Origin of the sequence: uncultured Dokdonia sp., from assembly GCF_937910895.1 — a bacterium.
Lineage (GTDB): Bacteria > Bacteroidota > Bacteroidia > Flavobacteriales > Flavobacteriaceae > Dokdonia.
Genome location: NZ_CALEMI010000067.1, coordinates 1 through 57,671, shown reverse-complemented (window position 1 = coordinate 57,671; position 57,671 = coordinate 1). Strand labels below are relative to the sequence as shown.

53 protein-coding genes and 1 pseudogene (1 of these 54 running past the window's edge) are annotated in these 57,671 nt (G+C 36.4%); 27 read left to right on the top strand and 27 right to left on the bottom strand.

Translation table 11 applies throughout. The features are described from left to right. Nucleotides 1-476, bottom strand: the start of a protein-coding gene (locus Q0505_RS08560; protein WP_299211445.1) for a multidrug transporter. It extends 712 nt beyond the left edge of the window; only the first 476 of its 1,188 coding nucleotides appear in the window; its start codon is at nucleotides 474-476; its stop codon lies beyond the left edge, outside the window. Between the two features lie 45 nt (nucleotides 477-521). Continuing rightward, complete coding sequence (locus Q0505_RS08555) at nucleotides 522-3,347, bottom strand: TonB-dependent receptor (RefSeq protein ID WP_299211442.1); 2,826 nt, start codon at nucleotides 3,345-3,347, stop codon at nucleotides 522-524. 224 nt (nucleotides 3,348-3,571) lie between these two features. On the opposite strand from Q0505_RS08555, the gene Q0505_RS08550 reads away from it, so the two are divergent. Both Q0505_RS08550 and Q0505_RS08545 read left to right on the top strand, forming a co-directional pair. Beyond that, a complete protein-coding gene (locus tag Q0505_RS08550) occupies nucleotides 3,572-4,900 on the top strand; it encodes a deoxyguanosinetriphosphate triphosphohydrolase (protein WP_299211496.1) in 1,329 nt (442 codons plus the stop codon). A gap of 414 nt (nucleotides 4,901-5,314) precedes the next feature. Then, on the top strand, nucleotides 5,315-7,966 hold the full coding sequence (locus tag Q0505_RS08545) for a T9SS-dependent M36 family metallopeptidase (RefSeq protein ID WP_299211439.1): 2,652 nt from the start codon (nucleotides 5,315-5,317) through the stop codon (nucleotides 7,964-7,966). Nucleotides 7,967-8,008: 42 nt separating this feature from the next. Here Q0505_RS08545 and Q0505_RS08540 read toward each other — a convergent pair whose 3' ends face one another. Further along, on the bottom strand, nucleotides 8,009-9,766 hold the full coding sequence (locus Q0505_RS08540; protein WP_299211436.1) for a 1-deoxy-D-xylulose-5-phosphate synthase: 1,758 nt from the start codon (nucleotides 9,764-9,766) through the stop codon (nucleotides 8,009-8,011). Between the two features lie 54 nt (nucleotides 9,767-9,820). On the opposite strand from Q0505_RS08540, the gene Q0505_RS08535 reads away from it, so the two are divergent. After that, nucleotides 9,821-10,270: a nucleoside deaminase gene (locus tag Q0505_RS08535; protein ID WP_299211433.1), complete on the top strand. Its 450-nt coding sequence runs from the start codon at nucleotides 9,821-9,823 to the stop codon at nucleotides 10,268-10,270. Nucleotides 10,271-10,332: 62 nt separating this feature from the next. Here the strand turns inward: Q0505_RS08535 and Q0505_RS08530 are convergent, their stop codons facing one another. The 12 genes from Q0505_RS08530 to Q0505_RS21420 all read right to left on the bottom strand — a co-directional run bounded on the left by Q0505_RS08530 (nucleotide 10,333) and on the right by Q0505_RS21420 (nucleotide 20,662). Then, on the bottom strand, nucleotides 10,333-10,524 hold the full coding sequence (locus tag Q0505_RS08530) for a cold-shock protein (protein ID WP_121917541.1): 192 nt from the start codon (nucleotides 10,522-10,524) through the stop codon (nucleotides 10,333-10,335). A 96-nt stretch (nucleotides 10,525-10,620) separates the two neighbouring features. Continuing rightward, the gene (locus Q0505_RS08525; protein WP_299211425.1) at nucleotides 10,621-10,884 is read right to left on the bottom strand and encodes a hypothetical protein; all 264 of its coding nucleotides are present in this window, start codon (nucleotides 10,882-10,884) and stop codon (nucleotides 10,621-10,623) included. After that, nucleotides 10,881-11,690: a hypothetical protein gene (locus Q0505_RS08520; RefSeq protein WP_299211422.1), complete on the bottom strand. Its 810-nt coding sequence runs from the start codon at nucleotides 11,688-11,690 to the stop codon at nucleotides 10,881-10,883. The genes Q0505_RS08525 and Q0505_RS08520 overlap by 4 nt, the downstream gene beginning before the upstream one ends. After that, nucleotides 11,662-12,204, bottom strand: a complete 543-nt coding sequence (locus tag Q0505_RS08515; RefSeq protein ID WP_299211419.1) for a hypothetical protein — start codon at nucleotides 12,202-12,204, stop codon at nucleotides 11,662-11,664. Before Q0505_RS08515 ends, Q0505_RS08520 begins: the two co-directional genes overlap by 29 nt. Nucleotides 12,205-12,208: 4 nt before the next feature. Next, the gene (gene aspS, locus Q0505_RS08510) at nucleotides 12,209-13,957 is read right to left on the bottom strand and encodes an aspartate--tRNA ligase (RefSeq protein WP_299211416.1); all 1,749 of its coding nucleotides are present in this window, start codon (nucleotides 13,955-13,957) and stop codon (nucleotides 12,209-12,211) included. Between the two features lie 132 nt (nucleotides 13,958-14,089). After that, nucleotides 14,090-14,842 (bottom strand): T9SS type A sorting domain-containing protein, encoded by a 753-nt coding sequence (locus tag Q0505_RS08505; protein WP_299211413.1) that lies wholly within the window; start codon nucleotides 14,840-14,842, stop codon nucleotides 14,090-14,092. Between the two features lie 194 nt (nucleotides 14,843-15,036). Next, nucleotides 15,037-17,271: a hypothetical protein gene (locus Q0505_RS08500; protein ID WP_299211406.1), complete on the bottom strand. Its 2,235-nt coding sequence runs from the start codon at nucleotides 17,269-17,271 to the stop codon at nucleotides 15,037-15,039. Nucleotides 17,272-17,313: 42 nt separating this feature from the next. Further along, nucleotides 17,314-17,856, bottom strand: a complete 543-nt coding sequence (locus Q0505_RS08495; protein WP_299211403.1) for a hypothetical protein — start codon at nucleotides 17,854-17,856, stop codon at nucleotides 17,314-17,316. A gap of 24 nt (nucleotides 17,857-17,880) precedes the next feature. Further along, nucleotides 17,881-18,423 (bottom strand): hypothetical protein, encoded by a 543-nt coding sequence (locus tag Q0505_RS08490; RefSeq protein ID WP_299211400.1) that lies wholly within the window; start codon nucleotides 18,421-18,423, stop codon nucleotides 17,881-17,883. Nucleotides 18,424-18,433: 10 nt separating this feature from the next. Beyond that, the gene (locus tag Q0505_RS08485) at nucleotides 18,434-18,985 is read right to left on the bottom strand and encodes a hypothetical protein (RefSeq protein ID WP_299211397.1); all 552 of its coding nucleotides are present in this window, start codon (nucleotides 18,983-18,985) and stop codon (nucleotides 18,434-18,436) included. Between the two features lie 250 nt (nucleotides 18,986-19,235). Then, entirely contained in the window at nucleotides 19,236-19,982 is a 747-nt protein-coding gene (locus Q0505_RS08480) for a uroporphyrinogen-III synthase (RefSeq protein WP_299211392.1), read from the bottom strand. Between the two features lie 29 nt (nucleotides 19,983-20,011). Further along, on the bottom strand, nucleotides 20,012-20,662 hold the full coding sequence (locus tag Q0505_RS21420; RefSeq protein WP_366519384.1) for a DUF4271 domain-containing protein: 651 nt from the start codon (nucleotides 20,660-20,662) through the stop codon (nucleotides 20,012-20,014). A 113-nt stretch (nucleotides 20,663-20,775) separates the two neighbouring features. Here Q0505_RS21420 and Q0505_RS08475 point away from each other — a divergent pair, with 113 nt between their 5' ends. Genes Q0505_RS08475 through Q0505_RS08465 form a run of 3 tightly spaced genes read left to right on the top strand, consistent with a single transcriptional unit; the run spans nucleotide 20,776 to nucleotide 23,358 of the window. Next, a complete protein-coding gene (locus Q0505_RS08475) occupies nucleotides 20,776-21,504 on the top strand; it encodes a polyprenol monophosphomannose synthase (RefSeq protein ID WP_299211389.1) in 729 nt (242 codons plus the stop codon). 1 nt (nucleotide 21,505) lies between these two features. Continuing rightward, nucleotides 21,506-22,846, top strand: coding sequence for a dihydroorotase (locus tag Q0505_RS08470; RefSeq protein WP_299211386.1), 1,341 nt, complete (start codon nucleotides 21,506-21,508; stop codon nucleotides 22,844-22,846). Further along, nucleotides 22,846-23,358 carry a DUF4296 domain-containing protein gene (locus Q0505_RS08465; RefSeq protein ID WP_299211383.1) on the top strand — a complete coding sequence of 171 codons (513 nt, stop codon included), beginning with the start codon at nucleotides 22,846-22,848 and terminating at the stop codon, nucleotides 23,356-23,358. Before Q0505_RS08470 ends, Q0505_RS08465 begins: the two co-directional genes overlap by 1 nt. On the opposite strand, the gene Q0505_RS08460 is transcribed toward Q0505_RS08465, so the two are convergent. Beyond that, complete coding sequence (locus Q0505_RS08460; RefSeq protein WP_299211380.1) at nucleotides 23,342-24,343, bottom strand: NAD-dependent epimerase/dehydratase family protein; 1,002 nt, start codon at nucleotides 24,341-24,343, stop codon at nucleotides 23,342-23,344. The two genes, Q0505_RS08465 and Q0505_RS08460, sit on opposite strands and share 17 nt — an antisense overlap. Before the next feature lie 239 nt (nucleotides 24,344-24,582). Here Q0505_RS08460 and tyrS point away from each other — a divergent pair, with 239 nt between their 5' ends. Continuing rightward, nucleotides 24,583-25,878, top strand: a complete 1,296-nt coding sequence (gene tyrS, locus Q0505_RS08455; RefSeq protein ID WP_299211377.1) for a tyrosine--tRNA ligase — start codon at nucleotides 24,583-24,585, stop codon at nucleotides 25,876-25,878. A 98-nt stretch (nucleotides 25,879-25,976) separates the two neighbouring features. On the opposite strand, the gene Q0505_RS08450 is transcribed toward tyrS, so the two are convergent. The 4 genes from Q0505_RS08450 to Q0505_RS08435 all read right to left on the bottom strand — a co-directional run bounded on the left by Q0505_RS08450 (nucleotide 25,977) and on the right by Q0505_RS08435 (nucleotide 30,829). After that, a complete protein-coding gene (locus Q0505_RS08450; protein ID WP_299211374.1) occupies nucleotides 25,977-26,429 on the bottom strand; it encodes a YHS domain-containing (seleno)protein in 453 nt (150 codons plus the stop codon). Nucleotides 26,430-26,651: 222 nt separating this feature from the next. Next, a complete protein-coding gene (locus Q0505_RS08445) occupies nucleotides 26,652-27,101 on the bottom strand; it encodes a YHS domain-containing (seleno)protein (protein ID WP_299211371.1) in 450 nt (149 codons plus the stop codon). Between the two features lie 80 nt (nucleotides 27,102-27,181). Further along, a complete protein-coding gene (locus Q0505_RS08440; protein WP_299211366.1) occupies nucleotides 27,182-28,159 on the bottom strand; it encodes an acyl transferase in 978 nt (325 codons plus the stop codon). Between the two features lie 111 nt (nucleotides 28,160-28,270). Then, nucleotides 28,271-30,829: a DUF5689 domain-containing protein gene (locus tag Q0505_RS08435; protein ID WP_299211363.1), complete on the bottom strand. Its 2,559-nt coding sequence runs from the start codon at nucleotides 30,827-30,829 to the stop codon at nucleotides 28,271-28,273. A 198-nt stretch (nucleotides 30,830-31,027) separates the two neighbouring features. Between Q0505_RS08435 and Q0505_RS08430 the strand changes: the two genes are divergently transcribed. Then, nucleotides 31,028-31,711 (top strand): response regulator transcription factor, encoded by a 684-nt coding sequence (locus Q0505_RS08430; RefSeq protein ID WP_299211361.1) that lies wholly within the window; start codon nucleotides 31,028-31,030, stop codon nucleotides 31,709-31,711. Then, nucleotides 31,711-32,763 carry an ATP-binding protein gene (locus Q0505_RS08425; protein WP_299211358.1) on the top strand — a complete coding sequence of 351 codons (1,053 nt, stop codon included), beginning with the start codon at nucleotides 31,711-31,713 and terminating at the stop codon, nucleotides 32,761-32,763. The genes Q0505_RS08430 and Q0505_RS08425 overlap by 1 nt, the downstream gene beginning before the upstream one ends. Nucleotides 32,764-32,820: 57 nt before the next feature. Here Q0505_RS08425 and Q0505_RS21415 read toward each other — a convergent pair. After that, nucleotides 32,821-33,153: pseudogene (locus tag Q0505_RS21415) on the bottom strand (glycosyltransferase); the annotation flags it as partial. A 705-nt stretch (nucleotides 33,154-33,858) separates the two neighbouring features. Between Q0505_RS21415 and trmB the strand changes: the two are divergent. The 13 genes from trmB to Q0505_RS08355 all read left to right on the top strand — a co-directional run bounded on the left by trmB (nucleotide 33,859) and on the right by Q0505_RS08355 (nucleotide 43,861). After that, nucleotides 33,859-34,533 carry a tRNA (guanosine(46)-N7)-methyltransferase TrmB gene (gene trmB / locus Q0505_RS08415; RefSeq protein ID WP_299211355.1) on the top strand — a complete coding sequence of 225 codons (675 nt, stop codon included), beginning with the start codon at nucleotides 33,859-33,861 and terminating at the stop codon, nucleotides 34,531-34,533. A 10-nt stretch (nucleotides 34,534-34,543) separates the two neighbouring features. Then, nucleotides 34,544-35,173 (top strand): LysE family transporter, encoded by a 630-nt coding sequence (locus Q0505_RS08410; protein WP_299211352.1) that lies wholly within the window; start codon nucleotides 34,544-34,546, stop codon nucleotides 35,171-35,173. Further along, complete coding sequence (locus Q0505_RS08405; RefSeq protein ID WP_299211349.1) at nucleotides 35,170-35,517, top strand: MGMT family protein; 348 nt, start codon at nucleotides 35,170-35,172, stop codon at nucleotides 35,515-35,517. Before Q0505_RS08410 ends, Q0505_RS08405 begins: the two co-directional genes overlap by 4 nt. A 216-nt stretch (nucleotides 35,518-35,733) precedes the next feature. Next, nucleotides 35,734-36,870, top strand: a complete 1,137-nt coding sequence (locus Q0505_RS08400) for an Mrp/NBP35 family ATP-binding protein (RefSeq protein WP_299211346.1) — start codon at nucleotides 35,734-35,736, stop codon at nucleotides 36,868-36,870. A 3-nt stretch (nucleotides 36,871-36,873) separates the two neighbouring features. Then, complete coding sequence (locus tag Q0505_RS08395; protein WP_299211343.1) at nucleotides 36,874-37,116, top strand: NifU family protein; 243 nt, start codon at nucleotides 36,874-36,876, stop codon at nucleotides 37,114-37,116. A 70-nt stretch (nucleotides 37,117-37,186) separates the two neighbouring features. Next, nucleotides 37,187-38,239 (top strand): NAD(P)/FAD-dependent oxidoreductase, encoded by a 1,053-nt coding sequence (locus Q0505_RS08390; RefSeq protein WP_299211340.1) that lies wholly within the window; start codon nucleotides 37,187-37,189, stop codon nucleotides 38,237-38,239. 4 nt (nucleotides 38,240-38,243) lie between these two features. After that, nucleotides 38,244-38,462, top strand: a complete 219-nt coding sequence (locus Q0505_RS08385; RefSeq protein WP_299211337.1) for a hypothetical protein — start codon at nucleotides 38,244-38,246, stop codon at nucleotides 38,460-38,462. A gap of 1 nt (nucleotide 38,463) precedes the next feature. Beyond that, on the top strand, nucleotides 38,464-38,793 hold the full coding sequence (locus Q0505_RS08380; RefSeq protein ID WP_299211334.1) for a 2Fe-2S iron-sulfur cluster-binding protein: 330 nt from the start codon (nucleotides 38,464-38,466) through the stop codon (nucleotides 38,791-38,793). 159 nt (nucleotides 38,794-38,952) lie between these two features. After that, on the top strand, nucleotides 38,953-39,192 hold the full coding sequence (locus tag Q0505_RS08375) for a helix-turn-helix transcriptional regulator (RefSeq protein WP_299211331.1): 240 nt from the start codon (nucleotides 38,953-38,955) through the stop codon (nucleotides 39,190-39,192). After that, nucleotides 39,176-40,090: a hypothetical protein gene (locus Q0505_RS08370; RefSeq protein WP_299211328.1), complete on the top strand. Its 915-nt coding sequence runs from the start codon at nucleotides 39,176-39,178 to the stop codon at nucleotides 40,088-40,090. Before Q0505_RS08375 ends, Q0505_RS08370 begins: the two co-directional genes overlap by 17 nt. Before the next feature lie 57 nt (nucleotides 40,091-40,147). Further along, nucleotides 40,148-41,584, top strand: a complete 1,437-nt coding sequence (dcm, locus tag Q0505_RS08365) for a DNA (cytosine-5-)-methyltransferase (RefSeq protein WP_299211325.1) — start codon at nucleotides 40,148-40,150, stop codon at nucleotides 41,582-41,584. 70 nt (nucleotides 41,585-41,654) lie between these two features. After that, a complete protein-coding gene (locus Q0505_RS08360; RefSeq protein WP_299211322.1) occupies nucleotides 41,655-42,845 on the top strand; it encodes a helix-turn-helix domain-containing protein in 1,191 nt (396 codons plus the stop codon). A gap of 134 nt (nucleotides 42,846-42,979) precedes the next feature. Further along, nucleotides 42,980-43,861 (top strand): DUF2807 domain-containing protein, encoded by an 882-nt coding sequence (locus Q0505_RS08355; protein ID WP_299211319.1) that lies wholly within the window; start codon nucleotides 42,980-42,982, stop codon nucleotides 43,859-43,861. 36 nt (nucleotides 43,862-43,897) lie between these two features. Here Q0505_RS08355 and Q0505_RS08350 read toward each other — a convergent pair whose 3' ends face one another. The 5 genes from Q0505_RS08350 to Q0505_RS08330 all read right to left on the bottom strand — a co-directional run bounded on the left by Q0505_RS08350 (nucleotide 43,898) and on the right by Q0505_RS08330 (nucleotide 48,037). Next, the gene (locus tag Q0505_RS08350) at nucleotides 43,898-44,803 is read right to left on the bottom strand and encodes a metallophosphoesterase (protein ID WP_299211316.1); all 906 of its coding nucleotides are present in this window, start codon (nucleotides 44,801-44,803) and stop codon (nucleotides 43,898-43,900) included. Nucleotides 44,804-44,935: 132 nt separating this feature from the next. Beyond that, on the bottom strand, nucleotides 44,936-46,114 hold the full coding sequence (locus Q0505_RS08345; RefSeq protein ID WP_299211313.1) for an acyl-CoA dehydrogenase family protein: 1,179 nt from the start codon (nucleotides 46,112-46,114) through the stop codon (nucleotides 44,936-44,938). Between the two features lie 58 nt (nucleotides 46,115-46,172). Beyond that, nucleotides 46,173-46,961, bottom strand: coding sequence for a methyltransferase (locus Q0505_RS08340; RefSeq protein WP_299211310.1), 789 nt, complete (start codon nucleotides 46,959-46,961; stop codon nucleotides 46,173-46,175). An 11-nt stretch (nucleotides 46,962-46,972) separates the two neighbouring features. Then, nucleotides 46,973-47,497, bottom strand: a complete 525-nt coding sequence (rimM, locus tag Q0505_RS08335; protein ID WP_299211307.1) for a ribosome maturation factor RimM — start codon at nucleotides 47,495-47,497, stop codon at nucleotides 46,973-46,975. 18 nt (nucleotides 47,498-47,515) lie between these two features. Continuing rightward, on the bottom strand, nucleotides 47,516-48,037 hold the full coding sequence (locus Q0505_RS08330; RefSeq protein WP_299211304.1) for a 30S ribosomal protein S16: 522 nt from the start codon (nucleotides 48,035-48,037) through the stop codon (nucleotides 47,516-47,518). Between the two features lie 131 nt (nucleotides 48,038-48,168). On the opposite strand from Q0505_RS08330, the gene Q0505_RS08325 reads away from it, so the two are divergent. Both Q0505_RS08325 and dnaE read left to right on the top strand, forming a co-directional pair. After that, nucleotides 48,169-48,984, top strand: a complete 816-nt coding sequence (locus tag Q0505_RS08325; RefSeq protein ID WP_299211301.1) for a DUF6252 family protein — start codon at nucleotides 48,169-48,171, stop codon at nucleotides 48,982-48,984. 142 nt (nucleotides 48,985-49,126) lie between these two features. Beyond that, nucleotides 49,127-53,512, top strand: a complete 4,386-nt coding sequence (dnaE, locus tag Q0505_RS08320) for a DNA polymerase III subunit alpha (protein WP_299211298.1) — start codon at nucleotides 49,127-49,129, stop codon at nucleotides 53,510-53,512. A gap of 26 nt (nucleotides 53,513-53,538) precedes the next feature. On the opposite strand, the gene Q0505_RS08315 is transcribed toward dnaE, so the two are convergent. Beyond that, nucleotides 53,539-54,210: a hypothetical protein gene (locus Q0505_RS08315; RefSeq protein WP_299211295.1), complete on the bottom strand. Its 672-nt coding sequence runs from the start codon at nucleotides 54,208-54,210 to the stop codon at nucleotides 53,539-53,541. A 370-nt stretch (nucleotides 54,211-54,580) separates the two neighbouring features. Here Q0505_RS08315 and Q0505_RS08310 point away from each other — a divergent pair, with 370 nt between their 5' ends. The 3 genes from Q0505_RS08310 to Q0505_RS08300 are packed head-to-tail and all read left to right on the top strand — an operon-like array spanning nucleotide 54,581 to nucleotide 57,328. Further along, a complete protein-coding gene (locus Q0505_RS08310; protein ID WP_299211292.1) occupies nucleotides 54,581-54,742 on the top strand; it encodes a hypothetical protein in 162 nt (53 codons plus the stop codon). A 44-nt stretch (nucleotides 54,743-54,786) separates the two neighbouring features. Then, complete coding sequence (locus tag Q0505_RS08305; RefSeq protein ID WP_299211289.1) at nucleotides 54,787-56,643, top strand: tetratricopeptide repeat-containing sensor histidine kinase; 1,857 nt, start codon at nucleotides 54,787-54,789, stop codon at nucleotides 56,641-56,643. Between the two features lie 13 nt (nucleotides 56,644-56,656). Next, nucleotides 56,657-57,328, top strand: coding sequence for a response regulator (locus tag Q0505_RS08300; RefSeq protein ID WP_299211286.1), 672 nt, complete (start codon nucleotides 56,657-56,659; stop codon nucleotides 57,326-57,328). The last annotated feature ends 343 nt before the right edge of the window (nucleotides 57,329-57,671 follow it).

Sequence of the window (57,671 nt, the reverse complement as noted above, 5' to 3'; positions counted from 1 at the left end):
GGAAGACCACCTATTTCAGAAGTAGATGTAGCGTTTCCGCCAGCAACAGAGTTAATTGGAGCTCTACCTAAAACAATAAGTCCTCCCCAATCACCAGCATTAGGTGTTGCATCATTTGATGTAAATACAATAGGATTTGAAGAGGTTCCTTCTGCATTAATAGTTCCTCCTTGAGCAATGGCAACAAATACGTCAGATCCTGTATTTGCTCTTACAACAACACCAGGATTGATGGTTAATGTAAATCCTTCAGGAACGATAAGCGCTTCTGTTAAGATATACTCTTCATTTGCTTCTAAAACTAGATCGGCAGTTAGGGTTCCTCCGATTTCATTTCCTTCTGCCATTGGATCTGGATTAGGATTTGTATCTGGATTGATGATCACTTCTACATCTCCATTATCATCACTAGAGCAAGAGTTAAAGCCTGTAGCTAAGGCTAATAAGGCACTGAATAAAAGAATTGATTTTTTCATTTTTTCTGTTATTTTTTGATTTAAATAATTAGATTGATTTTATTTTTAAAATTTATATTTGAATTGTAAGCTTAGATTTACTCCTCGCTTGTATTGTGCGATACTACTACTCCCATTTGCAGCACTTACAGGAATATCTCCTAAACTTGTTCCTTCTCTGAAGAACTCGATCGTAGGGTTTAATATGTTTTTTGCGCTGGCATTAAGTTCAATATGTTTACCAAAGCTATTTTTCCATACAAGGTCTAGTGTTGGGATTCCAGTTTCTATAATATTCCCTAGTTGTCCAGAGCCTAATGCGTCTATACGATCTGAGAAATAAGAAAATACAAGGTTAGCTGTTGGTTTGTAGTTTTCATATTTGGTAAATACTGGACTATAGCTTACATCTGCATTAATTAAGAAAGGAGAGGCTCCTTGTAACTCATCAGTATCTCTATCAAAAGTGGTATTGATAAACCCTTCTGAATTTCTCAAATCTTGCTGTGTGTAGATATAGGTGGCGTTTAATCCAAAAGAAAGAATGGCATCTTCCTCCTCGTTTTTAAGAAGAGATTTACGTAATTCTACTTCTAATCCTAGTACTTCTGCTTGGTCTCCAGAGCGCACAAAACGTTGTGTTCCTGTAGCATCGTTTGCCACTACAAGATTGACAGGATCATTAATTTGTTTCGCGAAAGCGGCAACAGAAAAAATCTCTCCTTTTGCAAAAAACCATTCGTATTTTAAATCAACATTGTAAATATTTGAGAATGGATTGTTTCCTAATATATCAGGGTTACCTCCTGTTTGATTAGTAACATCTTCATATACAAATGGAGCTACTTCTTTAAATTCTGGATTTGATACGGTACGACTAGCAGAAAAACGTAAATTTTGATTTTCTTTTAAAGCATACTTAATGTTTAAACTTGGAAGTATAAATGTTTCACTAGCACTTGCAAAACCAGGATCTGTAGAGAGTAAGTTTATTACATCATAGGTAATATCTTGGTTGTATGATTCAATACGGATTCCTGGAGAAAATGTCCATTTGTCTCCTAGCTTGAGTGTTGCATCTACATTTCCAGCGTGAATATCAAGATTTCCGGTATAGGTGTTTTCAGGATCACCAGGTACGTTTCTATTGCCGATTCCAAATTCATTATCATTTAAAGAATTGAAAACAAAGGTGTCATAGACAACACCAAGATTTTCAGGAGTAAATACAGCATCAAGGTTATTTACATCAAGGACAGGAGTGTTAGGTTCAATAAAATCGTATCCATAACGGATGTTTTCAAAATTACGTTCTTTCACTCTTCCGTTATACCCGATATTGAATACTACATTTTCATTTAAAGTGTACTCTAAATTAAATCTGGCATTAACTTCTTTGTCTTCTATATCTTGGAAATACCGTTGGTTATCGAAAGGAATGTTATTAAAGAAGATAGGATTTGTAGTTGGGTCATCGTCAAACGTTCTATCAAACCCTTCTACACTAATTCTTCTACGATCTGGTTGACGTGCTAATACCGTATTTGCTCCTATCGCCCAGTCAAGTTTTAGATTTTCATCTAAAGTATGTGTTCCTAATACCTGATTTACAAAAATCATATCTTGATCAAACTGTATGTTTGATACATAAAAACCTTCGTCGGTATCTAAGATAGCATCTCTGTTACGACCTTGTCCTTCTGTTCCAAAATAGCCTACTTCGTCTGTAGCATCATTAATGAACACAGAATTAAATTTTAATTTGTGATCGCTGTTTATTTTATACGTAAAATTTAATAGCGCCGTAGTGTTCGTATTATATACGTACTCTTCTGCATTTGGGAAGACTACATCTTCTACAATAGTAAAATTGGCAGCTTGTCCTTGGCGATATTCAAAACCATTACTAAAAGCAGCAGTTGCAAATACACTAAAACGAGACTCTTCTCCTATATCCCAAGAATTACCACCTGTGATTTTTCCAGAAATATTAATAGGAGTGCCACCATCTACAGGATCAAATCCATTTTGAATAATGGTTGCAAATGGGTTGTTATTATACCTGTTATAATATCCAAAAAAGCTAGTGCCTTCACTTCTTACAAAATTTTCGCCTTGAGCATTGGTATTAATACCTGTACCTAAGCTACTTTCTATAAAGAACTTACCTGTGTATTCCTTTGAAACGATATCTACGTTACCAGCTGCAAAGTCTCCATAAAAGTTGGATGCGTATGTTTTACTTACGCCAATGTTCTGAATAAGATCTGAAGAAAATAGACCTAAATCTATATTCTTTTTGTCAATATCATTAGAAGGTAATGGCAATCCATTATAGGTTGTGTTTTGATACCGATCTCCAAGACCACGCACATACACATTACCTCCGCCTTCTTGTTTTGAGATTCCAGAAATTTTTGTGACAGCTCCAGCGGCATCATCAATTCCTTTTCTAGCCAGCTCTTCTGCACCAATACTTTGTTTTTGAACAACAGCTTTTTGTTGGTCAAGAAGTAAAGCAACTTCACTTTCTCTACGAACGGTAGTGGTTATAATCACCTCATCTAGAGCCGCTGCACTTGCGCCAAGCCCTGTATTTACTTTTGTTATTTTATTAGATTCAACCACTACATTGGGAACTTCTAACGTTTCATATCCTACAAAAGAAATGGTAAGTGTATACGTGCCTGGCACTACGTTGTCTATAATAAAATTACCATCAAAATCTGAAGTAGATCCTTGCGTGGTTCCTTTTATGATGACACTAGCAAAAGGTAAAGGCTGTCCATCAGCACTTTCTTTATCTGTTAACGTTCCTGCAATGGAGCCATTTCCTTGTGCCTGCATTGCAAGTGAAAAAAGTAGTATTGTAAAAAGAAAAAATTGTTTCATTAATTAGGGTTTATTTTCTGGTGCAAAGAAATGGCAGTAAAGAGGCAAAGTGGTTAACTGAGTGTTATTGTTATTTTAGGAAGTTGTGATGTTTATGTAAGGTTAATGTTAACTGAGACGGCTTTATGTTTACTTTGTGTTTCATAAAAAAGGAATGCACATAAGTACGCTTTCGCGAAAGCGTAACAACACGTATCTTGCAACTATAAAATTAGAATACTATGATGCAATGGGAACGCCTATTATCTCTCAAAAAACAAGGAGATACTAATAAGCGATTACGTAAAGAGCAGGATGAAACTCGACTGGGATTTGAGGTAGATTACGATCGTATTATTTTTTCGTCGGCCTTTAGAAGTCTTCAGGATAAAACACAAGTCATCCCTTTATCTAAGACAGATTTTGTACATACACGGCTTACACATAGCTTAGAGGTAGCTGTGGTGGGAAGGTCATTAGGAAGACAAGTAGGGAAGCAAATTCTCGAAAAATACCCACACCTTTCTGAAGTACACGGCTATCAGTTTAATGATTTTGGAGCTATTGTCGCTGCAGCAGCACTTGCTCATGATATAGGTAATCCTCCTTTTGGACACTCTGGAGAAAAAGCCATAGGGGACTACTTTAAAAATGGGAATGGCAAACGATTTGCTTCACAACTTACTGATAAAGAGTATCAAGATCTTTGTGCTTTTGAAGGAAATGCCAATGGATTTAAAATACTCACAGCATCTAAGCCTGGTGCTACTGGAGGCTTACGTCTTTCTTATGCTACATTAGGGGCTTTTATGAAATACCCAAAAGAATCGTTGCCTGTAAAGCCAACAAAGCATATCGCCGATAAGAAATTTGGCTTTTTTCAAAGTGAAAAACAAGCTTTTCAAGAAGTGGCAGAGGAGTTAGGGCTGCTTCAGACGAATACTGGGAAAGATGTGCGTTATGCACGTCACCCATTGACTTTCTTGGTAGAAGCGGCAGATGATATTTGTTACACGATTATAGATTTTGAAGATGGGATTAATCTCGGACTTATCTCAGAAGACTATGCGCTAGAATATATGGTCAAGCTGGTGCCTAATATCAATACCCAAAAGTATCATGAACTTACCACAAAAGCGGCTCGGGTGGGATATCTCCGAGCGCTCGCCATAGGGACGTTAATACAGGAGGCGGTTGCGATATTTATGGAAAATGAAGAAGCTATTTTAAAGGGCGCTTTCGCGAAAGCGTTATTAGACAAATCCAAATACGAAGCTCAAATTGAGGATATTTTGAGGATTAGTGTTTCAAATATTTACCAAAGTAAGGAAGTTGTCGAAAAAGAGATAGCTGGGTACGAAATTCTTTCTACCTTACTTGATAAGCGTTGTAAAGTGATTACGAATTCCCCAACGCATTATGATAATCTTGTCCTTAAATTATTTGAAGATGATAGTCAGGAGGAATTAACATTATATCAAGAGTTAATGAAAGTATGTAATTATATATCTGTGATGACAGATAGTAAATCTCTGCGTATATTTCAGAAACTGAAAGGGCTTGATGTCAATTGATTACTTTTTTAAAATGTGCTTGCGTTTGTCTGTTTTCAAATTTCTTACTTTCCTCATTGAAAAACACTAAATAGTATAGTGATAAGCGTATGACCACGTATATTATAAAGTAATCTTGATGATACACTAAAATTAGGAAGACTTTTTAATTAAAAATATATAATTATTACTTATTTTCTTTTAAAGATAATTTAAAAAATTAATGATATACATAAGATTTATTAATAGGATGTGTTAATTTTTAAGTTAAAATTTTAAAATCCACAAATTTGCAATACTTTTGAATTATTCCAAAATAAATAAATTTTTGAGGATAAAGTAGGAATTATAGATGTGATATTGTTATATACGTAGTGTAACAATATGATCATATTGATTACTACTTGTTTTAATTTACAACATAATTTAAAAAAAATGCTAAAACTCTACAAATCAATGCTGTTTGTATGCGTGTTTGCTGTTGCAACACTCACAAACGCACAAGACTACAGTACAATCATTAGGGATCACTTAGATGCCAACAGATCTACACTAGGAATTACAAGTCAGGATATTTCTGGTCTAATCATTAAAGACGAAGCTTTTTCAAAAAGAAGCGCAGTAACGCATGTATATGCGACACAATCTATAAATAATATTGAAGTCTTTAATGGAAATGTAAATGTTGCTTTTAAAAATGGAGCAATTATTCATGTGGCAAGTAATTTGCAAAAAGACATTGCAAACAGAGTAAATGGTATTTCTCCTGTGTTAACCCCTACGCAAGCAGCATCTCAAGCAGCAACTTCTTTAGGTTTAGGAAGTTCAAACTTTTCATTAACACAAACCATTTCTTCTAATGAGTTTGTATTAAACCAAGGAGGTGTTTCTCTAGAAGAAGTGCCTGTAAAATTAGTATATCTTCCTACAGAAGACAATGCACTTACACTAGCGTGGGATTTAAGCATCCATACCGTAGATGCAAAGCATTGGTATAGTGTTCGTGTAGATGCTCTTACTGGAGCGCTTTTACAACAAAATGACTGGGTAGTAAGCTGTACTTTTGAAAGTCATAACCATGAAGCTGTAAAATCAGCAGATCAAAGTGCTTCAGGTTTCTCTATGAATCAACAGTCAGTGATTAGTAATGAACTTTTAGCAGGAGAGCAATACAATGTTTTTCCTATGCCAATAGAGAGCCCTAATCATGGCGATCGATCTATTGTAACTGACCCACAAGATACAGGTGCTTCTCCTTTTGGATGGCATGATAATAACGGTGCTGAAGGAGCAGAGTTTACGATTACAAGAGGTAATAACGTTTGGGCATTTGAAGACATAGATGGGCAAAGTGATATAGGAGAGTCTCCAGATGGAGGAAGTGAATTAATTTTTGACTTTCCACTAGATGATAGCCAAGATGCTAGTACGTTTACAGAAGCAGCAACTGTTAACCTTTTTTACTGGAACAATATCTTACACGATGTGTTTTATAACTATGGATTTGATGAAGAAAGTGGAAATTTCCAAGAGAATAACTATGGAAACGGAGGTAGTGCTGACGACTTCGTATTTGCTCTTGCACAAGATGGAAGCAGTACTAACAATGCAACATTTGGAACTCCTCCAGACGGGAATAATCCAGCGATGCGAATGTTCTTATGGACAACAAGTGGAGAGATACCAAATGTAAATATACCTTCAAGTTCACAGGCAGGAGATTATCCTATCACGTCTAGTACGTTTAGTTCTATCTGGCCAATTGAGGGTCTTTTAGGAGATCTAGCATTAGCTATGGATGACGATGCCTCAGCAGAAAGTGATGATCCTCTTGATATTTGTGATGCGATTACAAACCCAGGAGATCTTGACGGAAAAATTGCAGTTTTACGTAGAGGGCAGTGTTCATTTGTTGAAAAAGTAGAGGCGGCTGAAGGAGCTGGAGCGATCGGGGTTATTATCGTAAATAATGTTGGAGATGCCCCTATTAACTTAGGGATTGGAGCAGGAGTGACAACAACAGCAACAATACCCGCAGGAATGGTAACGCAATCAGTTGGAGAAGCTATTATCGCAGCGTTACAAAATGAAGAGGCTATCAACGATGTCCTTATTACTGGAGCGCGTCGTATAGATGGCGATTTAGATAATGGAATCATTGCCCATGAATATGGTCACGGAATTTCTAATCGTTTAACTGGAGGTCGTTTTAACTCTGATTGTTTGTCTAACCAAGAGCAAATGGGAGAAGGATGGTCTGATTATTTTGGAATGATGCTAACGATGAGAGCTGGAGATACAGCAGAACAAGGAAGAGGTGTTGGAACATACGCAGTGAATCAGCCTACTACAGGACAAGGAATTAGACCAAGACGTTATAGTACTGATTTTGGTGTAAATGATTTAACATACGCAGATGTAGCAGATGCAGCCAATATCTCACGTCCACATGGTATTGGAACAGTTTGGGCTACTATATTATGGGATATGAGTTGGGCATTTATAGATCAATATGGTTTTGATGCAGATATGTATAATGGTACTGGCGGAAATAACATCGCATTACAATTAGTTGTAGATGGTTTGAAATTACAACCGTGTAGTCCAGGATTTATAGATGGTAGAGATGCTATTCTTGCCGCGGTAGAGATCAATACACTTATCCCTGAAGATGAAAAAGATTTTGCAACTTGTACTATTTGGAATGTTTTTGCTGCTCGTGGAGCAGGATTTAGTGCAGAGCAAGGAGATTCAGATAATAGATTTGATCAAGTAGAAGCTTTTGATATCCCTAGTGATGTTATTGCAAATTGTGAAGAATTATTGAGTGTCAACGAGAATGATTTAGATACTGTGTTCAGTATCTATCCTAATCCTTCCAATGGAGAAATTACAGTAAATATTGCTGGAACATTCGGAGAGGGTCAAATACGTATCTATGACATCAACGGTAGAGAGGTATATAATAAGCCTGCCACACTTGAAGGTAACGTATCTGTTAATGCAACAGGATTATCTAGAGGAGTATATATTATGAATATTACGAGTACTAGTAGTAGTTATACATCTAAACTTATTATTGAGTAAAGAGATAAATTAACATAGATTAAAAAGGCTAGTTTTAATTAACTAGCCTTTTTTATATACATCAATTACGTTTGAGATTTCTTTAGGTGAGATTCCGATTTCTTCTTGAAGTTCTTCTATAGTGCCATGCGCTATAAAACGGTCAGGGATTCCTAGTATTTTTAATGTGCCTTTATACGCTTTCGCGAAAGCGTAATCAGCAACAACACTCCCTAATCCACCTTTGATAGTGCCGTCTTCTAATGTGATGATGACATCATGCGTTTCAAAAATAATATCAAGAAGGGCCGTGTCTAAAGGTTTTAGAAACCCCATATCGTATACGCTGATGGCGTCTGAGTGGTCTTTTGTTGCTTCTATGGCGTTGTGTATGATAGTTCCTATAGAGACAATAGCAATACGATTCCCTTTTTGGACGCAACGTCCTTTACCAATAGTAATTTCTTGAAACGGTTGTTTCCAGTCTACTGTGACGCCTCTACCTCTTGGATATCGAATGGCAATAGGGTGTGGTAATCCTAGTTGTGCTGTATACATGATATTGCGCAGCGCTATCTCGTCTTTTGGCGCATAAATGATTAGGTTGGGTATACAGTTAAGGTAGGCTAGATCAAAAGATCCGTGATGTGTAGGGCCGTCTTGACCTACAAGTCCTGCTCGATCTAGACAAAATATAACAGGTAAATTCTGTAAGGCAACATCGTGTATTATTTGATCATAAGCTCTCTGTAAAAAGGTAGAGTAAATGTTACAAAAAACAACCATTCCTTGTGTTGCCATTCCTGCAGATAGTGTGACCGCGTGTTGCTCTGCAATACCCACATCAAAAGCACGATCGGGGAATGCTTCTATCATATATTTAAGAGAGCTCCCTGTTGGCATGGCTGGAGTTATGCCTATTATTTTTTTATTGATAGTAGCAAGTTCTACTAGTGTATGACCAAATACATCTTGATATTTAGGAGGTAGTTGTGTCGTATCTTTAGCATGGCGTTCACCAGTTACGGCATCAAATTTCCCTGGGGCATGATAGGTTATTTGATGTTTTTCGGCAAGGGCTAGTCCTTTTCCTTTGGTTGTAATTACGTGAAGGAATTTCGGGCCTTTCGTTTTCTGTAATTTCTTCAATACGCTAATGAGCTCAGGAAGATCATGTCCATCTACAGGACCGTGGCATTCAAAATTAAGCGCTTCAAAGATGTTTTCTTCTCTAGCAGTTCCCTTTTTGACATTGGTGAGGTATTTTTTTAAAGCACCTATGCTAGGGTCTATGCCTATTGCATTATCATTAAGAATGACTAGCAAGTTGGCATCTGTAACACCAGCGTGGTTAAGACCTTCAAATGCCATACCGCTAGCAATAGAGGCATCTCCTATAATGGCAATATGTTGTTGTTCTTTTTTACCTTGTAGATTGGCGGCAATAGCCATACCCAATGCTGCCGAAATAGAAGTGCTACTATGTCCTACCCCAAAAGTATCATAATGGCTCTCAGAAATTTTAGGAAAACCACTGATGCCTCCTTTTTGTCTATTAGTATGAAAGATATCTTTTCTACCCGTTAAGATTTTATGACCGTAGGCTTGATGTCCTACGTCCCAAATAAGTTTATCTTCTGGAGTATTAAACACATAATGTAGTGCTATGGTTAACTCAATAACTCCTAGGCTTGCGCCTAGATGTCCTTCTTTTGTGGCTAGGATAGTGATAATAAACTGGCGTAACTCCTTACTCAGTTGCGGTAATTGGTCAGCAGTGAGCTGTCTCAATTCGTATGGACTATCAATGTGATCTAGCATATAACAAAGGTACGTCTTGATATTGTATTTTTGAATATTGAAAATAGCAATCCTATGTTAGAACCTTTTGATGACATTTATTTTATGAAGAGAGCATTGGTTGAAGCTCAAAGTGCCTATGACCTTGGAGAAATACCTGTAGGCGCTATTGTTGTTGCAAATAATGCCATTATAGCAAGAGCACATAATCTTACAGAACGTCTTACAGATGTTACAGCACATGCCGAAATGCAAGCAATCACATCGGCTGCAAATTATCTAGGAGGTAAATATTTACATAAATGTACATTGTATGTGACACTAGAGCCTTGTCAGATGTGTGCAGGTGCTTTGTATTGGAGCCAAATAGATAGAATTGTTTATGGTGCTATCGATACTCAAAGAGGTTGTGGTGTGATGGGAACAACGCTGCATCCTAAAACCAAAATAGAAGGAGGAGTACTCGCTAAAGAATCTCAAGATTTAATGAAACGTTTTTTTGTGGAAAAGCGTAATTTGAATTAATTGCATAAAAAAAGCCTGCAATCGCAGGCTTTCATACTCGTAAAAAGATACTATCTATATCATTACAGTACACGCACTTGTGCAGCTGTCATTCCTTTTCTTCCTTCTTCTTCTACGTACTCAACTTTGTCTCCTTCGTTGATAGTTTCACCGTTAAGACCTGTAACGTGTACAAAGATGTCTTTACCAGTGTCATCATTAGTTATAAAACCATAACCTTTTGACTCATTGAAAAATTTAACTGTTCCTTCCATTGTAATAAATAAAAAATATTAATAAAGTACAAACTTACGTTTTTAATTTTTAAGTTATTGTTTACAAATCATTTTATTTTTGTAAAGGAATGGCGGTCAACGCTCTTTTGAGTCGTTAAATTCCTTCATTTTCATAATATTTTCCTTGGTAAGCATATAATCGTGTACGTTTTTATTTTTCCATCGATGATAGATAAATAGGGGCATGAGTATAAAAAAGCCACCTACAATAGAAAGACCTATCATTTTATTGCCTAGAATGAATCCATCTTCTTGAGATTTATAATAGAAGCCAAACGCAAATAGCGCAATTAAAGCAAAAAATAGAATGATGATAAAAAGGCGTCGTATTTTTTTCATTTCTCTTTAAGTGAATCTGTAAGTATCATAAGGTCTTGGATATATAACTGTCTCATTTCTTCTACATAAGGTCTTTCGTTGTAATAACCTTCATTAAATGCTTTTAATGCGTTATCTGCATGTACTCTCGCAGCAGAAATGTTTCCTATTTTTTGTAGCGTTAAGGCTTTGTAATAATGGGCATCTGCAGTTTTATCTTTTGAATAGTGAATGACTTTGTCGAAATTAATGAGTGCTTGTTCATAGTCTTCCAGTTCATAATATGAAATTCCTCTGAAAAGAAAAGCCTTTTGATCTACCCATTCCTCACCAGCTTGAAGCGTCTCTGCTTCAATATTTTTATTGAAATAATAGATGGCATTTTTATAATCTTCAAGACCTAAATAAGCTACACCTCTCCAATAATCTACGCTTTGTCCTTGTGGAGCATCAATAAAATCAGGAGTCAGTGTATCACTGGCATTAAAATCTGCAATAGCTTTCTCGTAATCTCTGTAAAACCATAAGTATAAATATCCCCTCCACGGTTGCCACTCTTCTGCATCATAAAGTACGGCTTTGTCATAATATTTTTTCCAGTCCGATGGAATTCCTCTCTTAAGATAGGTTACTGAGAGTTCTCGCCAGTTTGCAGCATTTGTGCTGTCTAGTTCTATAGCATAAGCAAAGGCATTCATATGCTGGGGTTTGCCCTGATAGAATGAGAAACCATAGTCTGTCGCTTGTTCGATTTTTTCTTCCTTGGACTGACAAGAGAAGAAAACAAACAACAAAAAGCTAAGGAATAATCTGAGTAATTTTTCCATTTTCAATTCTATATAATATATACATATAGCTATCTACTTTCTCTCCTCTAATCACATTAGGATTCCAAAGTTTAAGTTGTGTAGTAATCGTTACTAAATCTTCTACCAAGTCTTTTGACAAGGTCGTAGGCTCTAAATCCAAGTTTGTTTCATGCCAAACGTATCTACCTGCCTGCCCTTTACAGTTAATAACAAATCTAACAGAAAGATACCCAGAGTCTGTGTACTTTGTATGATCATAGGCATTAAAAACCTCTTCTTTTAAGCCATACTTTCCAGTGCTATAGGTCGCTCTTGTAGGATTGTAATAATCAAAGATATAATCCTGGCATGTTTCAAACCCTTCAGATAGTAAGCTGTTGTCAGGATCTATGTACGCTACACGCTCTGTAAATACGTCTTCTGAGGGAATAAATTTTTCGTTATAATAGGTATATACTCCAAAAAAAGCAATGATGGCCAGTACTAAAATACTGACTAAAGTAACTGCTATAATCTTCAGGATACGTTTCAATAGATTACTTCCTTAATTTCAAATTCAATTCTTGTAGCTGTTCCTCATCAATGGCTGCTGGCGCATCAATCATCACATCACGACCACTATTATTTTTTGGAAAAGCAATAAAATCACGAATGGTCTCCTGCCCACCAAGTATCGCCACAAGTCTATCCAATCCAAAAGCAAGACCTCCATGTGGTGGAGCGCCATACTGGAAAGCATCCATTAAAAAGCCAAATTGTGCTTTTGCTTCTTCAGGCGTAAAGCCTAAATAATCAAACATTAATGCCTGCGTTTTCTTGTCGTGTATTCGTATAGAGCCACCACCTATTTCGTTTCCGTTAAGAACAAGATCATAGGCATTTGCTTTTACAGCACCTGGATCTGTAGCTAATAGCTCGAGTTGTCCTGGTTTTGGGGACGTAAATGGGTGGTGCATGGCATGATAATGCCCTGTTTCTTCGTCTAGTTCTAGTAATGGGAAGTCAATGACCCATAATGGTGCAAATACTTTAGGATCTCTAAGTCCTAAACGGGTTGCGAGTTCCATACGTAAGGCGCTTAGTTGTGCTCTTACCTTATTAGTATCTCCTGAAAGCACACAAATAAGATCTCCTTTTTTTGCTCCAGTGACTTCCGCCCATTTTGCAAGATCATCTTGATCATAAAACTTATCGACAGATGACTTATAAGATCCATCATCATTACAGCGTGCGTAGACCATTCCTAAAGCCCCTACTTGAGGGCGTCTTACCCAGTCTATAAGTTGATCTATTTCTTTTCTAGTATAGCTATTTCCGCCTGGAACGGCGATTCCTACCACAAGTTCAGCGTTGTTAAATACATTAAACTCTTTATGTTGTGCTACATCGTTAAGTTCGCCAAACTCCATTCCAAATCTAATGTCAGGCTTGTCATTTCCATAACGACGCATCGCATCGTCATATAACATTCTAGGGAACTTCTCTATCTCAACACCATTTACTTCTTTAAGCAAATGACGGGTTAATCCTTCAAAAACATTTAAGATATCTTCCTGTTCTACAAAAGCCATTTCACAGTCTATCTGTGTAAACTCAGGTTGACGATCGGCTCTTAAATCTTCATCTCTAAAACACTTTACAATCTGAAAGTATTTATCCATACCTCCTACCATCAAAAGTTGTTTGAACGTCTGCGGTGATTGTGGCAAAGCATAAAACTGCCCTTGATTCATACGAGAAGGGACTACAAAATCACGAGCGCCTTCTGGCGTAGATTTGATAAGATATGGGGTTTCTACTTCTATAAAATCCTGATTTGAAAGATACTTGCGAACTTCCATAGCTACTTTGTGACGAAAGATCAAGCTGTTCTTCACAGGATTTCTTCGTATGTCTAAGTATCTGTATTTCATACGTACATCTTCGCCTCCGTCAGTTTCATCTTCAATAGTAAAAGGAGGGGTCAGTGCTTTATTGAGAATGGTAAGTTTTGATACCAAAATTTCAACGTCACCTGTCGGAAGGTTTGGATTTTTAGAAGAACGTTCAATAACAGTTCCCGTTACTTGAATGACAAATTCTCTTCCTAGCGTACGTGCTTGCTCCATCATATTTTTTGGAGTGCGTTCTTCATCAAAAATAAGTTGTGTAATTCCGTAGCGATCCCGTAAATCTACCCAGATCATAAATCCTTTATTCCTAGATTTTTGAACCCATCCAGATAGGGTAACTTCTGTGTTGATATCGCTAGCTCTTAGGCTTCCGTTGTTATGACTTCTGTACATGATACTTACTACATTTGAGAAGTGCAAAAATAGAAATATCTTAGGTCATTTTAGGTGCGCTTTCGCGAAAATGTAAAAAGCCCAACACCACTAAGAATATTGAGCTTTTAGAAATATCAAGAAATTAAAATACTAGTTGATAATGAGTTTTTTTATTTCTGTACCTTTATCTGTAACAACTTCTATAAAGTATATTCCAGTTCTCAATACTGATACATCAAGTTCTCCATATGTCTTCCCATCTCCAAAGTCTGAGACTTGTTGCTGTAACATTGTATTGTCAAATACCGTGATTTTCTGAATTTCAGTGGCTTTGTCTGTTCTAAATGTATCATTAAGGGTAATATTTACAATATTGGAAGCTGGATTAGGATAAGCGAGTATCTGTACGTCTTCGGCTATACGTTCTATACCGCCGTCGCCTCCTCGCTCTACAGTTACTGAAATACTTAAATAAGGGCTTGTGCCACAATCATTTACACCACGAACCCTTACATCACCTTCTATTTCCCCTTGACCAGTAAATACCAATGCAATATCAGTATTCCAAGGGCTTCTTAATTGCCAGTTGTTACTGTTTTGGTCAAATGTTGTCACATTTTGGTGAAAACCTGGCAAATCCCACTCATAAGCAGAAGATCCTTCCGAAGGACCCGCATCATAAGAGGTTGTAGCTCCTATCTCAACAATTTCTGGACCATCCAGTGTTTCTGGTGTTTCAGGTCTCCCTATCCTAATATCTTTTGTTAATGTGGTAAATCCTCCACAGTCTGGGATATTTATAGTCGCTGTTAATATGATAGTAGCTAGTTGGTTAGGCACTGCTTGTATAGTTACATCTGTGCTAGTGCTACTGGTAATAGTCGCTGCACTTGTGTTACTCAAGGACCAAATTGTCGTTACACCAATGGGGCTTATGTCTATAAAGTATAATCCTGATGAGCATAAAGCATCCTCTCCTTGTATACTTTGATCATTACATAAAATACGACAATCAAACACTGAACCGTTGGGCGAGGCATTAAGTTCTTCGGCAAGCCAGTCACCATTACGTCGTTGAAATGATAAATGCTCATTATTTATTTCGCTCCAAAAGTATTATAATCTACGATAAAATTATCAAATTCAGAGTTGAGACCTGAATAGTCGATGTTTCCTCCGCCATACTTTCGTTCATGATCATCTATCAAGGGTAAGTCGCCATTATTCCTTTTTACATCTAGGGAGCTGGCGGTTGGTATAAAGCCATAGTTGTTATTTACAATATCTACAGAAAGCGGTAAGGGCACATCGTCTAAAATACCGCTAATACCTCCTGGTAGTTGACCTCCTGTAAAAGAACCGTAAGGGAAGAACCCTGATGGCGCATCTTTATCTCGTCCTGTAAGAGTATGCGTTACAGGAAATAACCATAAGACTTTTTTAGTGTATTGAACTCTACCGCGATACACTTCTTTGTTAAAATCAAAGACATCTGGAGTGCTGTAAATATCGAAATCAAATTTCCATTCGCTTGATCCTGGTATTAAGCCAAGACCTATGAGACCAGGATCAAATAGTAGAACACCTCCAGCGGGTACCGCTACAAGAGATAGTAAATCTCCCCAAAAATCTGGATTATCAAGATCTAAGATATCTATAAATTCATCTCCCGCTACAAATCCGTGATCTGTGGCACACTCATTACCATTACTTATGGCAATATTGCGTGAATTTTGTGGGTAACCTACTATATCTAAGCTATTCTGCCATTGGTCATGTATAAGGGTTATTGCTTGCTCCCCTGGGGTAACCCAATGATAGTTGAGTTGCACGGCGGCTGGTGTATCTTGTATTGTTAAAACATGGGTGGGGGATATATAGGGGTCGATAAAGCCAGCATTGATATCCATAGCTGTTGTACTTTCCCAAAAATCTATAATATCTGCCGCGAGAGATAAGGTAATATCGAGTCCTTGAAGAATAGGTATGCTCGTAAAAGCATTGAGTGCGTGTCTCGTAAAGTGCTGTATGCCTATAGGAGTATTAGAACCTTGCATAGGCGCGTCATGACTTATAAAAAGGCGTACGTCGTGATCTATAGTATCATTTTCCATAGTCGCTAGGGTATAACGCCCTATCACACCACCCATACTTTGCCCAAGTAGTACATTAGGCTCATTCCCTACTTTTTCAGAATTTATATAATTGATCACATTTCTCAAAGTGATGCTATTGTCTTGTATGGCAGCTGTGCCATTTTTCCAATCTACATAGACGATATCGTATTGGCGTGACTGACTTTCTAGATCAATTAGGTTTCGAAGATTGCTTCCCGCATTCAATAGACTAAGGTTAAAGCCATCCAAATCATTTATACCACTTAATGACTCAGGAGCTAGCACATTGCCAGGATCAAAGCCTTCGGCAACGATTAAGGGCTTCATAAGGGTTGTGCCATTTCCTGGTGCATAATCTATACTTAGGATGGCGCCTCCATTATAGCCAGGACCAGCAATTTCAACCGTATTGTCAATGGTACGAGAAGATGAGCCCCCTTCTGCCTGTGCTTCAATTCTAATCTTAGATTGTGTGTGTAGTGTTTCTCTGCCTGTTTTCAATATTCGAAACGTCCAAGTATAAATCCCATTTCTTCTATAATTTACCGATATTGGATTGTCAAAATCAATGGTGCGATATCCTAAGCCGTCTTCAAAATCTATTTGAATAGATAATATGTTGCCTTGCGCATTAGATAAGAAAAGGTTACTAGGAATCACTACCTGAAAGTTTTGCTGATCCATCGTACTTACAGGAGGGGCAAACGCAATGGTTTGGGAAGTTTTATATGGATTTTGCCAGACCCCATTGATGTACTTGTCAGAATAGCGACGCGATAGTGGGTTGACGTTGATCTCATTGTCATTAAGGGCTGTTTCTTTCATTTGAGAATATTGATAATACAAACCACCAATGGTCAGTGTTTTTATATTTCCGAGGTTTTGTGCTCTGCGCTCATCTAGCCAGGCTCTTGCATAGTTTTTTAATTGTGGGAAGTCTGTCGTATCTGTTGTTACCTGTCCCATATATAAAGTCTTATAGATATTGCTTAGTACCCCTACATCTATATAGGTGCTATCGGTAAGATTACCTTTATACGAAGGTATATCTGTAAATTCCATCGCATAATCTAGAAGGATACCATGAGGGATGCGGTTTTTTTCAATGTTTTGAAAGACATTATTAATTTCTGTTGCCCATTGCGTATCTACTTCGGTTTGAGCATAGGTGGTTAAGGTCGCTAGAAATAGCAACAAGAGTACTGATCTTTTCATAAAAATTATTTTAAAATATTTATATATAGTAATGAGGAATCTTTATTGGGTAAATAGCGTATCAAAGCGTCCCTCAGTGATTGTAACTACTTCACCCGTAAAAGGATCGATCATATTCATTTCAAAAGTGCCAGAAACAATACCGTTTTCAAAATCTAGCTTTGTAATCGTTAGGGTTCCCGTGTTCTCTTGTTCATCAGTAAAGGCTGATTGGAAATTGTTCTCAGAGGGAGAAAAGAATACACGGGCATAAGCATTACCAGACTCATTTAGCTTTAAGTTTAACGTCTCTCCTTCTTCTATGGTTCTTTGATTTGTACCCATTGCAATAGCACTAGGATTTTTATCTTCAAATTCACCAGTAATTCCAAAGAAAAACTCCCCATCTACCTGTTGGTAAAAGGTGTTGAAGAACGTTCCTGTCTCGACAAAGGCTTGACCATTTATTAGGCACCCAAAAGTGCCGAGACCTTCTTGGGTGGCTTCTGGGAGTTGTTCTATAGGAGGTGTATTGTCATCATCGTTTTTGCAGGATGAGACTGTAATCGTTAGTAGTGTGAAAAGCAGTAACGTATAGGTTTTCATATTTTTTTACTGTGATAGTCTTTCTTATTGAGTAAATAGTGTGTCAAAGCGACCCTCAGTGATTGTGACTTCTTCGCCTGTAAAAGGATCGATTATATTCATTTTAAATGTGCCAGAAACAATACCGTTTTCAAAATCTAGTTTCGTAATAGTAAGAGTTCCTGTATTTTGCTCACCATCAGAAAAAGCTGATTGAAAATTGCCTTCTGAAGGAATGTAAACAACTCTTGAATATGCATTACCAGGTTCATCAATATTGAATATTAACACATCACCTTCTTGAATTTCTTTCATATTTGTACCCATTGCAATAGCCCTAGGGTTTTCATCATCAAATTCTGCGGTAATTCCAAAGAAAAACTCTCCACCTACCTGTTGGTAAAAGGTGTTGAAGAACGTTCCTGTCTCGACAAAGGCTTGACCATTTATTAAGCACCCAAAAGTGCCGAGACCTTCTTGGGTGGCTTCTGGGAGTTGGTCTATGGGTGGTGTGTTGTCATCATCGTTTTTGCAGGATGTAAAGGATAGGGTGCAACAAGTGAGTAAAAGAAATAGGTATTTTTTCATAAGTATAAGTTTATTCTTCATATATCTGATCAAAGCGTCCTTCCGTAATTTCTACTAGGGTATTTCCATTCATTACATTAAAGAAAAATGTCCCAGACACAATGTTTGTGGTAGGGTCAAGTTTTGTGATGGTAAGAGCGCCGGACATATTAGCGGTTGTAATCGGATCTTCACTGTCATTAAAGGTCACTTCTCCAAAATAGTTTCCATTAGAGCCTACTCCGATCTCATAGGTCATATTTTCTTCAATAGGTGCTTCTACAGAGCCTATGCGTATCTGACGTACCACGCTATTGAGATTGAGCGCCCCTGTTAGAAAGAAGAATTCTCCATTTACATTGGTGTAAATAGTCAGGAATGGGTCAGTGTCTTCACTAAACACCTCGCCATCCACGAGGGCGCCAAAAGTTCCTGCTCCTGTTTGGGTAGCTTCTGGTAGTACTAGCATCTCCATTTCTTCTTCATCAGGAATCATCATTTCTGGACTGTTATCCTCGTTTTTGCAAGAGAAAATAAACGTGATGATAAATAGGAAGTGTACAAGAGGTAATATTCTTTTCATAAAAGGTAATATATAGCAATTTATTCTTAAAATTAATTTTAGATTTTTTGAAAGATAATTATTAATTTGTTTAATAGTCAGCTTATTATGAAATTTTTTTATCTAAAACAGAAAAAACAGAAAAAACAGAAAAAACAGAAAAAACGGAATGAAATTAACAAAAGTTAAATTATTATACTGCTTTCGCGAAAGCGTATAAAAAAACCCACAAAACAGATCATCTTGTGGGTTTGTGATGTATAAAGAAAATCTACTTTTTGTTGATTTCTTTGATATATTTTTCTAGTGCCATGGTCATAGACGGGGTCTGAGGTGTAGGCGCCTGAATGTTAATTTTAAGACCTGCTTCTTCAGCAGCTTTGACAGTTGTGTTGCCAAATACAGCAATGCGCGTATCGTTTTGCTTAAAGTTGGGGAAGTTATGAAGCAGGGATTCTATACCGCTAGGGCTAAAGAATACAAGAATATCATAAAATACGTTTTCTAAGTCTGAAAGGTCACTTATTACCGTCTTGTAGAAGGTAGATTGTTTCCAAGAGATCCCTAATTCATCCAATGTTGTCGGTATTTCAGGCTTTAATTTGTCAGACGAAGGCAATAAAAACTTTTCATTTTTATGCTTCTTGATCAGCGGAGCCATCTCTACAAATGTACGCTTACCGACGTAAATTTTACGTTTACGGTACACTACATATTTTTGTAGATAGAAAGCCACAGCTTCACTTTGACAAAAATACTTCATCGTGTCTGGCACTTTAAAGCGCATTTCTTCTGCAATTCTAAAGAAGTGATCTACAGCATTACGACTTGTTAAGATGATAGCTGTGTAGTCTTTTAAGTCTACTTTTTGTAACCGAACCTCTTTACTTGAAACTCCTTCCACATGGATAAATGGGATGAAATCTATCTTTACGCGTTGTCTTTGTTCTAACTCAAAGTACGGCGAGTTTTCAACCTTTGGTTTAGGTTGCGAGACTAAAATAGTTTTCACTTTCATAGATACTCTTTTTCTAAAACCCTGCTTATTTATGTAGCTATATGATACAAGATATAATAGGGTGCTATTTCGAGAGTGCAAAAATACAAAATAAAATAAGACGGTAGCGAAAGAATTTGATCTTGATATTTACTTATGGTAATAGCTAAGGAAATGAAGTATAAACCAACAATGACCCATAGACTTATTTGTAAAAGTTGAACTGTGACAAAATTGCTATACACAATAAAAAAGCAAAGGATTAAAACAAGAATACTTAAAAAGTTTTTAAAGTTTACTTTCCTGTATAAGTATACTTGCATGAGTCCCTGAATATTCAATAAATAGCTTATGATTTTATCTATAAAGACTTTTAGTATCTCAAAAATAAGATAGCCTATACCTATTTTAATGTATAAATAAGGTAGTTGGGTGTAATCTTTTCCCAACGATATGGTGTACCATAAGAAGAGAAATAAAGAGAGTATAGAGATTTGATGTATAGATAAAAGGATGTTGAAAGGGTGTAACTCTCTTTTTTCTTTGGATCTCGTTGTATATTTATCTGATCCAAAAAAAAGGAATAGCCCCTGAAATCGTTGTGTGTAAAAAAATTTACTTAGCGCAACAATCAAAAATGACAACACTAGGAGTAACGTAATCCAGTCTTTATGAATGATTGTTTTTAAGGTGGTTTCCAAATTGCTGTGATTTATGAAGCGTTAAAAATACCATAAATTAAGCGTAAAAGCCATCAACTTGATATTTTCTACATCTATAAAATAAGTACATTTGCTGAAAGCAATAATAGTTTATGGCAAATGCTTTAGTAGTGATACCTACCTATAATGAAATTGAAAACATAGAACGCCTTGTGCGCAATATTTTTGCATTACAAAGAGCTTTCGATATTCTTGTCGTAGACGATGGATCACCAGATGGTACTGCTACCTTGGTAAAAGAACTACAAATAGATTATAAAGACCGTTTATTTATCATAGAAAGAGAAAAGAAGCTTGGACTAGGAACCGCCTATATTGCAGGCTTTACATGGGCACTAGACAAAGGGTATGATTATATTTTTGAAATGGATGCCGATTTTTCACATAATCCTAACGATCTCATACGTCTTTATAATGCTTGTGCAAAAGATCAGGCAGATGTAGCTATAGGATCGCGCTATGTTACAGGAGTGAATGTTGTTAATTGGCCTATGGGAAGAGTTTTACTTTCTTGGGGAGCTTCAAAATATGTGCGTTTAATTACGGGTATGAATATACACGATACTACAGCAGGCTTTATATGTTACAAAAGAAAAGTGTTGGAGGCAATCAACCTAGATAAAATTCGTTTTGTAGGATATGCTTTTCAAATAGAAATGAAGTATAAAGCATACATTAAAAAATTTGCTATTGTAGAAATACCCGTTATTTTTACAGACCGTACTAAGGGGCAAAGTAAAATGAGCAAGGGGATTATTTCAGAAGCTGTTTTTGGCGTCATACGATTACGATTAAACCATCTTTTTAAGGGGAAAAACTAATATGGAAAAAATATTAATAAAAGATGTACATATAGTAAATGAGGGTGCTATTGTACATGGAGATGTTCTTATTCATCAAGGAATTATTCAAGAGATTGGAGAAAGTATAAGTGCAAAATCTTCAGATGTTCACGTTTTTGATGCTGAAGGAAAATATCTGTTACCTGGGGTTATAGATGATCAGGTACATTTTAGAGAACCTGGTCTTACACATAAGGCAGATATCAAGAGCGAATCCAGAGCAGCAGTGGCTGGTGGAATTACTTCTTTTATGGAAATGCCTAATACAAACCCGCAGACCACAACCATTGAGAAGTTAGAAGAAAAATTTGCGATTGCTAAGGAGAACTCGCACGCAAACTATTCTTTTATGTTTGGAGGGACAAATGATAATCTAGAGGAAATTCTTAAAGTCGATAAGAAAAATGTCGCTGGGCTTAAATTATTTTTAGGAAGCTCTACAGGAGATATGCTTGTAGATGATGAGCAAGTATTAGAAAAAATATTCTCCTCTACAGATTTATTAATTTCTGTTCACTGTGAAGATGAAGATACCATCAAAAAAAATCTAGCGATCTATACAGAGCGGTATGGAGATGATATTCCAATACACTTACATCCTGTTATTCGTAGTGAAGATGCGTGTTATATTTCTTCTTCTAGAGCTATTGAGCTCGCAAAAAAGACAGGAGCTCGATTACATGTATTTCATATATCGACAGCAAAAGAAACAGAACTTTTTACTAATAAAATACCTTTAGAAGAAAAGAGAATAACCTCCGAAGTATGCATACATCACTTATGGTTTTCTAGTGAAGACTATGAAGATAAAGGTACGCTCATAAAGTGGAATCCAGCAGTAAAGACACCAGCCGATAGAGAAGGGTTACTAGAAGCACTATTAGATGATCGATTAGATGTGATCGCAACAGATCATGCTCCTCATACGTTAGAAGAAAAAAATCAGGTATATACAAAAGCCCCTAGTGGTGGTCCATTGGTCCAACATGCATTACCTGCAATGTTAGAGTTTTACCATCAAGGACGTATTTCTTTGGAGAAAATCGTTCAGAAAATGTGCCATAATCCAGCGATTTTATTTCAAGTAGAAAACCGAGGATTCATTAGAGAAGGCTATAAAGCAGATCTAGTTCTGGTAGATTTAAATGCTCCATGGACTGTGCAAAAAGAAAATATATTGTACAAATGTGGATGGTCTCCTTTTGAAGGAACTACTTTTAAGTCACGGATCACACATACATTTGTAAACGGTAGATTGGCGTATAAGAATTTTAAAGTATATGATGATACGTTTGGAGAGCGATTAACCTTTGATAGATAGTGAAGCAATTTGCATACATATTTTTTATCTTTCTTGTCATAAGCTGTCAAGACATACCGTCTGTAGAAAAACCTACAGATCTTATTGACAGAGCCAAAATGGAAGAGATCATTTATGAAATGGCTGTTGTAAATGGAGCGAGAGGATATGATATCCAAAAACTGAGTAAGTACGGTGTAGCGCCAGAAACATATATTTTTGAAAAGTATGCTATAGATAGTTTGCAGCTAGCAAAAAGCATCACCTATTATGCTTCAGATATAGAAGATTATAAAGACATGTATGTCACTATTCAGAAACGAGCTGAAGCTGAATTTAAAGGCTACGATTCATTAGCTAAAATAGAAAAAAAGGTAAAAGACTCTTTACGTACAGAAAAAGCAAAGCAGTTACAACGAGAGAGGGATAGTATTAAAAAACTAGATAGTCTCAAAGGCAAAGTAAGTGATAAAATAGAAAAAACACGTTCGCCTATTAGAGTTTCTAAAGAAATTTTTATAGATTCTTTGTAGCTTCCAGATGTAGCTTTATTCTTTTTAAGGTTTCATCTATAGGTGTAGGAACATAATATAATTGTTGTTTTGCCTTTTCAGAACTAAATCTTTTAACTTCCTGCATCGCTTTAGCACTAGCACGAGTCATGTTTCTCTTACGAGTAAACAATCCCAAAAATCCATCTGCTACAGCAAGTAGCGTAAGAAATCCGCTTGGGAGTGATTTTTTGGGAGGCTTTTTAGAAAATTGCGTTGCCATACGTTGCAAGATGTCTTTATAAGATGTGTTTTCTCCCACCAGAATATAACGCTCATTTGTTAAGTTACTAGAAAGTCCTTGTATCATAAGGGTAACAACATCTTTCACGTCTATAAATCCATTACTTCCTTTTGGGTAGAATGCTTTTTCTTTCAATACGTGATTGCATAATTCACCACTTCCTTTCGTATAATCTCCTTCTCCTAGAATAATTACTGGATTAAAAATGATAGCGTCCAATCCTTCTTGTGTACCCCGCCAGACTTCCATTTCGGCACCATATTTTGAAATGGCATAGACCGAATTTGATTCATTGGGATCCCAGATGTTTTCTTCGGTAATAGGGTTGTTGGGTAGTTTGCTTAACGCAGCAACAGAGCTTACATAACATAGTTTTTGCACTTGATATGACAGACATAGATTGACTACGTTTGCGGTGCCTTCGACATTTGTTTTTAATAATTTTTGAAAGTCATAAGGATCAAATGAGATCAGTGCGGCACAGTGATATACGTGTATGATGTCCTTAAAAGCAAGCTCTAGTAAAGGAACGTCTATGATATCGGCTTGTATCCAATCTATTTTTTTAAACTGGTTTTCCGCTTTCGCGAAAGCAAAAAAAGCCTCCACCTCTTTTATTTTTTCAGTAGTTCTGAATGTCGATCGCACGGGCGTATGATCCCGTGTAAGTTCAAGTAATAAATGCATTCCGACGAGACCTGTTCCTCCTGTGACTAAAATCATAAGTATAAATATAATCTACTCTAGGCAAGTACCCCAATAACGTCACTTTAATTTTTATTAGTGAAACTCAATTTTGAGAAGTCTGCAAGACGCACTCAAGATTACACATTGAACTAATCCCGCTGCATAGCGGGATCTTGATTAAATAACGCCTGATTTTAATCTATCTTTTTTATTGAGTTCAGAGTTTGTCATGAGACTTAATACCCTTTATCTTTGCACCCTCAAAAGAAAATCTAATGATTAAAAATTTTGTTCAAGAATTGCAATGGAGAGGGATGGTGCACGATGCAATGCCTAATACAGAAGAACACCTTATGGAGGCGATGCGTAGCGCCTATGTGGGGTTTGACCCTACAGCAGATTCTTTACATATCGGAAATCTAGTACCTATTATGCTATTAGCGCATTTTCAAAGAGCAGGTCATAAGCCTGTTGCTCTTGTAGGAGGTGCTACAGGGATGATAGGGGATCCTTCTGGGAAATCTTCAGAGCGTAATTTGCTAGACGAAAAAACACTTCGTCATAATCAAGAATGTGTGCGCAATCAATTGTCTCAATTCTTAGAGTTTACTTCTGGAGCAGCAAATGAAGCGGTGATGGTCAATAATTATGACTGGATGAAGGAGTTTTCTTTTCTGGATTTTATAAGAGATGTTGGAAAACATATTACAGTAAATTATATGATGGCAAAAGATTCTGTAAAGAATCGTTTGTCTGGCGAGTCGGCAGATGGAATGTCTTTTACTGAGTTTACCTATCAATTAGTTCAAGGATATGATTTCTTGCATTTGTATCAGAACTATGATTGCTCGCTCCAAATGGGAGGAAGCGATCAGTGGGGAAATATTACCACTGGAACAGAATTAATACGCCGTATAGGTAGAGGAAAAGGATATGCACTTACGTGTCCTTTAATCACAAAATCTGATGGGAGTAAATTTGGAAAAAGTGAAGGTGGGAATGTATGGCTAGATGCTAAACGTACATCTCCGTATAAGTTTTACCAATACTGGTTAAATACAAGCGATGAAGATGCAGAGAAGTATATTAAGATTTTTACGTTTTTAAATCAGCAAGAGATAGAAGCACTTGTTGAGCTTCATAAAGAAGCGCCACATCAACGTGCGCTTCAGAGAAAATTGGCAGAAGAAGTGACGGTCACGGTACATGGAGAAGAAGCGTTAGAAAATGCGATAAAAGCATCCAATATTCTTTTTGGAAAATCTACTGGAGAAGACTTAAAAGCACTTGATGAAGCTACTTTTTTAGATGTTTTTGAAGGCGTGCCTCAAGCGGAGGTCGCTGCCTCAGAAATAGAAGGAGGTCTTGATATCATAGGAGCACTTGCGGAAAAAACAGGATTTTTAAAATCTAATGGAGAAGCAAGACGTGCACTTAAAGAAAATTCTATTTCTGTGAATAAAGAAAAAGTAACAGAAGATTTTAAAATTACTAAAGAACATTTGATCAGTGATACTTTCATATTACTTCAAAGAGGAAAGAAAAATTACTTTATCATTAAAGTGATTTAGTACATACAAAAGAGATCATAAAAGATTCTTATAAGCTATAAAGTGAACACCCCATTAGAAAAATTCTAATGGGGTGTTCTGGTATACAGGGGGTGAAATTAATTTTTGTATTTTACTTTTTCCCAGTTGGTGTCAGCTTTAAGTCGTAAGGCGGTAGGACCTTCTTTTTTCCAATTTTTTAAAGTGTTTTTACCCCAAGAGTTATAGAACATGTATAATTTTCCGTCTCGTATTTCGAATGTTTCTGGATCTGCGTCTACTTTTTTTCCATTTGTAGCAAGCGCATACGCACAATAACCACCATATTGAGGAACATATTTGGATGGGTTTGCCTTAAACTTGTCCAGATTTACTTGTGAAGCAAACTTGAATTTAGCGCCGTCGTATGTTGTTGTGTAGCTTTTACTTCCTTCTACAGCTTCATTGTTAAAATAAGCTGTAACATCATATCCTTCGGCAACATAGCCACTGTCTAGGTAATAGTCAATTTGTTGTGCTTGTGAAGAGAATCCAATAAGTAATCCTATAAGTATGATTATTGATTTTTTCATGAGTGTGTCTTTAATTTGTGATTTTTAATTTATAAACACTCAGTCGACAGCTATAAATAATCTTACAAAGAATTGTCAATTTTTCTTATTTATTTTTCATACAAATACTTTTACTTGGTATTTTCAAGTTTTGATTGTCAAATTTACATAAAACAAAAACCCTAGTGGCAAGATGCTCACTAGGGTTTTCTAACTAACTAACCAATCAATTATGAATATTCTTTATCTATTATATTTTACTTTATTCCAAGCCGTATCTGCTTGTCCTTTTAATTTTTCAGGACCTTCTTCTTGCCATTTTTCTAGTGTGTTGGTTCCCCAAGAATTATAGAAGAGATATAACTTACCATCTCTTATTTCAAAGGTTTCAGGATTTACACTTACTTTTTTTCCTTTATCAGCGATTGCGTATGCACAATAACCACCATATTGAGGGACAAATTTTTCAGGGTTTGCCTTGAACTTGTCAAGATTCTCCTGACTCACAAATTTGTATTTTACTTTGTCATGCTCTGTTGTAAATTTGGTAGTGCCTTCTATTGCTTTGTTATTAAAATACTCAGTAACATCATATCCCTCGGCAACATATCCTTTCTTAAGATTATAATCTATTTGTTGTCCGATCGCTTGAAAACTTACAAAGGCGATGACTAGAATTAAAAACTGTTTCATTTTATAAATTTTTACAAAGGTTAGGTCGTTAAAAATAGAGAACATTACATTTTTAACATAATTATAGGAATTGACTGCTTTTACAATACCATAAGATTACATCCTCTTATGTCCGAATTATCAAATCTACCCACAACAGAGAAGCTTCCATCTGGGTGTATTCTGCCAAGATCTTGTGTGGCAATAAAGGAACAAGAATGAATATTTGCTAAGTCTATGACGTTAAGCCCTCCAGTTTTTGAGTTGGAGAATATCGTTAAAGGATCTTCAGGATCTCTTATTAATATCTTCATCCAAGGAGGGGTTGTAAACACTCCTTTTCCATTGGAGTATGCCTGAGATAATAACTCTGTCATCCCGTACTCACTATGGATTTCAGAAACACCAAATCCTTTAGATAGCATTGCATGAAGTTCTTCTCGGATCATTTCTTTTCGTTTTCCTTTCATCCCTCCTGTTTCCATAATAATGGTGTGCTGAAGAGAGAAATGATCATTTTCTATAAGATCTAATAAGGCAAAGCTCACGCCTATGAGAAGTACTTTTTTGCCCGAGGTATCAAGATCTTTTAATTTTTCGCTTAAAGCGAAATAATCATCTAAATAAAATCCGCTATCCTCATGTTTGCTTGCCTTAATAAGATGGTCTACCATATATACCAAGGAAGAGCCTTCTCGTTCAAGATAAGACGGTAGCAAAGCCAAAACGACATACTCTTCTATGGCTCCATACGATTGTGTAAATCCTTTTTGGAAGCTGGTTTCGTAGAGAGAAAGGTCTTTTACATAATGTTTACTCGTGATACTACCAGTGGTTCCACTACTCGTAAATATTGCTTCTGTTTCTTTTTGTGAAGAAACGACTTCGTGAGATTTAAAAAAGGAAATAGGTAAAAAAGGAATTTCGGCTACCGTTTTAATATCACTTGGATTCTTATAAAGAAGGTCACAAAAAGAGCGATATACTGTATTATGTTCAAATTGATAACGAAATACGTCAAGAGCTTTTTGCTCAAATTCCTGAGAGTTTTTTATAGCAAAAATATCTTGGTATTCCATACGTCAAATTTAGGACAAAGGTATTCATCTCTGTTGAATTTAAAGTGATATAAAAAGCAAAAGCGTCCTTTCAAAAAGGACGCTTTTTATAAAATATAAATGATATGCGTATTATCTAACGATCAACTTGACAGTTGCTGTAGCGTTATTCTCTTTAATTGTCATTAGGTACATTCCTGTTTCTAGTGTTTGTACATTGATAGTATTCACTGTGTTTGTACGTAATACTAATTTTCCTGTGATATCAAATACAGTTACTTCTTTTTGAGTGTTTGAAGTGGTTGTAATGGTGACGATATCTTCTGCAGGATTAGGATATATAGATAATCCATCAATAGTGTTTTCTTGAACAGAAAGTGTAATATCAATATCGGCAGCACTTCTAGGAGTGATTTGATACGTATCATTAAACTGACCAATAAGCCCAGCAATATTTACTGTTGTAGTAGGTACTGCATCTGGATTTACTACATAATCAGCTTCATCAAAATTGGTGCGTAATGTAAAAGTACCATCTGCATTTGTGATTTCATAGTTAGTATCCATGAGCCAGTTCGTATCTCCACTTGTATTGGTTACAGTAACTGCAGCCACTGCTACATATTCAGACTCATAGTTTTCACTATTGGTGTTAAGCTCAGTTATGGTAACTACCTGTGGTGCTATTGGATTCGCCATAGAGCTTGGTGCTCCAGCATCTTGAGAAGGAACAAACTGCATAAGACCATTAAAAGAACCTAGGGTTCCTCGTATACCTGTGATACCGTCTCCGATAGCGTATGTAGTTGTAATGACTCCTGCAGGATCATCAATCACAATAGCTCCTGTTGCGTCTTCAATCCATTTTTGGTTACGTTGTGATTGTTGGAAAGTAAGTATTGCTTCAGTACTCAATACATATTCTTCACCTTCTGTTTCTGCTCTTAAAGCAGCTATTGTAGCAACTTCAGGAACTGGTTCACAAGCAGGCGTTGTAATATCTGTAGAAAGATTGCAATTAACACTGGTAATTTCTAGTGTTACAGTAGTAGCTTCTGATACTGCAATTATTGTGATAGTACCTTCGGCAACAGTGGTAGGATCATCTCCAGAGATCACACCTCCGCCTAACACTTCAAGAGTATATGTTTCATTACCACCACCAGTATAGGCTACAGTAATTGTCGTTCCATCTTGACTAGAAGTTTCAGTATCACATGTAGCTGTGATAGTACCTAATACCAGTGAGCAAGAAGAAGTGTTTTCTATATCATTCAAGTCACGAGCAGTGATGAAGTAATCTCCATTATTACGTTCTGTGATGATACCAGCAATAGTAGCTTGTGTAGGAACTGTTTCTCCAATATAATCTACAGCAAAAAAAGAAGTTCTAAATACATAATCTCCATCTGCATTTGAAAGTGGATATTCAGCACCAGTGACCCAAGTTGAGTTTGCAGAATTGTCTACAGCAACGTCTGCTATTTGTACATATTCAGATTCAAAATCATTTGGATTTGCATTAAGTGCTGTGATGGTTACCATTTGAGGAGTTACAGCATTGCCAGTTGAAGTTGCAGCACCAGGATCTTCTGAGGGAACAAATTGTAACATTCCTTGAAAAGAAGTTAATGTTCCTAAGATGCCTGTAATACCATCTCCTACCGTATACATGGTTGTGATAGTTCCTGAAGAGTCATCTATAAGAATAGCTCCAGTAGCATCTTCTATAAATTTTTGATTTCTAAAATCTTGTTGGAACGTCAGAATCGCTTCTCCTGTAAGAAGGTATTCTACTCCTTCGGCGCTTGCTCTTAACGTAGCGATATCTGCAACATCTGCAGTAGGGGCACAGTTTACAGCAAATAGATCTATAGAGACATCACAGGTAGCACCTGTTGCTGTCAGTGCAAAATCTACACCTTCATCTACAGATATAGAGATTGTTCCTGTAGCTTGTGTGCTAGGATTATCTCCACCAATAGTTCCCGTTGTGCCGTCCAATGCTAGGGTAATTGCTTCTCCAGCACCCCCAGTAAAGTCGACAAGGTAGGTAACACCGTCTACTCCAGTGGTAACATCATCACAAGTAGCATCGTTAAAACTAAAAACAAGTGCACAGGCAGAACATCCATTGGTTGCACGAGGTGTAGGTGTAGCGGTACAGAACGTACCATCATCACGGCGTTGTAATGATTCTATGTCTGCATCTACATTATCTTCATTGTATTGAATTGTTTGTCCTAATGCAGCTAGCAGATCTACATCATCAGCATCATTGGTTCCATAGACAATAGCATCAATAAGATTTGTTGTTGTAGCTGGGGTATCATTTGGAAAATCAGCGATATTTCCTGTGTAAATTCCAATACCGTCAGCTCCATTTTGGATGGTATTGTTGGCACCTATCATGATATCAGCACCGGCAACTTCATCACCTCCTACGATAAAAAATCCATTACCATCTGTAGAAAAACCTGTTAAATCTATTGCATTATAACTAGCATCATCAGATCCATTAAAAAGAACAAGAACAAGGCCATCAAGAGACTGATTTGGCGTCTCTGAGAAGAGTTCGACAAACTCCATAGTGTCTGTTCCAGTTTGATCTGCATCGACTTCATTGATCACCACCTGTCCAAAGGAAAGGTAACTCATGAATAATGCAATTAAAAGCGTAATTTTTTTCATAATTAATTAGTTTAGTAAATAAGGTGCAAAAATACAAAATGTAATAGACAGAGTTGTTTATGCTTTCGCGAAAGCGTAAATATTTAACCCATTCTTAATATAGATACTGCTTAGGTAACCAACGGAATAAATTATTTTAGTCGTTTATTAAAGAATTTATAATAGACTATATTTATAGAATGAAACCTTGGTACACTCATGAAGAATAAAAACATCAAAATATTATTAGTAGATGATGAGCCGGATATTCTAGAAATTGTAGGGTATAATCTATCTAATGAAGGATATCAGGTAATTACGGGAACCAATGGTGCAGAGGCAGTTAAACTAGGAAAGAAACATAAACCTCATCTTGTGATCTTAGATGTGATGATGCCAGAAATGGATGGAATTGAAGCGTGTGAACTACTACGTAAAAATCCAGATCTTTCTGATACTATCATCACTTTTTTTACAGCGCGTGGCGAAGATTATTCTCAGGTAGCAGGATTTGACGCAGGAGCAGATGATTATATTACAAAGCCTATAAAGCCGAAAGTGCTCATTAGTAAAGTCAAAGCACTATTGCGAAGACTGAAAGAGAAAGAGGAATCTTCTGAGATTATCAAAGTAGGAAACCTAGTGATAGATCGAGAGGAGTATAAAATTATTAAAGATAAAGAAGAGATTGTCTTGCCTAGAAAAGAATTTGAATTACTCTCACTACTAGCTTCAAAACCAGGAAAAGTATTTAAAAGAGAAGATATCTTGGATAGAGTTTGGGGAAATGAAGTGGTTGTAGGTGGCAGAACAATAGATGTACACATACGCAAACTAAGAGAAAAAATAGGCGACGAGTCTTTTAAAACAATTAAAGGAGTAGGATATAAATTTGTAGTTTAATGACAGACGACTTTAGGAGGTCATACGGTTTTTCAATAGTTACAGCGTTTTACGTAACACTTTTTTTTTCGGCGATACTTATAGGCATTGGATATTGGCAAAAAAACATAGATTGGCCTTTCATCGGGATGGTCGCTATATTTTGTTTTATATTTCTTTTTATTATTATTTATTATCGTACTAAAATTTTTATTTACAGGAGAGTAAAAAAAATATACGATGAGGTCACATTACTAGAAGATGCCGAGCTTAAACCTAGAAGAATAACGACCGACTTAAAATCTCTTACTGATGAGGTAGAGCGTTATGCTACAAGTAGGAAACTTGAGATAGAATCGCTTAGAATCAAAGATGAGTACCGTAAAGACTTTTTAGGGAATGTAGCTCACGAACTCAAAACACCATTATTTACAGTACAAGCGTACATTCTCACATTACTAGATGGGGCTGTTAAAGACAAATCTGTTCGTATAAAATACTTAGAAAGGGCAGATAAAGGCGTAGAGCGTCTCATCTATTTGGTGAACGATCTGGATATGATCACAAAACTAGAAGTTGGGGATTTAAATCTTAATTACACGTACTTTGATATCGTAGCATTGGTCAAAAATACTTTCGAACTTCTAGAAATGAAAACAGCAAAAAAGAATGTGACCTTAACCTTTGATCGGGACTATGAAGAACCTATCCTTGTAAATGCAGACGAAGAACGAATCCAACAATTATTGACCAATCTCATAGAAAATTCTATCAAATACGGTAAAAAAGATGGAACCACTGAGATCAGTATACAAGATTTAATCCAAAATAAAGTCCTTATCCGAGTTACAGATAATGGAGAAGGTATTGAGAGAGAGCACATCCCTAGACTTTTTGAACGCTTTTATCGCGTAGACAAGTCAGGTAATCGAAAAGTAGGAGGTTCTGGGTTAGGCCTTTCTATTGTCAAGCATATTATTGAAGCGCATGATGAGAAAATCTACGTTGAAAGCGAATACGGAGTGGGATCTGAGTTTTCTTTCACTCTTGAAAAGGCCGAAAAATTGCCTTAAATCAATGACTTCTTGTTGATCTTCAAACCCTTTGTAAATACATAATTTTGTAAGATCTTTTATTCTAAAATCTTCTTGTATTGCGTACGGCGCAATTCCTTTTTCTTTTAATCTTTTGGCTAAATACTCCTGTTCTGTTTGTCCTGGAGTTGGGATAAAAAAGACTTTTTTCTGCAAAGCTGCCAGATCCATAATAGTCGTATAACCTGATCTTGCTATGACAAAACCAGCACTATTAATAGCCTTTGCAAGTTTATCTGAGGTCAAGAAATTTACAATTTCTATATTTTTTTGTTGATGACGTGTTTCTGCCTTTTCTATGACACCTCTCACAAATAGTACTTTACCATTATACTTTTTTAGTTCAGTTAGCAATATCGTTTCTAGCATAGACCGTTGCGGTTCTGGTCCTGATAAAATAACAAGCGCATCATATTTTTGTGGCTGTGCATCTTTTTTCATTCTACTCAGTAATCCTATATAACGTACTTTAGAAACTGCTTTTTTAGGATGCCCAAGAATACCACTTAAGTTTGAACCTCCTTTGTAATCTGGCACCCAACATTCGTCAAAGCGTTTGATAAAATATTTGTGTAAAAATGTAGTAGCGGCTGTTGTAGTACCACTTAAAACTTGTAATTGATGTGTCATAAAAACAGTAGGAACCTTTGAAGTATAAAGTCCTAATCTGTTATCGGAGATCACGCCATCAATATCATAATGCTCTAAAATCTGTTGTAACGCCTTGTGTTCTTTACGTATAGCTGTTGCTATTTTAGGAATACTGGATAGCATTTTTAGTTTAAAATGCTGTGCTTTTTTTGCGTATTCTATGTCATAGGAAGGAAGTGTAATTGCTTGTAGTTGAGGAAATTCTTTCTTTAAAAAAGCCAACGCAATCCCATCACTAGCAATACTTACCTTGAAGCCGTCTTCTAGCAATGCATCTATAATAGGAATACAACGTGTTGTATGTCCTAACCCCCAATTGAGAGGTGCCACAAGTATATGTATAGCTTTACTCATAAATGCAAATTTCAGATACTTATAACTATTGAAAGTTTCCTTAATTTTACCAAAACATTAAATAGTAGTTTGGGAAGTAAAAATAAATTAAAGCGTTTTCGTGAAAACGAAACCTTCAGTAACGTCATTCAACCAACTCGTGAAGAATTGGTTGATGGAAGTTTTCCTTTGAAAGGTAAGTGGAAAACTGATTTTTTCAAAAATAATAAACCTATTATTTTAGAATTAGGATGTGGTAAAGGAGAATATTCTGTAGGATTGGCAAGAACATATCCAGATAAAAATTTTCTAGGGATCGATATTAAAGGAGCCCGTTTTTGGAGAGGTGCCAAGACCGCACTAGAAGAAAATTTGATCAATGTAGGCTTTATGCGTACACAGATAGAGCTTGTTGATTACGCTTTCGCGAAAGCAGAAATAGCCGAAATCTGGATCACCTTTCCTGATCCTCAAATCAAGTATAAACGCACTAAGCATAGAATGACAAATACAGAATTCTTGCAAAAATATAAGCAGATTTTAGAACCAGAAGGCGTCATTCATTTAAAGACAGATTCTGAATTTATGCATGGATATACCTTAGGACTTCTGCATGGGGAAGGGCATGAGATTTTACACGCAAATCATCATGTCTATAAGAATGAATATTCGCCAAAAGAAGTAGTGGGAATACAAACATTTTATGAAAAACAATATCTTGAGCAAGGAAAACCGATAACTTATATTAAATTTAGAGTTAAATAGCTCAAGACCTTTGGAAATAACCAAACTCTTCTTAATCACTTATTTTGCAGCATTGGCAGGTGTCATCCCACCTGGACTCATTAATATGTCTGTTGCAAAAACCTGTGTCCAACAAGGAAAAAATAGTGGGCTTCTAGTGACGATAGGTGCGTGTTTGGTCGTTGCTTTTCAGGCTCTTATCGCTATTTTATTAGCACGTTATATTTTTGGAAATCCCTTTGTACGTAATATGTTACTGCGTACAGGATTGGTCATTTTCTTAATCATGGCCATTTTCTTTTTTATAAAAGCAAAACGAAGTCATGTAAAGAAAGTGAAGATTTCCAAACATAGAGGCATACGAAGTCTAGGCAAAGGTATGATGGTTTCTGCCCTTAATGTATTGCCTATCCCTTATTTCTGTGCCTTAGGCGTCGCATTAAATGTAAGTGGCAAGGTAGAATATGATGTTATGGCAATTAGCATATTTATTGCCGCAGCCGTATTAGGAACATTTACCGCCTTATATCTATATGTGATCTTCTTTGCGAGGATAGAAAATAGAAGCGCTTCTTTTGCAAAGTACTCCAATTATTTTATGGCGGCATTGATGCTTGTTTTGGTGATTATCACATTAATACGAACGATTTACTTTGAATGAAATACTCGGCAAAAACAGAAAACTTTTTTGATAAGGTGTATGCAGTCACAAAACGCATTCCTTACGGGCGTGTCACGAGCTATGGTGCCATTGCCAAGTATCTAGGCGCTGCTCGTAGTAGCCGTATGGTAGGGTGGGCGATGAATGGTGCAGGAAAACATCCAGATGTACCCGCGCATAGAGTAGTGAATAGAGTAGGATTGCTTACAGGTAAAATGCATTTTGGAAGCAGTAATGCCATGCAACAAATGCTTGCAGAAGAAGGCATTCAGGTAGAAGACGATCAAGTCGTCGATTTTAAAAAACACTTCTGGGATCCTGTACTAGAGCTAGGGATGGACTAAAGCTATTTGGGTTACAATCTAACAGTACTGGCTGTTCTTTCTTAGATTCGCTTTCGCGAAAATTGACTTACACTTAAGCAGAAGCATATTCACAAATCCTTAACTTTTGGGATGACATAAAGTACTTTGTACTTCTTACTTTATGCGGTATCTTTGCATTTAGAATTAGTCTAAGTAAGGTTAACAATTTTTAGACGATCCTTTTTAAAAAAAGAAATGAAGCTGAATAAGAAAGATATCCTAGAAGCATTAAGGACAATAACAGTTCCTGGAGCTGGAGAAAATATGGTTGATAGTGGTGCAGTAACAAACGTTTTGACGTTTGGAGATGAGGTCATTGTAGATATTACAATTAATAATCCAACTCTGCAAGCACGTAAAAAAACAGAAGTTGAAATTATGAAGGTTATCCACGAGAAAGTGGAGCAAAAAGCCCAAGTAAAAGTAAACTTAAAAGTAGACGCTCCTGCTCCCACACAAAAAAATGAGATCAAAGGAAAAGCTATTCCTGGGATTAAAAACATCGTCGCCATTGCCTCTGGTAAAGGAGGTGTAGGTAAATCTACCACCACAGCAAATATTGCAGTAAGTCTCGCAAAAATGGGCTTTAAAGTAGGCGTACTAGATGCCGATATATACGGACCATCAATTCCTATTATGTTTGATGTCACCCATGAACGTCCACTCTCTGTAAACGTAGGTGGGAAATCCAAAATGAAACCTGTTGAGAGTTACGGTGTAAAAATATTATCTATAGGCTTTTTTACAAAACCAGATCAAGCTGTAGTATGGAGAGGCCCTATGGCAGCCAAAGCATTAAATCAGATGATTTTTGATGCTGCTTGGGGAGAATTAGATTTCTTATTGCTAGACTTACCTCCAGGCACGGGAGATATTCACTTAAGTATCATGCAATCCTTACCCATTACCGGAGCTGTGATTGTAAGTACACCACAAACAGTAGCACTTGCAGATGCAAAGAAAGGAGTCGCTATGTTCCAACAAGAAAGCATTAATGTCCCAGTACTCGGTATTGTAGAAAATATGTCCTACTTCACTCCAGAAGAATTGCCAGATAATAAGTATTATATTTTTGGAAAAGAAGGCGCAAAAAACCTTGCCGAAGATCTAGATGTACGACTTTTGGGAGAGATTCCGCTGGTGCAAAGTATCCGAGAAGCAGGCGATGTAGGACATCCAGCAGCATTGCAAACAGGATCACTACTCTCTAAGGCGTATGAAGAACTTACCAAAAATGTTGTAGAAGAAACCGTACGTCGTAATAAAAGTTTGCCTCCTACAGAAGCAATAAAAATAACCACAATGGCAGGATGTAGCGCCGTTAAAAATTAGGGTATGACAGATCAAGAATTAACTCAAAAAGTAGAAGACGCGCTAGAAGAAATCAGACCATTTCTTCAAAGTGATGGAGGTGATATTACCTTACTCGGTATAGAAGATGGAAAGATAGTTCGTGTGCAATTAGAGGGTGCTTGTGTAGGATGTTCTGTCAATCAAATGACCTTAAAAAGTGGCGTAGAGATGACTATTAAAAAGCATGCCCCTCAAATAGAAAGCGTGATTAACGTCGTCGCTTAAATTAGATATCATCTTTGTAATAAATGTATGTGTACATCCGCTTTCGCGAAAGCGTACTTAACAAGAATCAATGATTAAAACAGATATACTCATTATAGGAGCCGGCCCTACAGGACTCTTTGCTGTTTTTGAAGCAGGGCTTTTAAAGTTAAAATGCCACCTTATTGACGCTCTTCCTCAACCCGGAGGACAGTGTTCAGAAATCTATCCTAAAAAACCTATCTACGATATTCCTGCATTTCCAGAAGTACTCGCAGGAGATTTGGTCGATAATCTGATGAAGCAAATTGAACCTTTTCAGCCAGGATTTACATTGGGAGAACGTGCAGAAACCATAGAAAAGCAAGAAGACAATACCTTTATTGTCACTACCAATAAAGGCACAAAACATCAAGCATCTGTAGTTGCTATTGCAGGAGGGTTAGGAAGTTTTGAACCCCGTAAACCAATCTTAGAAAACATCACAAGTTTTGAAGATAAAGGTGTTGAGTATATCATTAGAGATCCTGAATTTTATAGAAATAAAAAAGTGATTATTGCGGGAGGTGGCGATAGTGCACTAGATTGGAGTATTTTCTTATCAGATGTTGCGAGTGAAGTGACATTGGTACATCGCCGTAATGAGTTTAGAGGAGCCCTTGATAGTGTTGATAAAGTACAAGAATTAAAAGATCAAGGTAAGATTACGCTTATTACACCTGCTGAGATTACAGCACTTTCTGGGAACGAACATCTAGAAAGTGTGATCGTAAAACGTGGAGAAGAAGAGATGGAGATTGCAGTAGATCATTTTATCCCTCTTTTTGGACTCGCTCCCAAATTAGGTCCCATCGCAGATTGGGGACTTGAGATCGAAAAAAATGCCATCAAAGTAGATAACAGTCTTGACTATCAAACCAATATTCCAGGGATTTATGCGATAGGAGATGTAAATACGTATCCAGGTAAATTAAAACTGATTCTTTGTGGTTTTCATGAAGCGACACTCATGTGTCAAAGTGCCTATCAGCGAATCTTTCCAAACAAAAGATATGTGATGAAATACACAACTGTAGGTGGTGTTACTGGATTTGACGGGAGTAAAAAAGAAGCACCTAAAGCAGTTGTAAAAGCCATAGAGTAGATATATGCAAAATCCCAGTATAGCTAGTATTATTGGATTTTTTGTAGTTGTCCTTACTGTAGGATATGTCCTCCATCGGATCCTCTCAAAAACAGGAATCTATAAAAAGAAGATTAAAGGCAAGGGATTTTTCTCTGGTTTTTTATACACCATTGTTCTCATCGTAGTACTCTATATCGTATTGTTAGTTATTTTTGGGATACTTAATTTAATAGACTTTTAATATGTCAGACATAACCATACATATCACAGATAGAGAAGGTACTACCCATACTGTAGAAGCCCCTACAGATATGAATATGAACCTAATGGAGATTGTTCGCTCGTATGAGTTGGCTCCAGAAGGAACCATTGGAGTTTGTGGAGGAATGGCAATGTGTGCCTCTTGCCAATGCTATGTAGAGAGCGATCACGAATTGCCTGAAATATCTGACGATGAAGATGCCATGCTTGCCGAAGCATTCCATGTAGAAGACAATAGCCGATTGGGGTGTCAGATCCACATGAATCCAGATCTAGAGGGGCTTAAAGTACGATTAGCACCTGAGAGTTGATCTTACTTTATATTTTCTGCTATATTGAGTTATTTTATAAAGTCCTCACTAGCCTGTTACTACCCAATAGTTATAGAAATACTAAAATAAAGATTGCTAATTATAGTCTGTAGTATGATTTGAATACTAAAGGTAGCTTTATGCAGACTTTAGTTAGCAATGGAATCTAAACACGAAATACTAAATTTATTTGGAGAAAACGTAAGGAAATACAGGCGCTTACTCAATATTTCACAAGAAGAATTAGCTCATAGAGCAGAACTTCATAGAACTTATATTGGAATGATTGAAAGAGCTGAAAAAAACATTACCCTCGTAAACATTGAAAAAATTGCTAATGCTTTAGAAGTCAAAATTGAAGACTTATTAAAACATAGCGATAATGCAAATATCCACTGAAGAACTAAACTCAAAACTTAATGCGTTCGGCATTAATGTTATTCAAGTACGTGAAGATTTAAAATCTTCTGAAAAATACGTTGATTTAATTATTACTCAAGAGGACGGCTTTAAATGGGAAGGGTCTATTCCTTATTTTTATCGTAGAACAGGTCTTTTTATTCATGAAATTGAAGAATTAGTAAAGTATTTAAAAAAAGTGAAGATATATTTCACTAAAGAAAATATCAAGAAGTTTCAAAGAAATGAAAAGAAGTATTGGAAGGATAACATGATGAATAGTGACGTTACAATTCACTTTTTTAACGAATTAATTAAAATGAAATGGACTACTACATTTCCTCAAAATGACAATCCGCAAAGAAGGATTCAAGCTATTAAAGAAATGGGGTATACAATAGCTTCAAAGCGTTTGGGTAGAAAAGCAGCAAGATTAATTTTACCAATACCAAAAGGATTAGGAACAGGGTATGAATATATGTCAGCTAAATTCAAAAAAAAAGCCATATCAGTTCTTGGATATATAAATGTCTATGAATTAAGTAAAGCTAATAAGCATGGTCTATTACCTGATCATAAATTCCCTGAAATAAGATGGGATTTAGAAACCAGAGCAGAAAATCCCGAAGAAATGCCTAATAATGAAATTAAAGAGAAATTTCAACTTGTAGATAATCAGAGAAATCAACAGAAACGAGAGGTTTGCCGAAAGTGTTTTCAAACAGGAGAAAGAGGGAAACTTTATGGTATGAACTTCTTTTATGAAGGTAATGAAAAGTGGGATGCAGATATTCCAAAAATAGGAAAAGAAGCCGAAAAAGGATGTATAGGTTGCGGATGGTATGACATTCAGAAATGGAGAGAAAGTTTAAACGAGTTAATAGAAAACAATAAATAAAATTGCATACTAAAGTTATCATTTTTTTGTAGCTTTGCATCAACAGTAAGAAACAATATGACTAATAATTTAACATTTGGCAGTGTTTGTTCAGGTATTGAAGCTTCTCAATTAGCTTTTAGTCCATTTGGTTTTAGACAAATATGGAGTTCAGAAATTGCCGAATTTCCTTCAAAAGTACTTGAATATCATTTTCCTGATATTCCTAATGTTGGAGATATGATTAATATTCCGAATTCAATTTTAAATCGAGAATATGAAGCGCCTGACCTTTTTTGTGGAGGCACACCATGTCAAGCATTTTCATTAGCAGGGTGGAAAAATGGACTTGCTGACGAAAGAGGACAATTAACCATGACTTTTATTGAAATTGCAAATGCAATTGATAAAATAAGATTAGAAGATGGGAAAGATAAAAGCATTGTTCTTTGGGAGAATGTGGAAGGTGTATTGAATGACAAAACAAATGCTTTTGGAAATTTTATTGCAGGTTTAGCAGGTTTTGAGGAAGAAATTAAGGTTAGTAAATGGACTAAATCAGGTTATTTAGAAGGTAAAGAAAGAAATGTTGCTTGGAGAGTAATTGATGCCAAATATTTTGGACTTCCACACCAAAGAAAAAGACTATATGTGCTTGCAGGTGGTAAAGACTTTAAACCTGACCAAGTGCTTTTTGAATTCAACAATAAAGATATTGTAAAAGAACTAAAATTAAAAGCTAAAAACGGTTCTTCAAATATCCCAAATTTATTCTCAACAAAGATTCCAGAAAAAGAAACAGAATTAGTTTTTTACAAACAAGGAGTAAAATTTGAAATGTTCAGAGAATACACAGACTGTTTATATGCAGCTTACGGCACTAAATGGAACGGAAACGCAGCAGCCTACAATGGTTCTCTATATGTGTCAGAGAACGATAAAATTAGACGATTTACACCTTTAGAATGTGAACGTCTTATGGGTTTTCCCGACAACTACACAAAAGTTAACGGAAATAGCCATACAAATAGATTTCAAGCAGTTGGTAATTCTTGGGCAGTTCCCGTAGTTAAATGGATTGGTAGCCAAATAAATACTTTTCTTGATATGAAAACTGAGAATTTACTTAATGAATGGCAAAAAGCTATTCAGCCCCAAAAGAACAAATTAAATGCATTGTTGTATCTACTTGAAGGAACAAGCCAAATTAATCAATCTGAATTTTTAAACACTTCTAATGTTCCAAACAATCCAGTTTTTGGAGATTTAAAAGATATTGTTGAGCCAAACCATGCAATAGACAAATTTTTTTTAAGTCCTAAAGCTTGTGCAGGAATTTTAAGACGGAAAAATGAACGTAGCATAAACATGAATTCTGAGCTAGAAGCTTTATTGAAAAAAATTAGTAAAGATGAGAAAGTACAAGCCAAGAATAAAAGCCAGTATATAAAGGGGGTTAAAGCCAATAAGGGTCTAGTTATAGATCCCGAAGTTATAGCGGTTAATCAAGGGTAGTTTTTTCAAAAGCTAGTGCTAATTGTTCCTTTACTAGCTATTGTCTAACTGATTTTTATAACTTTGAATAGTGTTGATCAACCTCCTTATAGAATTTCCTAGTTTTAATGTATACAGTACACCATTGCTTGTGTTGGTATTACAAGGACTTATTTTTGCCTTTCTTCTTTTTGGAAAATACCGTAAGAAAAAAAGCATCTCCTATCTTATTTTAGCCTGTATCCTTCTCATTACATGTTACCATCGTACTACCTATACCATAGGGTTTATGGATTGGTATGATACCTATAGAAATACAAAGATTAACTATTACCTTATTAACTTAGAGTTGATTTTAGTGCCACTGATCTACTTTTATGTAAAAAGTATTACCGTATCAGATTTTCGTTTTAAGAAGCAACACATTTGGCACTTTATTCCTGGCATTGTTTATTTCTTATTAAAGGTGATTATTTTAGCGTATGACGCCAGCCAACTTGGATTTTCAGAAACTCAAAATGGATACCTCGTTCAGAATTTTGAATGGAAATATGTAGCGCCTTTTCACTCTATGGTTTCATACATTCAGATGATTGTATATCTCGTTTTGACATTGCAGTTATATGTAGCCTATCGCAAAAATATCCAACAGTATTTTTCAAATACGTATACGTTAGAACTTAATTGGATTCGTAATTTTTTATTGATTTACACCGCTTTATTTATCTATGATATTGGTCAAACTATGGTAGATATTTCCATCACAGAATTAAGTTGGATGCAAAAATGGTGGTTGCAATTTTTAAACGCACTCGCTATTATTTATATAGGTATCAAAGGCTATATGACCGATACTGATAAACTCAAGGGTTTAGATTTTAATATCACAATAGCTTCTCCGTTTCATTCGGAGGGGATAAAAAGAGAGCTTCCGCTTTCGGAAGAATTACAAGCGAGCAGGCAAATGGTGAGTGATTATTTTGAGTTAGAAAAACCCTATCTGGATCCTGATTTGAATTTAAATACGCTTTCGCGAAAGCTAAAAATGTCCCGTTCCCAAGTATCTGAAGTCATCAATGAAGGCTTTGGTAAAAACTTTAATGATTTTGTGAATTCCTATCGTGTTGAAGCTGTAAAGCAAATGTTGCAAGAAGGAAAACAAGAGCAACTATCTCTACTAGGAATCGCCTATGACTGCGGTTTTAATAGCAAAGCTACCTTTAATAGAGTGTTTAAAAAGATAGCACATACCTCTCCTACAGAGTTTGTCAACTCTTTATAAAATTCTATTTCTTCTCGTTTTTTGACGTATTGAGACGGCTCAAATCGTATATGAGACCTATCAAAATGTTATGAGACGTGGGAACCGATTGTTTTAGGCAATTTTGACCTGTCAAACAAAAACAATTAAAACACATGAAAAAATTAACGTTTATACTACTTCTTGTTGGAATGACAGGTGTAGCACAAGTAAAAGGAAACAAGAATATCACCACAAGAACCATAGATATGCAAGGCTTAACAGCTATTGAGATGGGACTTTATGCACAGGTAGTCATCGATCAAAATGCAACAGCAGAAATGATCATTACCACAGATAGTAATCTCCAAGAACTTATAGATACTGAGGTGGTCGATGGCATCCTCAAACTAGCACAACTAGAGTGGATACAACCCTCACAGCGAATTAAAATCACCATTGGGGCTCCGAGTCTTACAAGACTACAAGTCGGCGTTAATGAAACGGTGTTGCTTAAAAATGTAGATCGGGAAGCGATCTCGCTTATGGCGCTTAACGGGGAGATCGTAGCTTTTGGGAAAGCCAACAAAGTAGGGATAGGTGCAGAAAATGGAACGGTGAATGCTTCAAAACTTGAGGTGAAACAAGCCAACGTGAATATTTGGGGTCATGGAAAAGCGATAGTAAATGCCACAGAACTTGTAGAAAGTACCCTTGATAAAAATGCACGTTTGGAATTTGTACAGCAACCCGAAAAGGTAATAGGAGAAACCAATACTATAAGTGAGGAGGCAAAGACCGCTTTCGCGAAAGCAAAATACATAGACATTAAAATCAAAAATAATTCTTGGAATCGTAATCACTTTGTCGTTAAAGGCCCTAAACAAGACGGAAGCTACTTTGGCTACGGTTTCCCAATGATGCCAGGCACTGTCAAAAAAGAACGATGGACTATAGGAACCAAAGTGTACAAAGTAAATAAAATAGGAGTCAAAAAACTATTGGTTACCATTACCGAAAAAAATGAAGGTGAGACTTTAGAACTTTTCAAATCGTAGTTAACAAGAAATATAGAGGACGGAGAACTGAGTTTTTTATAAAAGAGGCTCAGTTTTGTATGCAATCATCTCTTTTGGTCCCTCCAGTAAAACACGATTGACTCTAAGTGTACCATCACTATGCGTTGAGATATGCCATTTTATTAACGAGATAGCACCATTTTCTATTTCTATCCCTGTAATACTTCTAGGATGTACACAACTACCATCATTAAAAAAAGCAATGTCTCCAGGTTCTGGAAAACGAGGTCTGTGCGTATGACCCGTAATGGTCATAAGATTATTATTCTCTGTAATCCACTTTTTTAAACGTCGCTCTACTTTTATAAGTTCTTTGTAATTTTTAGCAGGGCTGGTAGGATCCGTAATCCCAAAAATCTGTAAAGGCTTCCATAAGACACGTACAAGAAATCGATTGAATCGCCATGCGTGATAGTTGATCCAGTCTGCTTGATGTCCGTGACATAAAAACAGCTTTTGCTGGGTATCAATGTGTTGTAAAACAAGAGCTTCATGGTATTGTAAATCTCTAAAAAGAATTTCTTCTCTACCATCTTTAGGATCAAAATAGGTAGTCAAATGCTTCTCTACATAGCTTTGATCTTTGTAAACCATATCGTGGTTTCCCCATATTAAATACAATCTATTTTCTACATGAAATTTTTGAAGAAGATGATACACGTTTTTATGCGCCTTGAAAATCGTATCAAAAGAGTTGTGTTCCCATAACTCGTCTCCATCACCTAATTCAAAATAGGTAAAACCCTCTCTATAGTAATGGGTAAGCGCATGGAAATAAATATTTTCATTACGCGCAAAATCATCAGCAAAGCTTTTATCTCCACGATGACAGTCCGAGAAAAAGATCATTTTATCGGCATTGCTATAGTGGATCACTTTAGCATTTTTATAAGCCCTATCTAAGCGTTGACGAGAGTTCATATCGTAAAGATGCAAAAAACTATTGTAGTACTATACGGAGAAGGTTTTTTCTTTTGTTATTATACGAACGATTAAAGCACAAAAAAGCCGAATCTTTATAGATTCGGCTTTTTGAAAATATATAATTCTTTGTTACTTAAAAGCATTCTCACCTGTAATATCCAACCCAGTAATGAGAAGATGAATATCATGTGTTCCTTCATACGTTATCACACTTTCTAAGTTCATCATGTGTCTCATAATACTATACTCGCCTGTGATTCCCATCCCTCCAAGGATTTGACGCGCTTCACGAGCAATTTTTAGAGCCATATCCACATTATTACGCTTCGCCATAGAAATCTGTGCAGAGGTCGCACGATCTTCATTTTTAAGTTGCCCTAAACGGAAAGCAAGTAATTGTGCTTTGGTGATCTCTGTGATCATTTCAGCCAGTTTCTTTTGTTGTAATTGGAAAGCAGCGATTGGTTTTCCAAATTGGATTCGCTCTTTTGCATAACGCAATGCCGTATCATAACAATCCATCGCGGCACCTATCGCACCCCAAGCAATTCCAAAACGGGCAGAATCTAGACACCCTAATGGAGCACCAAGACCTGATTTATTTGGCAATAAATTTTCTTTAGGCACTTTTACATCTTGAAAGATAAGCTCTCCTGTTGCACTCGCACGTAAAGACCATTTGTTATGTGTTTCTGGTGTAGAAAAACCTTCCATATCACGTTCTACAATAAGACCGTGTATACGTCCTTCTTCATTTTTTGCCCACACTACGGCAACGTTGCAGAACGGTGAGTTAGAAATCCAAAGCTTCGCTCCATTTAAAAGATAATGATCTCCCATATCTTTATAATGAGTCACCATTCCTGCAGGATTAGATCCATGATCAGGTTCGGTAAGACCAAAAGACCCCATCCATTCTCCAGAGGCTAATTTTGGTAAATACTTTTTACGTTGCGCTTCATTCCCATATTTCCAGATAGGATACATCACTAGTGATGATTGTACAGAAGCTGTAGATCGCACCCCAGAATCTCCTCTTTCTATCTCCTGCATGATTAATCCATAAGAGATTTGATCAAGTCCTGCGCCACCATATTCTTCTGGAATATAAGGGCCAAAAGCCCCTATCTCAGCAAGTCCAGGAATGATAGATTTTGGAAATGTAGCATTCTGAGCTGCCTCTTCAATAATAGGAGACACATCGCGCTTTACCCAAGCACGAGCAGCATCACGGATTAGTTTATGTTCTTCGGTTAAAAGATCGTCGAGATTATAGTAATCTGGCGCTTCAAAAAGATCTGGTCGCATAGCTTTATTTTTAGTCTCGCAAAGGTAACGAAAACGTTTTCTATGCCCAATATCACTCTTACATTTTTAAGTAAAAATCTTTGACTAACGCAATATACCCATTGGTGTATTCATGCCTCCCGTATTCGATACTAAGTTCTTGGGGGAGTACGCTTTCGCGAAAGCGTATCACATCTCCTTCTATAGTCTGTTCGAGTTGAGATAAACGGGCAAATTCTAATAGGCTTCTTTTGATAGGGCTCTCAGGAGTTCCTTTTACATGCGTAATGCGGGTTGGAAATAGATGAGCGCTGGAAGCCAAAGCAATAAAATCTTCTTCTCTATGATGCGGAATGATCACGTTAAATCTGCCTGTGTCTGAAAGTAATTTGGCAACAGCCCCTATGAGTAATTCAAAAGGCATCGCATCTTCAAATCGTGCTAGTTTCCTGGCATCAGACATGCTGTTCTCTTCGCTTTTAAGAGATTCAGGAGGGAGAGAGGAAGCTTCATAAAACGGCGGATTAGAGATAATAAGATCATACGTATCTTCTATTTCGGTAGCAAACTCGTACAAATGTGCGTGATAACAAAACAGCCGATCGCCCCAATTGCTATTTTCAAAATTTTCCGTAGCCTGTTCGTAGGCATCATCATCTAGTTCTAGCGCATCTATGGTTTCGGCATCACTTCGTTGGGCAAGCATCAACGCTATAATGCCTGTCCCTGTTCCAACATCTAAGATAGAAGAAGGGTCATGAGCAATAGAAGACCATGCGCCTAATAAGACCCCGTCTGTGCCTATTTTGGCAGCACAACGGTCTTGAGCAATGGTAAATTGTTTGAATTGAAATGGAGCTTGTGACATATTCTGTACACTTACAGATACAAATCTATAAGTCCGTCAGGAACTTGAAGTAAGATAGTTTTGTTCTCCCGATCTAATTTTTTGATAAAATCATCAATCATAGGAATGAGTATTTCTTTCCCGTCACGATCTATTTCAAAAATAGCTTGTGACGTAGTATCGTTGATACTTTTAATGGTACCAATTTCTCCAAAATTTTCATCGATGGCCGTATATCCTATCACTTCGTGGAAGTAAAACTTGTCTCCATCTAATTTTGGAAGCATATCAAGTGGGAGGTATAAATCGGCACCTATAAGATCATCTGCATCCTGTTCGGTATTTACATCTTCCAGTTTAAAACGTAAGAGGGTGGACTTATGGAGTTGAGAAGATTCCATAAAAAAAGGAACCAGATTCGGGTTAAAATCCACGAATACTGATTCCAAATTTGTATACATTTCAGGTTCGTCTGTGTCTAGCTTTGCTAGGAGTTCCCCTTTGAAACTATATTTTCGTACGATTTTACCTAGATAGAAGCATTCTTCTTTCTTCATCGTGCTAAAATATAATGATTACTCTTCTGAGTCTGCTGCTGCCTCAGTAGCTTCTGCTGGCGCATCTTCTGCATCGGCAACTACTTCTGGTTCAGGTTGTGCTGCTGCAATACGAGCTTCGTTTACAGCTTGCTCAGCTTTAAATGCGTCTGCTTTCGCCTTCTCTTCCGCTTTAGAAAGATCACCTTGTTTAGATGTAATTTTTGATGTTTTTTCTTCTACCCAAGCATTGAATTTTTCTTCTGCTTGTTCTTCTGTAAGCGCTCCTTTACGTACACCTCCAGCCAAATGGTTTTTAAGCATAGCTCCTTTATAAGAAAGAAGACGTTTTGCTGTTTCAGTAGGTTGTGCACCATTCTGTAACCATTTTACAGATCCGTCAACATCTAATTCGATAGTTGCAGGATTTGTGTTTGGATTGTAAACGCCTAATTTTTCTAAGAATTTACCATCTCTTTTTGAGCGAGCATCTGCCGCTACGATCCAGTAAAAAGGCTTTCCTTTTTTACCGTGTCTTTGTAATCTAATTTTAACTGACATAATTTGAATTAATTGTTGAGGTACTCGACCTCAGGTTTAATTAAGCGTGCAAAGATAACACAATTTTTTAGCCTACATTACGTTATTTACTTTTTTATAGTACATTTGCCATTAAACCTATTTATGTCATTATGAAATCTTTATTAGCCCTTATATTTATTACAACTTTGATATGTTCTTGCTCAAGTGACATTCAAGATAATTCTCCTGCTTTACAAGGAGTCGTAGATAGTATTCTTTTTAGATCTGCAGATAGTCGAGCAATTTTTACTGATGATGGAGGTCTTCTTGTACAAGGAAACTCAGACGCACAAACACTTAATTTATTGATTAACTCCCTTAATCAAACACAAGTTCAATTAGGAGGAGATAATCCAAATACCAATATTGCTTCTTATACGGATGCCTTTGGAAATGTATTTTCTACAGCTTCAACAAATGCAAACGGTCAAATTAATTACCAGATTAATGGTGACAATACCGTATCAGGAACGTTTAATTTTACAGCATTACGTAACGGGATTCAAGATACCATAACCCTAAGTCAAGGTTTTATGTTTGGAGTTCCTATTCTTACGGCATTAGGAGATATGCCAGATGTAGGTACGAATGACTCATTTACAGCAAGAGTAAACTCTGTTATATTTAATCCAACTATTATCTCAACAGTAGGCGCTAATCTTTTAACAGTAACTGGACAAACACAACAAGCATCTATTTCGGTTTTGTTTCCTCCAAACACACCACCAGGAACGTATGATATTGCGCCAGGCACAGATTTTGAAGCTTCATATATTTTACTCGGAACAAGTACTGTCTTAGAGGCACAATCTGGTACACTAACCATTGTTTCAAATGATACAACTGCTAGTGAAGTTTCAGGAGAATTTGTTTTTGAAGTCGATGGATTCTCCATTACAGACGGAGAGTTTTCTGTAAGTTACTAGTTTACAATACTAAAAAAAATAACAAAAAGGGCTTCATTTTGGAGCCCTTTTTTCGTGTATAACATTTTATAACTCCTATCTGAAAAGTAATGTGCTATCTGAAGATTTTTAGTACATTTCTTTGTGATAAATACGCATACGTATGTACCTTATTTTTGATACCGAAACCACAGGATTACCTAAAAACTGGAATGCCCCAATAACAGACTCAGACAACTGGCCTCGCGCGATACAAATCGCTTGGCAGTTACACGATGCGATGGGAAATGTGATAGAGCATCAGGATTATTTGATCAAACCACAAGGATTTGATATTCCGTATGACGCAGAACGTATCCATGGGATTTCTACAGAACTGGCCATACGTGATGGTCTCTCATTACAAGAAGTGCTAGAAAAATTTAATATTGCGCTATCAAAAACAAAATTTGTTGTAGGTCAAAATGTAGGCTTTGATCTCAATATTATGGGAGCCGAGTTTCATAGGCAATCCCTTCCTAACGATCTTCAAGAGTTGCCTGTACTAGATACCTGTACAGAAGTTACCGCAAAATTATGTCAGATTCCTGGCGGTAGAGGAGGGAAGTTTAAATTGCCTACCCTTACAGAGCTTCACAAACATTTATTTGGAGTAGGTTTTGGAGAAGCACATAATGCAACTGCCGATGTAGAAGCGACAACACGCTGCTTCTTTGAATTGATTAGGCAAAGAGTCTTTACCAAAGAAGAACTCGACGTACAACCAGACTATTTCGAAAAATTCTCAGAAAATAATCCGCAGCCTATACAATTTATAGGACTCAAACATATCAATCTAAAAAAAGCGTCTAAAAAAATTCGGGAGTCACTTGAAAAAGAGGAAGTGCCTGAGATTTCAAAAACAGTTATAGAAGATAATGAAGCGCAAATGGCAGAAGTCGCCTTTGCACATCTTCACAATCATACACAGTTTTCTATTTTACAGTCTACAACCAACATTCAAAACCTTGTAGATGCGGCGTCCAAATATGATATGCCTGCGGTTGCGATGACCGATACAGGAAATATGATGGGGGCTTTTCACTTTGTGAAAGCTGTCAAGAATTATAATAGAGCGGTAAATGCTAAAAATGAAGCAGCCATCGCAGAAGGGAATGAGCCAGAAGCAAAAACGATCAAACCTATTGTTGGTTGTGAATTTAATGTATGCGTAGATCACACCAATAAAAGTCAGAAAGACAATGGCTATCAAATTGTGATGCTCGCCAAAAACAAAAATGGTTATCACAATCTGGCAAAAATGGCGTCCATTGCCTATACAGATGGTTTTTATTACATCCCACGTATTGATAGAAAAGTCATTGAGCAATATAAAGATGATATTATTGTACTCACAGGAAATCTCTATGGAGAAGTCCCTAGTAAGATTTTAAATGTGGGAGAAAAGCAAGCAGAAGAAGCGCTGCTTTGGTGGAAAGAACAATTTGGTGACGATTTATATATCGAGCTTATGCGACATGGGCAGGATGATGAAGATAGAGTGATGCCAGTGTTGGTTACGCTTTCGCGAAAGCATACCATTAAATGTATCGCAACCAATAATACCTTTTATGTAGACAAGGCAGATGCCGAAGCACACGACATTCTATTATGTGTAAAAGATGGAGAAAAAGTGGCAACACCTATAGGTCGCGGTCGCGGATATCGGTATGGTTTACCAAATAACGAATACTACTTTAAAAGCGGCGATGAGATGAAAGCGCTTTTTAAGGATCTTCCAGAAGCCATTATAAACGTGCAGGAAGTCATTGATAAAGTAGAATCGTATGAACTTGCACGTGATGTACTCCTACCTGCCTTTGATATTCCTCAAGAGTTCATTTTTGAAGAAGATAAAATAGACGGAGGAAAACGAGGAGAAAATAAATTTTTGAGACACCTCACCTATCAAGGTGCTAAAAAACGATATGGAGAAGAGCTTTCTGATGAAGTAACAGAGCGTCTGGATTTTGAGCTTGATGTTATCGAAAAAACAGGATATCCAGGGTATTTCTTGATTGTAGAAGACTTTATACGCGAAGCGCGGAATATGGACGTGTCTGTAGGTCCAGGACGAGGATCGGCAGCGGGAAGTGTGGTCGCCTATTGCTTATGGATTACCAATATTGATCCGCTCAAGTACGATCTGCTTTTTGAGAGATTCTTAAATCCGGATCGTGTGAGTATGCCCGATATCGATATTGATTTTGATGATGAAGGACGTGGTCGTGTGATGCAATATGTGATTGATAAATATGGCGCCAACCAAGTAGCACAAATTATTACGTATGGTACGATGGCGGCAAAGTCATCGATACGAGATACCTCAAGAGCACTGGATTTGCCACTAGGGGATGCCGATCGGATTGCAAAGCTGATTCCTACGATGTCTAAGCTGAATAAGATTATTGGAAAAAGCGATCAGGAATTAAAAGGAAAGTTTAGAGCCGATGATCTTGTCAAAGTCCAAGAACTGATTAGCCTTTCAGAAGGCGATGATCTGGAAGGACGAATGTTGCGCAAAGCTAAGGAATTGGAAGGCTCTCTGCGTAATACAGGGATTCATGCCTGTGGCGTGATTATCACGCCTGATGATATTACCAAGTTTGTCCCTGTAGCCACCGCAAAAGATTCAGATCTGTATGTGACACAGTTTGATAACTCGGTGGTGGAAGAAGCAGGACTACTTAAGATGGATTTCTTAGGACTTAAAACCTTAACGCTGATTAAGGATACGGTAAAGCTCGTCAAGTATCGCCATGACGTAGATCTGGATCCAGAAAACTTTCCGCTAGATGATGAGAAAACATACGAATTATTCCAAAGAGGAGATACGGTAGGAATCTTCCAGTATGAATCTCCCGGAATGCAAAAACACATGCAGTCTTTAAAACCTACGGTTTTTGAAGATTTAATTGCAATGAATGCGTTATATCGTCCAGGACCGATGGAATATATTCCGTCGTTTGTTCGTCGTAAGCACGGTGAAGAAGAGATTGAATATGATCTTCCTGCGATGGAAGAATATTTGAAGGAAACGTATGGAATTACTGTGTATCAAGAGCAAGTGATGTTACTCTCTCAAAAGTTAGCCGATTTTACCAAAGGTGAAGCCGATGTCCTTCGTAAGGCGATGGGTAAAAAGCAGATTGCCGTGTTGGATAAAATGAAGCCTAAATTTATTGAACAGGCTTCCGCCAAAGGACACGATCCTGAAAAGCTAGAAAAGATTTGGAAGGATTGGGAAGCTTTTGCCGCTTATGCTTTTAATAAATCACACTCTACCTGTTATGCATGGATTGCATATCAAACCGCCTATTTGAAAGCCCATTACCCCGCTGAATATTTAGCAGCGGTACTTTCTAATAACATGAATGATATCAAGCAAGTCACGTTCTTCATGGAAGAATGTAAAAGGATGGGGCTAGAAGTATTAGGACCTGATGTCAACGAATCTTTTAGAAAGTTTACAGTAAATGACAATGGGGCGATTCGTTTTGGAATGGGCGCTGTGAAAGGCGTAGGAACAGGTGCTGTAGCTACGATCGTAGAAAATAGACAAGAAAGTAAATACAAATCGGTGTTTGATTTTGCACGTCGTGTTGATTTACGTGCGGCAAATAAAAAAGCCTTTGAAAGTTTAGCTCTTGCAGGTGGTTTTGATGAACTAGGAGATTCCCATCGCGCGCAGTTTTTTCACGATGAAGGCGACGGAATCACCTTTTTAGAAAAGGCTGTAAAATATGGAGCGCGTTTTCAAGAAAATGAAAATAGTGCGCAAGTAAGTTTATTTGGTGAATCCAGCGAAGTGCAAATTCCAGAACCTATAGTTCCACCTTGTGAAGAATGGGGAACCATGGAAAAACTACGTAGAGAAAAAGAAGTCGTTGGTGTTTATATTTCAGGACATCCACTCGATGATTTTAAAACAGAAATGCAAACCTTTTGTAATGCGACCGTAACTCATTTTAATACGATGGAAGCGTATGTAAATCGCGAACTCACTTTTGGTGGGGTCATTACAGATGTGCAACACCGTGTCTCCAAAAATGGAAAAGGATGGGCAGCTTTTCACGTAGAGGATTTTACAGATTCTTTTGAGTTTAGAATGTTTGGCGAAGAGTATTTAAAACTACGTCATTTCTTGATTCCAAATAGTTTTATTCATGCAAAAGTATTTATACGAGAAGGATTTGTCAATAGAGAAACTGGCAGAAGAAGTGATCCGCGGACGCAATTTAATAGTATTCAGCAATTGCAAGATGTGATGGATGTCTATGCAAAAAAGTTAACGATCAATATAGACATTAACGAGATTGCCGAAGCACGTGTTCAAGAAATAAAAACAATTCTTGATGAGCATAAAGGAGATGATAAATTACATTTTCAAGTCTTTGAACCTAAAGAGAAATTGTATGTGCGAATGCCTAGTAAAAAACAAAAAGTAAAAATCTCTCAAGAATTATTAAATGCATTAGAGGAAAATGCCGTGCATTATAAGTTGAATTAATCTGCTTTCGCGAAAGCGTATATTTTTTACTTACACTTTGGAACATGATTATCTATGATAGGTTGTGTGATCTCGTGAAGTGACTCTCCATTTTCAGGATTAATCCCATAATGCGAAAAATACGTTCTTACGTTATTTGTCTTATCATACCAAATTCTTGCTTTCCCATTTTTAAAGAAAACAGTATCTCTACATACCATGATTTTTCTTAATTTTTTTAAACGAATAGGATCCAATCTTTCTTCATTTTCTATTCCAGAACATCTTATTTTTTCATAGTGATCGCCTACCCAAATCATACAATTCTTCTTATAATATGTTATAGTAAAAAAAGATAATACTCCTATCAATAAAATATTAAGAACAACAGAAGCTACTATTTTTGTTTTAAAGGAATCAACCTTTGTGATAACATTTTTCTTGCTCAAAAAATCCTTATAATCAGTATAGCCTACATAGCAACTTAGAATATCAAGATTTGCTTTAGTAGGCTTTTTTCGTTCACTTTTTTTATCTAATACATATCCATCATAATACCGAGTAAGTGTTCTTTCGGCGATTGGTTCTTTTAATTTTTCACTTAAGTATTGTGATAATCCATACGCTTGTGTCTCTTTAGAATCTTTTGCTGCTTTTTCAAATACTAATTGTATTAATTCTTCAACTTCTGATATTTTATTCCCCTTTAAAATAGCCATGTTATTTATTTTAATTTATTGATAGTCATTTATTTATATAAGTGTCAAAAGATGTCAAAACGTAACAAACAGATATCAATAAGATGGCATGCTTGTGTCAATAATTAGCTCATTTTTTCTCTTTTAATTTGTTCTCAGAACGGTAAAGGTTATGTCGTGCTAACATAACCAAAGCACACATACTGTTCCTGTGGAAATCCACAATGCGGTTGTAATTAACCCACGTGAGAAGTAGTTAAAAGCTACCGCATACGGATTTCATCTTCTCAAAAACAACGGAGTACTCCAAACCTAAGAGTGGCTTTAAAAAAGATATCCGAGAAACTCTCGGACAGCCACTCTTTTTTTTAATCCGAAAAATTTTTAAAAGATGAAAACTGTATTATATATTTTGATAGTCCTAGTGATGGGCATGAGCTTTACTTCTTGTTCCATTGATCCTATAGATGAAGAAATCCCTGTGGAGGGAACTGTGGGGGAAGATGGTGAAGTAGAAAATGATCCCGAAGAGGAAGATGATGAAACTAATTAGTTTGATAGCTAGTAGTTTAGTTTTATAATTTCTAATTTAGAGGAATGAAAGTAATTTTACTATCGTTCCTCTTTTTTCTTTTATCTATTAGTTCACTTTTCGCTCAGAAAAACGAACACTATAGATATGATGATTCCATATCCGCATTAAGTAAAGAAATCAAAGAACTACTTGAAATTCAAGATTATGGGAAGGCAATTAGCACCCTTGAAAAAATTCTCGTATTCTATGAAAGAGCTAACGATAGTATTGGTGTGGCTAAGTCTAATTATAAATTAGGTTATTACAATAAGAAATTAGACAACTATGAATTAGCGTTTAAGTTTTATAACGATTCATTTAAAATTTATTCTAGTTTAAAGGATAGTGTGCAGTCTGGTAGGCGATTAATGGAAATGTCTAATATACAGAGAACCTTAGGGGATTATATAGGATCTGAAGAGATGGCGGTGGACGCATTAAAATACTTAGAAGGAACAACTGATTATAAAAACATTGCAGGCGCTTACCATTCAATAGCTGTTAGTAAAAAAGAACGAGGAGACTTTAATGGTGCTGAAGAATGGAATAAAAAAACATTAGCTCTGTTGAACGATACGATAATTAAAAAGAAGATAAATGAATCAGAAATTATCACGTTTTTAAATACAAAAGCAAATATTCAGGTTAAAAAGCAAAACTATAAAGAGGCAATTAAACAATATTCAGCTTTATTAAAGGATACAATTATTAGAGATAATAATTTACAAATAGCGAGAATCAAAGATAATTTAGGTTTTGCTAAATGGTTAAAAGACTCTTTAGATTCTGAATCTATTTTGTTAATGAAAGAAGCTCTTGTTGAAAGAAAACAAATGAATAACACTCTAGGACTCATTGCAAGTAATATACATTTAGCAAAATATTATAGCTCCTCTGATATTACAAAAGCTATTGAGTATGTAAATGTAGCTCTAGAAAACTCAAAAAAAATTAATAACCCATCATCAAATTTAGAGGCCTTAGAGATTTTATTGAATCTTAAAAATAGATTGAATCAACGTGTAAATATAGAATCCGAACTATATGTTAACTCAACAAATCAATTAAAGTCCCTACAAAATAAAAATAGAGACATCTATAAAACTACTAAATATGATTTTGATAAAACAGAAAAAGAAAATTTAAAACTAGCCACTGATAACGCTCAAAAAGATTTAAGAATCTCAGAATCTCAAAATAGAAATCTCTTATTACTATTTGGAATCGCGTTACTATTTATCATAAGCATTGTTGTCTATTATCTCCAAAGGCAAAAAGCCACACAAAAACTAAAACTTAGCCAACTCAAAGAACGCTATCAAACTGAAACCAGACTCTCTAAAAAAGTACATGATGAGGTAGGAAATGATATTTTCTATTTAATCACACAATTAGAAAATGAGCCGTCTTTATTAGAAAAAAATGGATTAAAACTTTTGGATGGGCTACAGAATATCTATTCAAAAGCACGGGATATCTCAAGAGAATATACAGATATTGATACAGGAGAAGGGTTTCCTGACGAATTATTATCCCTGTTGAATTCCTTTGGAAATAAAGAAGTAAAAATCATCACAAAACAGCTTGACCCTACATTTTGGACATCCGTAGATACAGACTTGAAATCAGAGGTTTTTAGAATTGTACAAGAACTATTAACCAATATGAAAAAGCACAGTCAGGCAAGTATTGCTGCGGTCACTTTTAAAAAAGAAGTTCAAGAGCTTATCATACAGTATTCTGACAACGGAATTGGAGTTGATGATAAGAAACTGACATTGAAGAGTGTGGAAAACCGCATACAGGTATTGAAAGGAGTACTTACTTTAGATGCGCAACCTGATGAAGGACTTCAAGTGAGTATCATCATCCCCATATAATTAAATAGTAGTTATGTACACCAAAATACTAATAGCAGAAGATCATGATAGTGACAAAAACAGCATGGTTACAAGTCTTAAAGATTTAGGAATTCCTACCGTAGATCAAGTGCAATTTTGTGATGACGCGCTATTGCGCATCCGAAAGGGAATTCACGAACAACAACCGTACGAGCTTCTAATTACCGATCTATCCTTTACGCCTGCTTTTGGAAAAAATAAAATAGTGACAGGTCAAGAATTGATACGTAGCATACGATTGCTTCAGCCAAGTATTAAAGTGATTGTATTTTCATCAAATGATAAACACTTTGTGATTAAGTCCCTTTCAGAAATGTTTCAAATCGACGGATATGTCTGTAAAGGATTGCAAGGACTTAAAGAATTAGGTGCTGCCGTTACCACTGTTTTTGAAGGAAACTCTTATTACTGCCCTGTAGCTAAAGGAGCCTTAGAGCAACGCAATGTGTTGGAAATTGGTGACTATGAATTGATCGTATTGCGATTATTAGCAGACGGTAAAAAGCAAAAAGACATCGCAGTCTATCTAAAAGAAAAAAAGATCTTACCAGATAGTGTTCGCTCTGTAGAAGATCGTATCAGTAGGCTCAAAGATCATTTTAATGCGACTACACTTCCACAATTAATATACATAGCCAATAAGCTAGGGATGATCCAAGAGTAGGTTTTTCTTTGCTATTGTGGTCTTTCACAAGGAATAGTTTTTCCATTCTTATACATTTAGATATCAATAACAAGAGACTTTGTAAGATATATAAGGGTGTATATCTGTGTGCGCTTTCGCGAAAGCGTATATACATATCTTAGATATCCCGTCTTTGAATTGAATATTTTTTAGATTAACGTGAGTTCGATATAAGTTTTTCTTCTTTTTTTCCAGTATACGACAGAATGTGAATTCTGGGCGAGATGGAGCGCTGGATTTCCGTTAAAAATTTTTGAAGCCTTGGAAACGACAAAGTGTTAGCTTTGGGCGAGGAGAAGCGATGGCAGAAACTTCTTGTGGT

Bases quoted from the DNA above. Each gene is read 5' to 3' on its own strand.
- Q0505_RS08555 (WP_299211442.1), bottom strand. From the start codon at position 3,347: ATGAAACAATTTTTTCTTTTTACAATACTACTTTTTTCACTTGCAATG.
- Q0505_RS08550 (WP_299211496.1), top strand. From the start codon at position 3,572: ATGCAATGGGAACGCCTATTATCTCTCAAAAAACAAGGAGATACTAAT.
- Q0505_RS08545 (WP_299211439.1), top strand. From the start codon at position 5,315: ATGCTAAAACTCTACAAATCAATGCTGTTTGTATGCGTGTTTGCTGTT.
- Q0505_RS08540 (WP_299211436.1), bottom strand. From the start codon at position 9,766: ATGCTAGATCACATTGATAGTCCATACGAATTGAGACAGCTCACTGCT.
- Q0505_RS08535 (WP_299211433.1), top strand. From the start codon at position 9,821: ATGTTAGAACCTTTTGATGACATTTATTTTATGAAGAGAGCATTGGTT.
- Q0505_RS08530 (WP_121917541.1), bottom strand. From the start codon at position 10,524: ATGGAAGGAACAGTTAAATTTTTCAATGAGTCAAAAGGTTATGGTTTT.
- Q0505_RS08525 (WP_299211425.1), bottom strand. From the start codon at position 10,884: ATGAAAAAAATACGACGCCTTTTTATCATCATTCTATTTTTTGCTTTA.
- Q0505_RS08520 (WP_299211422.1), bottom strand. From the start codon at position 11,690: ATGGAAAAATTACTCAGATTATTCCTTAGCTTTTTGTTGTTTGTTTTC.
- aspS (WP_299211416.1), bottom strand. From the start codon at position 13,957: ATGTACAGAAGTCATAACAACGGAAGCCTAAGAGCTAGCGATATCAAC.
- Q0505_RS08500 (WP_299211406.1), bottom strand. From the start codon at position 17,271: ATGAAAAGATCAGTACTCTTGTTGCTATTTCTAGCGACCTTAACCACC.
- Q0505_RS08495 (WP_299211403.1), bottom strand. From the start codon at position 17,856: ATGAAAACCTATACGTTACTGCTTTTCACACTACTAACGATTACAGTC.
- Q0505_RS08490 (WP_299211400.1), bottom strand. From the start codon at position 18,423: ATGAAAAAATACCTATTTCTTTTACTCACTTGTTGCACCCTATCCTTT.
- Q0505_RS08485 (WP_299211397.1), bottom strand. From the start codon at position 18,985: ATGAAAAGAATATTACCTCTTGTACACTTCCTATTTATCATCACGTTT.
- Q0505_RS08480 (WP_299211392.1), bottom strand. From the start codon at position 19,982: ATGAAAGTGAAAACTATTTTAGTCTCGCAACCTAAACCAAAGGTTGAA.
- Q0505_RS08475 (WP_299211389.1), top strand. From the start codon at position 20,776: ATGGCAAATGCTTTAGTAGTGATACCTACCTATAATGAAATTGAAAAC.
- Q0505_RS08470 (WP_299211386.1), top strand. From the start codon at position 21,506: ATGGAAAAAATATTAATAAAAGATGTACATATAGTAAATGAGGGTGCT.
- Q0505_RS08460 (WP_299211380.1), bottom strand. From the start codon at position 24,343: ATGATTTTAGTCACAGGAGGAACAGGTCTCGTCGGAATGCATTTATTA.
- tyrS (WP_299211377.1), top strand. From the start codon at position 24,583: ATGATTAAAAATTTTGTTCAAGAATTGCAATGGAGAGGGATGGTGCAC.
- Q0505_RS08450 (WP_299211374.1), bottom strand. From the start codon at position 26,429: ATGAAAAAATCAATAATCATACTTATAGGATTACTTATTGGATTCTCT.
- Q0505_RS08445 (WP_299211371.1), bottom strand. From the start codon at position 27,101: ATGAAACAGTTTTTAATTCTAGTCATCGCCTTTGTAAGTTTTCAAGCG.
- Q0505_RS08440 (WP_299211366.1), bottom strand. From the start codon at position 28,159: ATGGAATACCAAGATATTTTTGCTATAAAAAACTCTCAGGAATTTGAG.
- Q0505_RS08435 (WP_299211363.1), bottom strand. From the start codon at position 30,829: ATGAAAAAAATTACGCTTTTAATTGCATTATTCATGAGTTACCTTTCC.
- Q0505_RS08430 (WP_299211361.1), top strand. From the start codon at position 31,028: ATGAAGAATAAAAACATCAAAATATTATTAGTAGATGATGAGCCGGAT.
- Q0505_RS08425 (WP_299211358.1), top strand. From the start codon at position 31,711: ATGACAGACGACTTTAGGAGGTCATACGGTTTTTCAATAGTTACAGCG.
- Q0505_RS08405 (WP_299211349.1), top strand. From the start codon at position 35,170: ATGAAATACTCGGCAAAAACAGAAAACTTTTTTGATAAGGTGTATGCA.
- Q0505_RS08400 (WP_299211346.1), top strand. From the start codon at position 35,734: ATGAAGCTGAATAAGAAAGATATCCTAGAAGCATTAAGGACAATAACA.
- Q0505_RS08395 (WP_299211343.1), top strand. From the start codon at position 36,874: ATGACAGATCAAGAATTAACTCAAAAAGTAGAAGACGCGCTAGAAGAA.
- Q0505_RS08390 (WP_299211340.1), top strand. From the start codon at position 37,187: ATGATTAAAACAGATATACTCATTATAGGAGCCGGCCCTACAGGACTC.
- Q0505_RS08385 (WP_299211337.1), top strand. From the start codon at position 38,244: ATGCAAAATCCCAGTATAGCTAGTATTATTGGATTTTTTGTAGTTGTC.
- Q0505_RS08380 (WP_299211334.1), top strand. From the start codon at position 38,464: ATGTCAGACATAACCATACATATCACAGATAGAGAAGGTACTACCCAT.
- Q0505_RS08375 (WP_299211331.1), top strand. From the start codon at position 38,953: ATGGAATCTAAACACGAAATACTAAATTTATTTGGAGAAAACGTAAGG.
- Q0505_RS08370 (WP_299211328.1), top strand. From the start codon at position 39,176: ATGCAAATATCCACTGAAGAACTAAACTCAAAACTTAATGCGTTCGGC.
- dcm (WP_299211325.1), top strand. From the start codon at position 40,148: ATGACTAATAATTTAACATTTGGCAGTGTTTGTTCAGGTATTGAAGCT.
- Q0505_RS08355 (WP_299211319.1), top strand. From the start codon at position 42,980: ATGAAAAAATTAACGTTTATACTACTTCTTGTTGGAATGACAGGTGTA.
- Q0505_RS08350 (WP_299211316.1), bottom strand. From the start codon at position 44,803: ATGAACTCTCGTCAACGCTTAGATAGGGCTTATAAAAATGCTAAAGTG.
- Q0505_RS08345 (WP_299211313.1), bottom strand. From the start codon at position 46,114: ATGCGACCAGATCTTTTTGAAGCGCCAGATTACTATAATCTCGACGAT.
- Q0505_RS08340 (WP_299211310.1), bottom strand. From the start codon at position 46,961: ATGTCACAAGCTCCATTTCAATTCAAACAATTTACCATTGCTCAAGAC.
- rimM (WP_299211307.1), bottom strand. From the start codon at position 47,497: ATGAAGAAAGAAGAATGCTTCTATCTAGGTAAAATCGTACGAAAATAT.
- Q0505_RS08330 (WP_299211304.1), bottom strand. From the start codon at position 48,037: ATGTCAGTTAAAATTAGATTACAAAGACACGGTAAAAAAGGAAAGCCT.
- Q0505_RS08325 (WP_299211301.1), top strand. From the start codon at position 48,169: ATGAAATCTTTATTAGCCCTTATATTTATTACAACTTTGATATGTTCT.
- dnaE (WP_299211298.1), top strand. From the start codon at position 49,127: ATGTACCTTATTTTTGATACCGAAACCACAGGATTACCTAAAAACTGG.
- Q0505_RS08315 (WP_299211295.1), bottom strand. From the start codon at position 54,210: ATGGCTATTTTAAAGGGGAATAAAATATCAGAAGTTGAAGAATTAATA.
- Q0505_RS08310 (WP_299211292.1), top strand. From the start codon at position 54,581: ATGAAAACTGTATTATATATTTTGATAGTCCTAGTGATGGGCATGAGC.
- Q0505_RS08305 (WP_299211289.1), top strand. From the start codon at position 54,787: ATGAAAGTAATTTTACTATCGTTCCTCTTTTTTCTTTTATCTATTAGT.
- Q0505_RS08300 (WP_299211286.1), top strand. From the start codon at position 56,657: ATGTACACCAAAATACTAATAGCAGAAGATCATGATAGTGACAAAAAC.